A 57,671-nucleotide genomic window follows, 5' to 3' on the forward strand; every position below is an offset into this window, starting at 1 on the left:
AGATGCAGCTTGAAGGCCTCATCCGCCGCCCAGCGATGCTCGAAGGCGTGAAAGCCGCCCGGGGTCATGGTGGTGGCGAAGTCCTGGTCTTCGGAGAAGGTCGGCACCATCGGGGTCACGTACTGGTTTTGCGGGTCGCGGGCGCACACCAGTCCGGTGCCTCGCGGGCCGAACATCCACTTGTGGGTGCCGGCGATGAAAAAGTCGCAGTGCATGTCCGGGAAGTCGAGGTTTTCCACGCCGAAACCGTGCACACCGTCCACCACATAGAGCATGCGGTCCCTGTCGTCTCGGTTGCGGTTGTGTTCTTCCACCAGCTTGCCGATCTCGCCGATGGGCAGTTTCACGCCGCTGCCGGACTGCACCCAGGTCATGCCGAGCACGCGGGTGTTGGGGCGGATATTGCGTTGGATATTGCCCAGCACCTCGTCGACGGACACGCGATTGGCGTTTTCAAACAAGCGAATCTTGCGGACCCGGGTCTGCTCCTTGCGCACCCGGAAGTCCAGGCTGAACTCGGTGGCGTAGTGTTCGTGGACGGTGGTGAGGATCTCCTGGTCGGGTCGCACCTTGATCCCGCCATAAATCATCGCCAGCCCTTCGGAGGTGCTGCCGGTGAGGGCGATCTGCGCCGGCGTGGCCTTCAGGTAGCGGCCGGCCCACTCGCGTACCTGGCCTTCACGCTTCCAGGTTTCCTGTAGGCCCCAGTCCATGGCCAGGCCTGGGTTGCGGTCGATCTGTGCGCGATAGCGCTCGATGGCTTCGCGTACCGGCTTGGGGTGCGTGGCCACCAGGAAGTTGGAAAAGTGCAGGTAGTCCGGGTCCTGGTTGAACAGTTGCTTGAAACCCGTCCATGGGTCATTCGATGCAGGGGCGGCGATGGCGTGGGGCAGCAGGGCGGCGCCCAGTGGCAGGCTGGCGGCAAATACCCCGGCCTGCTTGAGGAACGTACGGCGGTCGGTCATGGACTGGCTTCTGGATGATTAACGGTTGGCCAACGGCTTGGCGGCTTTTTGTACCTGGTCCCACACTCGCAGGAAGTTGCCGCCCCACAGCTTGGCGATATCGGCTTCGGAGTAACCGCGCTGGATCAGTTCGGCGGTGACGTTGCGGATTTCACCGACGTTGTTCCAGCCCTGCACGCCGCCGCCATCGTTGAAGTCGGAGGCGAGGCCGACATGGTCGATGCCGATCTTGCGCACGGTGTAGTCGATGGCGTCGCCCAGGTCCTTGAGGGTGGCCTTGGGTTCTTCATCGAGGATGCCGTACAGCGCGCTGGCGTACTCGCCGAACTTGTGTTCCGGCCAGGCGGCGATGATTGCGTCGCCCGGCATCAAGGCCACGGCCAGGTTGGGCAGGGGCGGCAGGTCGAAGCGCGCACGCAGGACGTTGAGCTTGTCCTGGGTCGGCTGGCTCAACGGGCGCAGATAAGCGGAGAAGCCCACGATCTGCACCACGCCGCCACTCTGCTTGATCAGTTGCAGCTCTTTGTCGCTCAGGTTGCGCGGGATATCCACCGATGCACGCGGTGCCGAGTGGGACGCCACCATCGGTGTGCGGCTCAACTGCGCGACCTGCTCCAGGGCCTTGGTCGACATCTGCGATACATCGATGATCACCCCCAGGTCATTGAGGCGGTGCACCGCTTGTTTGCCGATGTCCGACAAGCCGTCGAGGGCGTCGGTGGAGTCATTGAAAAACGGCAGCGGGCGCGACGAGTCCGACCAGGCGTTGTTGCCCACATAGCTGAAGCCGAACATGCGCATGCCGCGCGCCGCCCACAGGTCCAGCAGGTTCAGGTCGTTGCCCAGCGGGTAGGCGTTGAGCATGCTGATGAAGATCGCGAACTTGCCTTCGCCATGCAGGCGCCGGAAATCATCCGGGGTGTAGGCGATGGCGACCTGGTTGGGGTAGTCGCGTACCATGCCGCTGATGATCTTGTAGCGCACTTCCTGCTCGTTGCGCGCGGCTTCGACAAAACCATCGGTGGGCTTGTGCGGGGCGTTGGGGCCGTTCCAGATTTCCGGCCAGCCGAAAATCGTCAGTGCCGCACCGGACAGGCGCCCGCGTGCCGCCTTGGCCAGGTCGAACTGGCCGCTGCCGTCCTTGTCCGCCTCGTTGCCGGCGGTGCCGAAATCGATGGGCACGGTGATATGGCTGTCGAACGACAACAGCCGGTCCTGCATTTCATTGGCCTGCTTGATCACCTCCAGCGGGTAACCGGCATTGCCCTTGAACCAGTGATCCCAGACCAGGAAACCGGCCCCGGCACCGATGGCCAGTGCCAACGGCAAGCCGATATACAGCGCCTTTTTCGAACGTGGTTTTGTCATTGCCATCTCAGTCAGTTGAGGCCTTCGCTATCAGGGAGGAACGAGTGATGGGCGGGGAAATTTAGGCGGGCAGGGCGCGCCGGTAAATTTCCCCGGCGTGCAAACGTTCTAGCTCTGATAAAGCCGTTTCCTAAGGTAGACAATGACCATCTCTCGACGTGGGTTCATCGCAGGCCTGGCGCTGACCGGCGCCGCTGTGCCGGCCGCCTTCTATGCCCATCGCGAGTTGACGCGCGAAGAAGAATTGCCCATCACTCCCGGCGAAGCCACGGTGGACCTGGCCGACACCGCCGGCCAGCACCTGGCGAACACATTGCGTGGGGTGTGGAGCCTGCGCCTGGAGGGCCGCGACGCCGGCCTCAAGGGCCTGCCGTTGGAAGGTCTGGAGCTGCTGCTCGACATCGCCCCGCGTGGACGTGGCTTGCGAGGGTACCTGGACACCGCTGGCAACCTGCGCGCCGAGGGCGAGCCGCGTTACCGCGTGCTGGGTGATCTGCTGACAGGCGAGAGCGCCGTGCTCTACTGGCGCCTGATCGACCGCGACTCGATTGACGGCGCCCCGGCCTATGAATTCAAGATGACCCTTGACGAGGTCTGGGCGGATTTTGCCAATGCCGGCAGCAGCACGCTCAGCGGGCAGATCCTTGACCTTGCTCGGCCATTGGCGCTGGTCGAGCGCGATAACCGCTTCATCGCCCGCAAACAGTGGTTCCCCGAGGCGCGGCAACGCATCGGCCTCAACCCGACCCTGCTGGCCTGGCTGATTTCCCCCGAACACCGTCTGTTCCACCAACTGTGGCACGCTACCCGTGACCAGTGGCACAAACTCTCCGAAGAAAAGCGCGACGCCCTGCGCGGCATCGGCTGGCAACCCGGGCCACGGGGCCAGGAACGCGACGCCCGGGGCAAGCGCAAGGACCGCAACGGCTCGGGCATCGATTTCTTCTTCATGCACCGCCACATGCTCGGCACCGCGCGCTCCATGCAGGACCTGCCCTCATGGCCGCAATTCCCCGAGCCGCAACCGGCCCTGGAGCGTGATCGCCTGGGCTTTCTGCGCTATTTCGACAACCACGACGGCTTTGCGCTGCCGCCGACCTGGTCGGCGCCGGACGACAGCGACTACACCCAGTGGGTCAGCGACATCAAGAGCGCTGAGACCTACCACAGCAACTTCCAGGTGTGGGAGTCGCAGTACCGCGACCCACGCTACCTGGCCAGATTCACCCTGGGGCAGCTCGGTTCCGAAATGGAGCTGGGCCTGCACGACTGGCTGCACATGCGCTGGGCCTCGGTGCCCCGCGACCCGTCCAACGGTGCGCCGGTGCCCATGGCCCGTGACCCCTCCGACTTTGCTGCGCGCTGGTACGCGGCGGAAAACGATTTCCTCGGCGATCCGTTTTCCTCCCACGTCAACCCGGTGTTCTGGCACTTCCACGGCTGGATCGACGACCGCATCGAAGACTGGTTTCGCGCCCATGAGCGTTTCAATCCAGGGGAAGTCCGCCGCATGGAAGTCAACGGCGTAGCCTGGTTCGCGCCGGGCCGCTGGGTGGAAGTCGGCGATCCCTGGCTGGGCCCGGATACCCATGGCTGCAGCACCACGCCGGGGTTGCAGATGGGGCGTTCGATGGAGATGGATCCGGAGACCATGAAGCTGGCGTTGCGCATCACTTTCGGTGAAGACGAGAATATGCTGCAGGGGCTGTTCAAGCGGGTGCCGAGACGACCGTGGTATGCCCGTCACCTGAAACTTGCCTGAACCTGTAGTGAGCAGGCTTGCTGTGGTGAATGGGGCTGTTGTGGTGAGCAGGCTTGCTGTGGCGAGCAGGCTTGCCCTGCGTTGGGGCGCGAAGCGGCCCCATCAAGACCGCTGTGTTCTTTCAGGTAAAACGAGGTGGCCGGATTAGGGCCGCTTCGCAGCCCAACGCAGGGCAAGCCTGCTCGCCACAGCAAGCTAAATTGAACCAACCCCCTCCCGCCTTGTCCCCGCTTCCCATGTCACCCCCCGTCCGCCAAATCCCGTAATTTTCCAAGCCTGCCGGAAGCCTCTCCAGGCCCCCGGCTGCGCCCGCTTTTTTTAATGGCGGGCGTCCAGCAGACCCGATCCAAGCGGCAGCTGAAAACGGACTTTCTCCTCAACCGTGACTTATCAGGCAGGTTACCCCCATGCAGTTCAGCGAATTATTGGCAGCGATTTCCACCCATGCGATCCGTCTGCAACGGGAAGAAGGCGACCTGGTCATCCTGGGTGACGACGAGGCGCTGGACGATGCGCTGTGGGACCAACTGATCGCCCACAAGCCGCGCCTGCTGGAGCTGGTCGCCGAACATGGCGGTGACTGGCTGAGCCCGGCCTACCGCATCACGCCGGCCATGCTGCCGCTGGTCAGCCTCGACCAGGCGGCCATCGACCGTATCGTCGCTGCCATCCCCGGTGGCGCGGCGAATGTGCAGGACATCTACCCGCTGGCGCCGCTCCAGGAGGGCATGCTTTACCACCATCTGTCGGCGGAACAGGGCGATCCCTACGTGCTGCACGCGCAGTTCGAGTTCGACAGCCACGCACGTTTGCAGGCGTTTGCCGAAGCTTTGCAGTGGGTGATCGATCGCCACGACATCCTGCGCACTTCGATGGTCTGGGAGCGACTTGATGAGCCGTTGCAGGTGGTGTGGCGCAAGGCGACCCTGGCGTGCGAGGCCGTTGGCTTCGAGGCGCGCACCGATCGCATGGACCTGGGCCAGGCACCGCTGCTGCGCCTGGTGTATACCGCAGATCCAGCGGACGGGCGTGTGGCGGCAACGTTGCTGTTTCACCACACCATCCTCGACCACACCGCCCTTGACGTAGTGCGCCACGAGATCCAGCTGTACCTGGCCGGCGAGCAAGCCCAGGCCGGTGAGCCGGTGCCGTTCCGCAGCTATATTGCCCAGGTGCGCCATGGCGTCAGCGAGCAGGCCCATGAGGCGTTTTTCCGCGAGATGCTGGCGGATATCGACGGGCCGACCCTGCCGTTCGGTTTGCAGGATGTGCAGGGCGATGGCCTGGGCATCGACGAGGCACGGGTGCCCGTCGACAGCGCACTGAGCCGCCGTCTGCGCACCCTGGCCCGCCCGCTTGGCGTGAGCGTGGCGAGCATGATGCACCTGGCGCTGGCCCGCGTATTGGGCGTGGTCGCCGGGCGTGACTCAGTGGTGTTCGGCACCGTGATGCTCGGGCGCATGGGGGCGGGCGAGGGCGGTGAACGGGCCTTGGGCATGTTCATCAACACCCTGCCATTGCGCGTGGATGTGGGCGAGCAGGGCGTGCGGGCCGGGGTCAAGGCCACCCACGAGCGCCTCACGGCATTGCTCAACCACGAACACGCGTCCCTCGCGCTGGCCCAGCGCTGCAGTGGCGTGGCGGCACCGACGCCGTTGTTCAGCGCCATGCTCAACTACCGCCACAGCGCCGCCACGGACATGGCCGAGGTGATCGAGGTGGCCGAAGGCATCCGCGTGCTCAGCGCCGAGGAGCGCACCAACTACCCGCTGACGGTCAACGTCGACGACCTGGGTGAAGATTTCGCGCTGACGGTGATGGTCGATGCCTCCATCGGCGCCGAACGTGTCGCCACCTACCTGCACACCGCCCTGGAAAGCCTGGCCGACGCCCTTGAGCAGCGACCGGATATGCCGCTCAGCGGCCTGAACATCCTGCCTGACGCCGAACGCCATACCCTGCTGCACGGCCTCAACCACAGCGCCACGCATTACGCCGATACCGCGCTGATCCACTCTCAAGTCGAAGCCCACGCCGCCGCCCAGCCTGACGCCATTGCGCTGCGCTTCGACAATCAGCGCATCAGCTACCGCCAACTCAACGAACGTGCCAACCAGGTCGCCCATCGCCTGCTGGCCCAGGGCATCCGCCCGGATGATCGCGTGGCGATCTGCGTGGAGCGCGGCCCGGAGATGATCATCGGCCTGCTGGGCATCCTCAAGGCCGGCGCCGGCTACGTGCCGATCGACCCGGCCTACCCGCAGGAACGCATCGCCTACACCCTGGCCGATAGCGCACCCTTGGCGGTGCTGGTGCAGGCCAATACGCGCCACCTGGTCGGCGACCTGCCGCAGATCGACCTCAACGGCTTGCGCGGCGAATCCATCGTCAACCCCCGCGTCGACCTTAGCCCGGCCCACCTGGCCTATGTGATCTACACCTCCGGCTCCACCGGCCAGCCCAAGGGCGTGATGATCGAACACCGCCAGGTCGCGCGCTTGTTCACCGCTACCGAACACTGGTTCGGCTTCAACCGCAACGACGTCTGGGCGTTGTTCCATTCCTTTGCCTTCGACTTCTCGGTATGGGAAATCTGGGGCGCGCTGATGCACGGCGGCCAGTTGCTGATCGTGCCGCAACTGGTCAGCCGCTCGCCGGACGAGTGCTACACGCTGCTCTGCGAGGCGAGCGTGAGCATCCTCAACCAGACGCCCAGCGCCTTCCGCCAATTGATCGCCGCGCAAGGCCAGACCCCCCGGTCCCATTCCCTGCGCCAGGTGATCTTCGGCGGCGAGGCGCTGGAACCGGGCGTGCTGAAGCCGTGGTACGCCCGGGCGATCAACGCCGGCACGCAACTGGTGAACATGTACGGCATCACCGAAACCACCGTGCACGTGACCTATCGCGCCCTGGAAGCGGCGGATGCGCAGTTGGTCGGCGTCAGCCCGATTGGCGTGCGCATTCCCGATTTGCAGTTGTATGTACTCGACGCGCGCCGCGAGCCGTTGCCGCTGGGCGTAGTCGGCGAGCTGTACGTGGGCGGTGCCGGGGTGGCGCGCGGTTACCTCAACCGTGAGGCGCTCACCGCCGAGCGCTTCCTGGTCGACCCGGCCAGCGGCCAGCGCCTGTACAAGACCGGCGACCTTGGCCGCCTGCTGGCCGACGGCAGCGTCGAATACCTGGGCCGCAACGATGACCAGGTTAAGATCCGCGGTTTCCGTATCGAACTGGGCGAGATCGAAGCGCACCTGGCCAGCGCCGACGGCGTGCGTGACGCGGTAGTCATCGCCCGGGAAGACCAGCCGGGCGACAAGCGCCTGGTGGCCTACGTGATAAGCGAGGGCGAGCTGCGTGCGGCCGATCTGCGCGACCATCTGTTGCAGAGCCTGGCCGACTACATGGTGCCCAGTGCCTTTGTGCAACTGGATAAATTGCCGCTCACCACCAACGGCAAGCTCGACCGCAAGGCGCTGCCCGCACCCGATGCCGATGCCCTGGCGCGCCGGGGTTACCAGGCGCCCCAAGGCGCGGTGGAAACGGCCATCGCGGCGATCTGGCAAGACCTGCTCAAGCTTGACCGGGTGGGGCGTGACGACAACTTCTTCGAACTCGGCGGCCACTCCCTGTTGGCGGTCAAGCTGATCGAGCGCATGCGCCAGGTCGATCTCAGCGCCGATGTGCGCGTGCTGTTCGGCCAACCGACGCTGGCGGCGCTGGCCGCCGCAGTGGGGGGGCAGCAAGAGGTGCTGGTGCCGGCCAACCGGATCACCGCCGCCACCCAGCACATCACCCCGGACATGCTGCCCCTGGTGGAGCTGGACCAGGCCAGCCTCGACCACATTATCCAGGGCGTGCCCGGCGGCATCAGCAATGTGCAGGACATCTACGGCCTGGCGCCGTTGCAGGCCGGCATCCTGTATCACCACCTGGCAACCACCGAGGGCGATCCCTACGTGTTGCAGGTGCAGTTCAGCTTCGACGACCAGGTGGCGGTGGACGCGTTTGTCCAGGCGCTGCACAGCGTGATCGAGCGCAATGACATCCTGCGCACCGCGATCCTCTGGGAAGGCCTCAACGAGCCGGTGCAGGTGGTGTTGCGCCAGGCGGCGCTGACCGTGGAACGTATCGACGAACCGCTGGCGCAGTTGCAGCAACGCTTCGACCCGCGTCACTTCCGACTGGACTTGAGCCGTGCGTCGCTGATGCGCTTTGTCTACGCCGAAGAGCAGGGCCGGTTTGTCGGCATCCTGCTGTTGCACCATATCCTGCTCGACCACACGGCCTTGCAAGTGCTGGTGGAAGAAATGAGCGCCAGCCTGGCCGGCAACAGCGCGCAACTGCCCGCCGCCGTGCAGTACCGCAACTACGTGGCCCAGGCGCGGCTTGGGGTCAGCCAGGCCCAGCACGAAGCGTTCTTCAGCGAGATGCTCGGCGATATCGACGAGCCGACCCTGGCCTTCGGCCTGCAGGACGTGAATGGCGATGGCAGCGGCATCATCGAGGCCCACTTGCCCCTGGAGCCGGCACTGAGCCTGGGGCTGCGCGAACAAGCGCGGCAACTGGGCGTGAGCAGCGCGAGCCTGGTGCACCTGGCCTGGGCGCAGGTGCTGGGGCAGGTGTCCGGCCAGCAGTCGGTGGTATTCGGCACCGTGCTGCTGGGGCGCATGCAAGGCGGCGAAGGTGCCGACCGGGCGCTGGGGATGTTCATCAATACCTTGCCGCTGCGGGTCAGCCTCGGTGCCGTGGGTGTGCAAGCCGGCGTGCGCGCCACCCATGCGCGCCTGGCGCAGTTGCTCGGGCATGAACATGCGTCGTTGTCCCTGGCCCAGCGCTGCAGTGGCGTGCCGGGTTCGCTGCCGCTGTTCAGCACCTTGCTCAACTATCGCCACAGTGCGCCGGGGGACGCGCCGGGAGACAACCCGTTCGCGGCCTCCGGCATTCAGATACTCAGTTCCGAGGAACGCAGCAACTACCCGCTGGTGCTCAACGTCGATGACCTGGGCACAGGCTTTGCCCTGACGGTACAAGGCGTCGCGAGCCTGGATGTGCAGCGCGTGGGGGACTATATGCTCACCGCGCTGCGCCATCTGGTGGCGGCGTTGCAACAGGCACCGACCACGCCGTTGCAGGCCGTGTCGATCCTGCCGGCCGCCGAGCGTCATCAGATACTGGTGGACTTCAACGCCACCGCCCGTGAGTACCCGGCGCACCTGACCGTGCACCGGTTGTTCGAAGCCCAGGCGCTGGCCCGTCCGGAAGCGGTCGCGGCAGTGCAGGGCGCATTGTCCCTGAGTTACCGCGACCTCAACCGGCGTGCCAACCGCCTGGCCCATCACTTGCTCAACCAGGGTGTGCAACCTGGCGAGAGCGTGGCGATTGCGCTGCCGCGCTCGCTCGACCTGCTGATCTGCCAACTGGCGATCCTCAAGTGCGGTGCGGTGTATGTACCGCTGGACATCAACGCGCCGGTCGAACGCCAGGCATTCATCGTGCAGGACAGCGGCGCGCACCGGGTGCTCACGACCCTGGCCGACTTGAACCTGGACACGTTGTCGCCGCGCAACCCTGAGCTGCCGCAGTCTGCCGAAAGCGTCGCCTACATCCTCTACACCTCCGGCTCCACCGGCGCGCCCAAAGGCGTGCAAGTGCCGCACCGCGCCATCTCGCGCCTGGTGCTCAATAACGGCTATGCCGATTTCAATGCCCGCGACCGCGTGGCCTTCGCCTCCAACCCGGCATTCGACGCCAGCACCCTCGACGTGTGGGCGCCCCTGCTCAATGGCGGTTGTGTGGTGGTGGTCGAACATGCGGTGCTGTTGTCCCAGGCCGCGTTCGCCGCGTTGTTGCAGGAGCAATCCGTCAGCGTGCTGTGGATGACCGCCGGGCTGTTCCACCAGTACGCTGACGCGCTGTTGCCGGTATTCGCGCAGTTGCGCTACCTGATCGTCGGCGGCGATGTCCTCGACCCGCAGGTGATCGACCGGGTGCTCAGGCACGGCAAGCCCCGGCACCTGCTCAATGGCTACGGGCCCACCGAAGCCACCACGTTTTCCACCACCCACGAAATCACCCGGGTCGGCGAGGGCGGCATCCCCATCGGGCGCCCGATCGCCAATGCCCAGGCGTACGTGCTGGACCCGCGCCAGCAACCACTGCCGTTGGATGTGGTCGGCGAGCTGTACATCGGCGGTGCGGGCGTGGCGACGGGGTATTTGAACCAAGCGCAACTCACAGCCGAGAAATTTATCCCGAACCCCTTCGGCGAGGGCCTGTTGTACCGCACCGGTGACCTGGCCTGCTGGCAGGCCGACGGCACCTTGCTGTACCAGGGGCGCAATGACCTGCAGGTGAAGATCCGTGGTTTCCGTATCGAACCCGGCGAGATCGAGACCTGCCTGGCCAGTTTCCCGGGCGTGAAGGACGTGGTGGTGCTGGTCCGCGAAGACCAGCCCGGCGACAAGCGCCTGGTGGCCTACTACACGGCCAGTGTGACGCTTGAGATTGAAGCCCTGCGCGCTCACCTGCAAGGCCAGTTGCCGGACTACATGGTGCCGTCGGCGTATGTGTGGCTGGAGCTGCTGCCGCTCACCGCCAACGGCAAACTCGACCGCAAGGGCCTGCCGGTGCCGGACCAGAGCGCGCTGCTCAGCCGCGGCTTCGAGGCGCCGGAAGGCGAAGTGGAAACCCAGCTGGCGCAGATCTGGCAGGACGTGCTCAAGCTGGAGCGGGTTGGCCGTCATGATCATTTCTTCGAACTGGGCGGGCATTCGCTGCTGGCGGTCAGCCTGATCGAACGCATGCGCCAGGTCGGCCTGAGCTGCGACGTACGCGTGTTGTTCAGCCAGCCAAGCCTGGCGGCGCTGGCCGCTGCCGTGGGCAGTGGCCGGGAAATCGTGGTGCCGGCCAATGGCATCCCCAAGGATTGCACCCGGATCACGCCGTCGATGCTGACGCTGGTGCAACTCGACCCCGCCGCCATCGAACGTATCGTCGCGAACGTGCCGGGCGGCGCGGCGAATGTGCAGGACATCTACCCGCTGGCGCCGTTGCAGGAAGGCATTCTTTATCACCACATCAGCGCCGAGCAGGGCGACCCGTACCTGCTGCAATCGCGCATGGCGTTCGACAACCTGGAGCGTTTGCAGGGGTTCATGGGTGCGCTGCAACAGGTGGTGGCCCGCCACGACATCCTGCGTACCGGCGTGGTCTGGGAAGGCCTGGACAGCCCGGTGCAAGTGGTGTGGCGCGAGGCGAAACTGATCGTGCAAGAGGTCGATCTGGACCCGGCCGAAGGCGACATCATCGAGCAGTTGCATGCACGCTTCGATGCCCGTCACTACCGCCTGGACATCACCCAGGCGCCGTTGCTGCGCATGGTGTATGCCCAGGATCCGGCGAATCACCGTGTGGCGGCGATCCTGCTGTTCCATCACCTGGCGCTCGATCACACCGCCATGGAGGTGGTGGGCCAGGAAATGCGTGCGTTCATGTTCAACCAGGCCCGGGACTTGCCCGAGGCGGCGCCGTTTCGCAACTACGTGGCCCAGGCCCGCCTTGGCGTCAGCGTGGAGGAACACGAGGCGTTCTTCCGCGACATGCTCGCCGATGTGGATGAGCCGACCTTGCCGTTCGGCGTGCAGGACGTGCAGGGCGATGGGCGCGATATCGAGGAAGCCGAACAGGCCGTGGATGCCGCGCTGGCCCAACGGGTACGCGAGCAGGCGCGGCAACTGGGCGTCAGCGCCGCGAGCCTGATGCACTTGGCCTGGGCGCAGGTGCTGGGGCTGGTATCCGGGCGTGACGACGTGGTGTTCGGCACCGTGTTGATGGGGCGCATGCAGGCCGGTGATGGCGCGGACCGTGCGCTGGGCATGTTCATCAACACCTTGCCCTTGCGCGTGGACGTGGCAGCCACTGCCGCCGCTGCGGTCAAGGCCACCCACGGGCGCTTGAGTGCCTTGCTCGGCCATGAACACGCGTCCCTCGCGCTGGCCCAGCGTTGCAGCGGCGTGGCAGGTGCATCGCCGCTGTTCAGCGCCTTGCTCAACTACCGTCACAGCAGCCCCGGTGAAATGGCCCGCGACGGCCACGGCATCTGGGGAGGCGTGCAATTGCTCGGCGGCGAAGAACGCAGCAACTACCCGCTGACCTTGAGCGTGGATGACCTGGGTGAAGGCTTTGGTCTCACGGTACTGGCGCTGCCGCAGATCGGCGCCCAGCGCCTGTGTGCCTATATGCATAACGCCGTAGAACAGTTGGTGGCCTGCCTGGAAAACGCACCGAAGACCCTGCTCAACCAGCTGACGATCCTGCCGGCGGCAGAGCGTGAAACCCTGCTGCGTGATTTCAACGCCACGGCCGAGGATTTCCCGCAGGGGCACACCGTCCACGGTGCCTTCGAGGTGCAGGCCGAACGCCAACCCCAGGCTATCGCGGTGATGCAAGACGGTGAGGCGTTGACCTACGAACAGCTCAACCGGCGCGCCAACCAACTGGCCCATTACCTGTTGGCACTCGGTGTACAGCCCGACGACCGAGTAGCCCTGTGCTGTCGTCGCGGCCCGCAGATGCTGGTGGGTTTGCTGGGCATCCTCAAGGCCGGTGCCGGTTACGTGCCCATCGACCCGGCGTATCCCGCCGAGCGCATCGCTTATTTGCTACACGACAGCGCGCCGGTGGCGGTGCTGGCCGAAGCCAGTACCCGCGACCTGTTGGGCAACATCGCCACGGTGGACCTGCACGACCCATGTCTGCAGCAGCATGCCGTCAGCAATCCGCAGCTCAGCCTTCTGACCCCTGCGCACCTGGCCTACGTGATCTACACCTCCGGCTCCACTGGCCAGCCCAAGGGCGTGATGGTGGAACACCGCAGCGTGGAAAACCTGGTGCACTGGCACTGCGAGGCCTTTGGCCTGGATGCGACGAGCCACACCAGCAGCGTCGCCGGTTTAGGGTTTGACGCGATGGCCTGGGAAGTCTGGCCGGCGCTGTGTGTGGGCGCTACCTTGCACCTGCCGCCGGCCGATGTCGGCAATGAAAACATCGACGAACTGCTGGCCTGGTGGCTGGCACAACCACTGGACGTCAGCTTCCTGCCGACCCCGGTGGCCGAATATGCTTTCGGCCAGCAGTTGCAACACCCGAGCTTGCGCATCCTGCTGATCGGCGGTGATCGCCTGCGCCAGTTCACCCAGGAGCGGCGCTTTGCCGTGATCAATAACTATGGCCCCACCGAAGCCACGGTGGTTGCCACCTCTGGCCGCGTACGCGCCGGGCAGGTGCTGCATATCGGGCGGCCCATTGCCAACGGCCGTGTCTACCTGCTGGACGCGCACTTGCGTGCGGTGCCGGTGGGCGTGGCGGGCGAGTTGTACGTGGGCGGCAGCGGCGTGGCACGGGGTTACCTGAACCGTCCGGACCTGACCGCCGAACGCTTCCTGCAAGACCCGTTCAACGCCGGTCGCATGTACCGCACCGGCGACCTGGCGCGCTGGTTGCCCGATGGCAATATCGAGTACCTGGGCCGTAACGATGACCAGGTCAAGGTGCGTGGCGTGCGGGTTGAGCTGGGGGAGATCGAAAACTGCCTGGCTGCCGTGGAAGGCGTCGGCGAAGCGGTGGTGCTGGTGCGTGAAGGCCGCCTGATCGCCTGGTTCACCGCACGGCAACCGCTGGCTATCGAGACCCTGCGTGCCGACCTGCAAGCCCGGTTGCCCGAGGCCCTGGTGCCGGTCGCCTATGTGCAGGTGCAGGCACTGCCCCTGACCGCCAACGGCAAGCTGGACCGCAAGGCCCTGCCGGAGCCGGATCAGGCCGCGCTGCTGACCCGCGAATACGAAGCCCCCCAGGGCGACGTGGAAACCACTCTGGCGCGCATCTGGTCCGAAGTGCTGCAGGTTGAACGAGTGGGTCGCCATGACCACTTCTTCGAGCTCGGCGGCCATTCATTGTTGGCCGTCAGTCTGATCGAACGCATGCGCCAGGTCGGCCTGAGTGCCGATGTGCGCGTGCTGTTCAGCCAGCCGACCCTGGCCGCTCTGGCCGCCGCTGTCGGCAGCGGTCGCGAAGTGCAGGTGCCGGTTAATCGCATTCCCGCCAACTGCCGGCGCATTACGCCGGACCTGCTGACATTGGTGGAACTCGACCAGGCAACCATCGATCAAGTGGTCGCGCAAGTGCCCGGTGGCGTGGCCAATGTGCAGGACATCTACCCGCTGGCGCCGTTGCAAGAGGGCATCCTCTACCATTACATCACCGCTGAGCAGGGCGACCCGTACCTGCTGCAAACGCACCTGGCGTTCGACAGCCTCGACCGCCTGAATGCCTTTGCCCAGGCGTTGCAGCAGGTGATCGATCGTCACGACATCCTGCGCACCGGTGTGGTCTGGGAGGGGTTGGCGCAACCGCTGCAAGTGGTGTGGCGCACCGCCGAACTGCAGGTGCAGGCGCTGCACCTGCAAGGCGATGTACTGGCCGGCCTGCACCAACGTTTCGATGCACGACGCTATCGCCTGGACATCAGCCAGGCTCCGCTGATCCGCCTGATGTACGCCCAGGATCCCTCCCACCAACGGGTGGTCGCGGTATTGCTGTATCACCATATCGTCCTCGACCACACCGCGTTTGACGTCGTGCTGCGGGAAATGCAGGGCTTCCTGCTCGGCCGGCAAGTGCCCGCGGCTGCACCGATGCCGTACCGCAACTACGTGGCGCAGGCGCGGTTGGGCGTGAGCGAACAGGAGCACGAAGGCTTTTTCCGCGCCATGCTCGGCGATATCGACGAGCCGACCTTGCCCTTCGGCTGGCAGGACGTGCGCGGCGACGGCAGCGCCGTCGAGGAACACAGCCTGCGCCTGCACAGCGACCTCAACCGCCGCTTGCGGGCCCAGGCCCGGCTGATGGGGGTGAGCACGGCGAGCCTGTTTCACCTGGCGTGGGGCCAGGTGCTGGCGGCGACATCGGGCCGCCACAGCGTGGTGTTCGGCACCGTATTGGTCGGTCGCCTGCAAGGTGGCGAGGGCGCCGACCGCGCTCTGGGGGTCTTTATCAATACCTTGCCGCTGCGTCTGGATATCGACGGTCAAGGCGCACGTGCCGCCGTACGGGCGACCCACGAACGGCTCAGCGCCTTGCTCGGCCATGAACACGCGTCCCTGGCGCTGGCCCAGCGTTGCAGTGGGGTCGCGGCCCCGGCCCCGCTGTTCAGCTCAATGCTCAATTACCGTCATCGTGGCACGGCCACCCGCTCGCAGGAGGCGCAGCAGGCCTGGGAAGGCATGCAGACCCTGGCCAACGACGGACGTACCAACTATCCGTTGACCTTGAACGTGGACGACTTGGGCGACGGTTATGACATCACCGCTCTGGCACGCGCCGATGCGCAACGCGTGTGCGAGTACCTGCACACGGCGTTGTCGGGCCTGGTCGAGGCGTTGGAGCACGCGCCGCAACACGCGCTCGATCGTTTGCCGATCCTGGGCGCCGAAGAGCGCAATAAGCTGCTGGTCGAATTCAACTCAACCGAGGTGCCGTACGATCTCGATCAGACCCTGCAGGCGCTGTTCGAAGCCCAGGTCGAGCGCACGCCGGAGGCGGTGGCAGTGATTGCCGCCGAGCAACGGCTGACCTACCGGGCACTCAACGAACGCGCCAATCGCCTGGCCCATCATCTGCGTGAGCACGGCGTCCAGCCGGATACACGGGTGGGGATCTGCCTCGAGCGTGGCCTGGACATGGTGGTCGGCCTGTTCGCCATTCTCAAGGCCGGCGGCGCCTACGTGCCGCTGGACCCGGCCTACCCCCAGGAGCGCATCGCCTACATGCTGCAGGACAGCGCGCCGGTGGTGGTCCTCGCGCAAGCGACCACCCGTGCGCTGCTGGGCGACGTGCCGGTGATCGAGCTTGATCACGTCACGTGGCAACGCCAGCCCGCGACCAACCTCCAGGTCCCGGGCCTCACCGCTCGCCACGCCGCCTACGTGATCTACACCTCCGGCTCCACCGGCGAGCCCAAGGGGGTGATCAACGAGCACGCCGGGGTGGTCAACCGCTTGCTCTGGATGCAGGACGCCTACGGGCTCAATGCTGAGGATGCAGTGCTGCAGAAAACCCCGTTCAGTTTCGACGTGTCGGTGTGGGAATTCTTCTGGCCGCTGTTCACCGGTGCACGCCTGGTGATGGCGCGCCCGGGCGGGCACAAGGACCCGGCCTATCTGTGCGAAGTGATCGAGGCGCAGCGGATCACCACCTTGCACTTCGTACCATCGATGCTCGACGTATTCCTCGCCCATGGCGATGTGAGCCAGGCCGAAGGGTTAGTGCGTGTGATGTGCAGCGGCGAAGCCCTGCCGGGCAGCCTGGTGCGGCGCTTCAAGCAGCAATTGCCGGGCATCGGCCTGTACAACCTGTATGGCCCTACCGAAGCGGCGGTGGACGTGACCGCCTGGAACTGTGCGCGGCCCGAGGTGCCGGACAACACACCGATTGGCAAACCCATCGCCAATACCCGCATGTACGTGCTGGATGCACAGTTGCAACCGGTGCCATTGGGCGTGGTGGGCGAGTTGTTCATCGGCGGGGTGCAAGTGGCGCGGGGTTACTTGAACCGTGCGCAACTGACGGCCGAGCGCTTCCTCGAAGACCCGTTCACCGGCGGGCGCATGTATCGCACAGGGGATGTGGGTCGTTACCTGCCCGATGGCAATATCGAGTACCTGGGGCGTAACGACGACCAGGTAAAAATCCGTGGCCTGCGTATCGAATTGGGGGAAATCCAGGCGCGATTGCGCGAGCACACATCAGTCAAGGACGCCGTGGTGGTGGCCCGCGACGAGCGCCTGATCGCCTACTACACCGGAGAACATGCGCCCGTCGAAAGCCTGCGTGCCCAACTGCTACTGCACCTGCCGGACTTTATGGTGCCCGCGCTGTTCGTGCACCTCGACGCGTTGCCCTTGAGCCCCAACGGCAAACTCGATCGCAAGGCCCTGCCGGCCCCGGGCATGGAAGCACGGCTGGTACGCGCGTTCGAAGCCCCCGAAGGGGAGACCGAAATCCTGCTGGCCCGGCTCTGGGCAGAACTGCTCAACGTGGAGCGGGTAGGGCGCCACGACAATTTCTTTGAACTGGGCGGGCACTCGCTGCTCGCCGTCAGCCTCATCGGGCGCTTGCGCCAGGAAGGCATGGAAGCCGACGTGCGCGCGTTGTTCGAACAGCCGACCCTGGCTGGCTACGCCGCATTGACTGAACGAATGGAGATCGTCCTGTGAGCATCAACCAACTGCTGGCGACGCTGAAGACCAAGGACATCCAACTGGCGCTCAAGGGCGAACAGCTATCGGTCCAGGGCAACAAGCAAGCCTTGAGCGACCCGGCGATCCTCGCCGCCCTGCGCGAGCACAAACCGGCGTTGATCGAGCTGATCAAGGCCGGTGAATACTCGGCGACGAAGGCGGGCGTAGTCGACGTACCCGCCAATGGCATACCGGCGGACGCCGAGCGCATCCTGCCGTCGATGTTGACGTTGTCGACGCTGAGCCAGGATGAGGTCGACCGCATCGTCGCCAGCGTCGATGGCGGCGTGGCGAATATCCAGGATATCTACCCGCTGGCGCCCTTGCAGGAAGGCATTCTGTTCCACCACGTCAGTGCCGAGCGGGGCGACCCGTACGTGATGCAATCGCAGTTTTCCTTCGACAGCCTGGAGCGGTTCGAGGCGTTTGCCCAGGCACTGCAAGCGGTGATGGACCGCCACGACATCCTGCGCACAGGAGTGGTCTGGGAGGGTGTGCAGCAACCGTCGCAAGTGGTGTGGCGCCGCGCGCGCCTGCCGGTGCAGGCCTTGGCGCTGGACCCGGCCGACGGCGACATCGCCACGCAACTGCGCGCGCTGTTTGATGCCCGCCACTATCGCCTCGACGTGTCCCAGGCGCCGTTGCTGCGTCTGGTGCGGGCCGAGGACGTGGCCAATCAACGTATCGTTGCCAGCCTGCTGTTCCACCATATGGCCCTTGATCACAGTGCCCTGGAAGTCGTGTGCCACGAGTTGCAGGCCTGCCTGTTGGGGCAGGGCGCGACGTTGGGCCAGGCCGTGCCGTTTCGCAACTACGTGGCTCAGGCGCGGTTGGGGATCAGCGAGCAGGCACACGAACACTTCTTCCGCCAGATGCTTGGCGACATCAGCGAACCCACCTTGCCGTATGGCTTGAGCGATGTGCAGGGTGATGCGCGGGGAATTACCGAGGTACACCTCGCGCTGCCGGCGGCGTTGTCGCAACGGTTGCGAGCACAGGCACGGCAACTGGGGGTCAGCGCAGCCAGCCTGTTTCATTTGGCGTGGGCGCAGGTGCTGGGGGTGTTGGCCGGCAAGGAACAGGTGGTGTTCGGCACGGTATTGATGGGCCGCATGCAGGGCAGTCATGACACAGACCGGGCGCTGGGTATCTTCATCAACACCTTGCCGTTTCGCGTGGACGTGGGCCGCGAGGACGTGCGCACCGGGGTCAAGGCGACTCATGCGCGGCTGACGACGTTGCTGCGGCATGAGCACGCACCGTTGGCGCTGGCCCAGCGGTGCAGCGGCGTGGTGGCGCCGACGCCGTTGTTCAGCGCCTTGCTCAATTATCGCCACAGTGCCTCGGCGGCCAGTGACGAAGCGATCTCGGCCTGGCAGGGCATCGCTGCGCTGAGCGCCGAGGAACGTACCAATTACCCCTTGACCCTGAGTGTCGACGACTTCGGCGATGACTTTGCCCTGAGTCTGCTGGCCAGCACCATGGTGGATCCGCAGCGCGTCTGTGCCTACGTGCAGACCGCCTTGGAAAACCTGCTGACCGCGCTCGAGCAGGCGCCAGACACTGCGCTCAATCAGGTGTCAGTGCTTCCGTTCGCCGAACAGCAGTGGTTGTTGGAACACTTCAACTCCACCCACACGGATTTCCCCCAAGGCACCACGCTGCACGGGCGCATCGAAGCCCAGGCCGCGCTGAGCCCCGACGCCATTGCCGCCGTGCATCAGGGCCGCCAGCTCACCTATGCCGAACTCAACCAGCAAGCCAACCTGCTGGCCCATCACCTGCTGGCGCTGGGGGTCAGGCCTGACGACCGCGTTGCCATCGTCGCCCGTCGCGGGCTGGATACCCTGGCCGGCCTGCTGGCGATTCTCAAGGCCGGCGCCTGCTATGTACCGGTGGACCCGTCGCACCCGGCCGAGCGCCTCAACTACCTGCTCAGCGACAGCGCCCCGGTGGCGGTGTTGACCCAGCACGCCTTGCTCGAGCGCCTGCCGGCCCTTGACGTGCCGGTGATCAACCTCGACCGCTACACCTGGCAGCACCATTCGGCGAGCAACCCGAAGGTTGCGGTCACGCCGTCCAACCTCGCCTATGTGATCTACACTTCCGGCTCCACCGGTCTGCCCAAGGGCGTCATGGTGGAGCACCACACCGTCGCCAATCTGGTTGACTGGCATTGCCATGCCTTTGACCTGTGCGCCGGGCGCCACACCGCCAGCGTCGCCGGGTTCGGCTTTGACGCGATGGCCTGGGAAGTCTGGCCGGCGCTGTGCGTGGGCGCGACCCTGCACCTGCCACCGGCCCATGACGGCACCGAGGATGTCGACGCACTGCTGGCCTGGTGGTGCGCGCAGCCGTTGGACGTATGCTTCCTGCCCACGCCGGTGGCCGAGTACGCATTCAGCCAGCAGCTCGAACACCCGACGCTGCGCACGCTGCTGATCGGTGGTGATCGCTTGCGCCAGTTCGGTCGCGCCCAACGTTTCGACCTGATCAACAACTACGGGCCGACCGAAGCCACGGTGGTCGCCACCTCCGGCAAGGTCGAGGCCGGCCAGCCGTTGCACATCGGCAAACCCATCGCCAATGCCACGGTGTACCTGCTGGATGAGCAGCAGCGGCCGGTACCGCTGGGGGTGGCGGGGGAGTTGTATGTGGGCGGTAAAGGCGTGGCGCGGGGTTATCTCAACCGTGCGGAGTTGACGGCCGAACGTTTCCTGCAGGACCCATTCAACGCCGGGCGCATGTACCGTACCGGCGATCTGGCACGCTGGCTGCCGGACGGCACTATCGAGTACCTGGGGCGCAATGACGACCAGGTGAAGATCCGTGGCATGCGCATCGAACTGGGCGAAATCGAAGCCCAACTCAACCAGTTGGCGGGTATCCAGGAAGCCGTGGTGCTGGTGCGTGAAGAGCGGCTGGTGGCGTATTTCACCGAAAACCGCCAGCTCGACCCGCTGGTGGTAGCCGAACTCCGCGCCCACCTGGTGGCGCACCTGCCGGACTACATGGTGCCGGTCGCCTATGTGAAGCTGGACGCGTTGCCCCTGACCGCCAACGGCAAGCTCGACCGCAAGGCCCTGCCGGCGCCGGACATGGCCGCAGTGTTTACCCGCGAGTACGTGGCTCCCGAAGGTGAAATCGAAACCGTACTGGCGCAGATCTGGGCCGATGTGCTGCAGGTGGAGCGCGTCGGGCGTCGCGATCATTTCTTCGAACTGGGCGGGCATTCCTTGCTGGCGATGCGCATGGTCTCGCAGATCCGCCAGCGCCTGGGTGTGGAGTTGCTGCTCGGCGATTTGTTTGCCAATGCCGAGTTGGCGGCGGTGGCCGAGGTGCTGGCCCAGTCCGGTCGCAGCACCTTGCCAGCTATCCTCCCGGCCAATCGTGATGAGCCCACGCCGCTGTCCTTCGCCCAGCAGCGCCTGTGGTTCCTGGCGCTGATGGAAGGCGCCAACACCGCCTACAACATTCCCATCGGGCTGCGTCTGCGTGGGCAGTTGCATGTGGAGGCGCTGCAACGGGCGCTGGCGCGCATCGTCGCACGCCACGAAACCCTGCGCAGCCGCTTTGCCCAGCGCGGCGACGAGGCCCAGGTGGTGATCGTGCCCGCCGAAGACGTGTTGCCCCTGCAAGTGCAGGACCTGCGCCGCCACCCGCAACCACAGCAGGCGCTGGACGCGTTGATCCATGGCGAGGCCTCGGCGCCGTTCGACCTGGAGCGCGGCCCGCTGCTGCGCGGGCGTCTGGTGGTAATGGCCGACGATCACCATGTGCTGTTGCTGACGCTGCACCATATCGTGTCCGATGGCTGGTCCATGGGCGTGCTCACCCGCGAACTGATGGCGCTGTACCAGGCCTTCAGCCACGGCCAGCCCGACCCCTTGCCGGCGCTGCCGATCCAGTACGGCGACTTCGCGGTATGGCAGTGCCTGTGGCTCAGCGGTGAAGTGCTGCAGCGCCAGAGCACCTTTTGGCAACAGGCGCTGGCCGGTGCGCCGGCCTTGCTCACGCTGCCCACCGACCGCCCGCGCCCGGCGCAGCAGGACTACGCCGGCAGTAGCGTCGAGGTGCGCCTGGACGAACGCCTCACCGCCGGGCTCAAGGCCTTGAGCCAACGCCACGGCACCACGCTGTACATGACCTTGATGAGCGCCTGGGCCTCACTGCTGGCACGGCTCTCCGGGCAGCACGATGTGGTGATCGGCTCACCCGTGGCCAACCGCACGCGCAGCGAAGTGGAAGGGCTGATCGGCCTGTTTGTGAACACCCTGGCGGTGCGCATCGACACCTCGGGCGAGCTGAGCACCGAAGCGCTGTTGGCGCGGGTCAAGGCCCAGGCCCTGGAAGCCCAGGCCCACCAGGACCTGCCGTTCGAACAAGTGGTAGAGATCACCCGGCCACCGCGCAGCCTGGCCCACAGCCCGCTGTTCCAGACCCTGCTGACCTGGCAGGACAGCAGTGCGCCGACCCTGGCCCTGGGCGACCTGGCCTTGGAAGGCATCGTCGAGGACAGTCACTTCGCCAAGTTCGACCTGTCCCTGGACCTGTCGGAAGTGCAGGGCACCATCATCGGCGCGCTGGAATACGCAGTGGCGCTGTTCGACGCATCGACGGTGCAGCGTTACGTCGGCTACTTCACCCGCGTGTTGCAGGCCATGGTGGATAACGACCAGGCGGTGCTGGAACAGGTGCCGCTGGTGGATGAGCGTGAGCGCCAGCACCTGCTGTTTGATTTCAACGCCACCGAAGTCGCTTATGACCTCGAGCAGACCTTGCATGGCCTGTTCGAAGCGCAGGCGACGCGGACGCCGGACGCCATTGCCGTCAAAGCCGATGACGGCGTGTTGACCTATGCCGAGCTGAATGCGCGGGCCAATCAACTGTCCCGCCACCTGCTGGAATTGGGTGTGCAGCCGGATTCACGGGTGGCGATCTGCGTGGAGCGCGGCCTGGACATGGTCATCGGCCTGTACGCGATCCTCAAGGCCGGTGCCGCCTATGTGCCGCTGGACCCGGCGTATCCGCTGGAGCGCATTGCCTACATGCTGGAGGACAGCGCACCGGTGGCGGTGCTGGCCCAGGGGGCGACGCGGGCATTGCTGGGGGATGTGCCGGTGGTCGATCTCGACCAACCGAGCTGGCAGCACCAGCCTGTCGACAACCCTCACGTGCCAGCCGTCAGTGCCTACGTGATCTACACCTCCGGCTCCACCGGCCAGCCCAAGGGCGTGATCAACGACCACCCCGGCGTGGTCAACCGCCTGCTGTGGATGCAGGACGCCTATGGCCTGCAAGCCCATGACCGGGTGCTGCAAAAAACGCCGTTCAGCTTCGACGTGTCGGTGTGGGAGTTCTTCTGGCCGCTGTTCACCGGCGCCTGCCTGGTGATGGCGCGCCCGGGCGGGCACAAAGACCCGGCGTACCTGTGCGAGGTGATTGCCGCCGAGCAGATCACCACGCTGCACTTCGTGCCGTCGATGCTGGATGTGTTCCTGGCCCATGGCGATGTGAGCCAGGCGGAAGGGTTAGTGCGTGTGATGTGCAGCGGCGAAGCCCTGCCGGGCAGCCTGGTGCGGCGCTTCAAGCAGCAATTGCCAGGTAGCCAATTGCATAACCTGTACGGCCCGACCGAAGCCGCTGTCGATGTGACCGCATGGAACTGCGCCGGGCCGGTGACGCCGGACAACACGCCGATCGGCAAACCGATCGCCAACACCCGCATGTACGTGCTCGACGCACAGATGCAGCCCGTGCCATTGGGCGTGGTCGGCGAGCTGTTCATCGGTGGCGTGCAAGTGGCGCGCGGCTACCTGAACCGGCCGGAACTGACCGCCGAACGCTTCCTCAAGGACCCGTTCACCGATGGGCGCCTGTACCGCACCGGCGACGTTGGTCGCTACCTGGCGGACGGGACGATCGAGTACCTGGGGCGCAACGACGATCAGGTGAAGATCCGTGGCCTGCGCATCGAACTGGGGGAAATCCAGGCGCGCCTCACCGACCACCCGCAGGTCAATGAAGCCGCGGTGATCGCCCGCGACAATCGCCTGATTGCCTACTACACCGGTGTGTCCAGCGAGATCGACGCCTTGCGCATGCATCTTTTGCAGCATCTGCCGGAATTCATGGTGCCGTCGATCTTCGTGCACCTGGATAACTTGCCCTTGAGCCCCAACGGCAAGCTTGACCGCAAGGCACTGCCCGCGCCGGGCCTGGACTCGGTGGTGGTGCGCGAGTACGAAGCGCCCCAGGGCGACACGGAGATCGCCCTGGCCAGCCTGTGGGCCGAGTTGCTCAACGTGGAGCGCGTGGGCCGTCACGACAACTTCTTCGAGCTGGGCGGCCACTCGTTGCTTGCGGTGAGCCTGATGGGGCGCATGCGCGGCCTCGGGTTGTCGGCGGATGTGAAAGTGCTGTTTGGCCAGCCGACTTTGTCGGCCCTGGCGGCGGCCTTGGGCGCAGGGCGTGAAGTGGCGGTGCCGGTCAATGGCATTACGGCCGATTGCACGGCGATCACCCCGGACATGTTGCCGCTGATCCAAATGGATCAGCCGGCCATCGAGCGTATCGTCGCCTGTATCCCCGGCGGCGCGGCGAATGTGCAGGACATCTACCCGCTGGCGCCGTTGCAGGCCGGCATGCTCTATCACCATCGCGCCGCGCAGGGCGGTGATGACTATGTGTTACGGGCGCAGTTTGCATTCGACAGCGCCCGGCGACTGGAGGCATTTGCCCTGGCCTTGCAGGCGGTGATCCAGCGTCACGACATCCTGCGCTCGTCGTTCCATTGGGACGGCCTGGAAGAACCGGTGCAGGTGGTGTGGCGCGAGGCTTCGCTGCGGGTCGAACATGGGCCGGTGCCGGAGCGTCTGGACCTGTCCCAGGCACCGCTGATGCGCCTGGTGGTGTGTGACGGCAGTGCCATCTTGCTGTTCCACCACCTGGTGATGGACCACATCGCCCTGGAGATTTTGCAGCACGAAATGCAGGCGTTTCTCTCGGGCACGCCACACACCCTGGGCGCGCCGGTGCCGTATCGCAACTATGTGGCCCAGACCCGCTTGGGGGTTGACGATCACGAGGCATTCTTCCGTGAGATGCTGGGCGAGATCGACGAGCCGACCCGCCTGGAAACCCTTGGCGGCAATGAGCAGGTTCACTGCACCCTTGACCTGGAGCTGAGCCAACGCCTGCGCACCCAGGCCCGGCAATCCGGGGTGAGCGCCGCCAGCCTGATGCACCTGGCCTGGGCGCAGGTGCTGGGCAAGGTCTCGGGTCGGGAGCAAGTGGTGTTCGGCAGCGTGATGCTTGGCCGGCTGCAAGGCGGCGAAGGGGCCGAGCGGGCCATGGGCGTGTTCATCAACACCCTGCCGCTGCGGGTCGACCTGGGTCGGCACAGCGTGCGCGACGCGTTGCGCGCCACCCACGCACGCCTCACTCAATTGCTCAGCCATGAGCAGGCGCCGTTGGCCTTGGCCCAGCGCTGCAGTGGCGTGCCGGTGACCACGCCGCTGTTCGATACGCTGTTCAACTATCGCCACAGTGCGCCGCAGGTGGCGAGCGAGGCCTGGCAGGGCATCCGGTTGCTCAAGGCCGAGGAACACAGCAACTATGGCCTGTCGGTGAGCGTGGATGACCTGGGCGCGGGTTTCTCCTTGAAAGTCGTGGGGCAGGGCGCCCGTCGCGTGTGCGACTACCTGCACATCGCGGTGGAGCAACTGGTACAGGCGTTGGAACAGGGCGGTACGCTTGCCATCGCCTATGTGCCGATCCTGCCCGCCGCCGAACGCCAGCAATTGCTGGACCTGAACGCCACCACCCGGGCATTCCCGCGTGAACATACGGTGCAACGCCTGTTCGAAGCCCAGGCCCATGCACGGCCGGCTGCGCTGGCGGCGCTGCAGGGCGAGCAGTCACTCAGTTATGGCGAGCTGAACAGCCGCGCCAATCGCCTGGCCCATCATTTGCTGGGCCTTGGAGTACGCCCCGGCGATCATGTGGCGATCCTGTTGCCGCGTTCGCTGGACCTGCTGGTCAGCCAGTTGGCCGTGCTCAAGTGCGCCGCCGCCTATGTGCCGCTGGACATCAACGCCCCGGCGGAGCGCCAGGCGTTCATGGTGCAGGACAGCGGCGCGGCCTGGTTGTTGACCGGCAGCGAGCGTGTCGTCGACTACGCCGTGCAACGCCTGGACCTCGACACCCTGGCCCTCGATCCGCAACCGAGCCACAACCCGGACTTGTCGCAGTCCTCGGACAGCGTGGCGTACATCATGTACACCTCCGGCTCCACCGGCACGCCCAAAGGCGTGTTGGTGCCCCATCGCGGCATCACGCGCCTGGTGCTGAATAACGGCTACGCCGACTTCAACGCCAGTGACCGCGTAGCCTTCGCCTCCAACCCGGCGTTTGACGCCAGTACCATGGACGTGTGGGGGCCGTTGCTCAATGGCGGCCAGGTGCAGGTGATCGACCACGCCACCTTGCTCGATCCGGCTGCGTTTGGCCTGGTGTTGGCGGATGCGACGGTATTGTTCGTCACCACGGCGTTGTTCAACCAGTACGTACAGCTGATTCCCCAGGCCCTGGCGGGCCTGCGCATCCTGCTGTGCGGTGGTGAACGGGCCGACCCGGCGGCGTTCCGCAGTCTGTTGGCCCAGGCACCGGCATTGCGCCTGGTGCATTGCTACGGGCCGACCGAAACCACCACCTACGCCACCACCTACGAAGTGCGGTCGCTGGCCGAAACGGCCGACAGCGTGCCCATCGGCCGGCCGATCTCCAATACGCAGGTGCATGTGCTGGATGCGCAGTTGCAGCCGGTGCCCGTGGGCGTGACCGGTGAAATCTGCATCGGTGGGGATGGCGTGGCCAAGGGGTATCTGAACCGTCCTGAACTGAGCGCTGAAAAGTTTGTGCAGGACCCGTTTATCCCAGGCGCCTTGATGTACCGCACCGGCGACCTTGGCCGCTGGACGGCGCAGGGTTTGCTGGAGTGCATCGGGCGCAATGACGACCAGGTGAAGATCCGTGGTTTCCGTATCGAACTGGGTGAGATCGAAGCGCGCCTGGCCAACGTTGCGGGTATCCAGGATGTGGTGGTGCTGGCCCGCGAGGACGCCCCAGGGGACAAGCGCCTGGTGGCGTATTTCACCTGGGGCGACACGCCTGTCGGCATCGACAGCGTGCGGGCTTGCCTGCAAGACCAGTTGCCGGACTACATGCTGCCGTCGGCCTTTGTGCCGCTGGAGTCCCTGCCGTTGACAGCCAATGGCAAGATCGACCGCAAAGCCTTGCCGGTGCCCGCCCTGGAAGCTCTGCACCGCCGCGAGTTTGAAGCACCGGTGGATGCGTTGGAGCAGACCCTGGCAGCGCTGTGGGCAGAGGTATTGAAGCTGGAACAGGTCGGGCGTCACGACAGCTTTTTCGAACTGGGCGGGCATTCACTGCTGGCGATCCGGTTGGTCAACCTGATGGAGGAAGCGGGTTTGCCCGTGTCCCTGGCGGAGTTGTTCCAGCATGCCAGCGTGGCCTCCGTCGCCGCGATGCTGCGTCAGCGCACTGATGAGCCTGTGCGCGATCCTGCGGTGATCACGGTGCGCAGCAGTGGTTCGCAGGCGCCGCTGTTCCTTGTGCATGAATTCAGTGGCATGGATGTGTATTTCCCGGCGCTGGGCCAGCATCTGCCCGGCGACTACCCGATTTACGGCCTGCCGGGCCTGGCGCTCGGCGAGCCGCACCTGGACACCATGGAAGGCCTGGCGGCGCGCCTGGTCGGGTTGATCCGGGGTATTCAACCCCATGGGCCTTACCGGGTCGCCGGCTGGTCGTTTGGCGGGGTGCTGGCCTATGAAGTGGCGATGCAACTAGTGGGGCTGGATGAACCGGTGGCATTCCTCGGTTTGATCGACAGCTACGTGCCGCGTATGACCGACCAGGGCAAGGCGCGCTGGAGTGGGCCGGACGCGCTCAAGCGGCATTTGTTGCTGCAGTGCACGGCGTATTGGAAAGCACAGGGAGGTGTGGATGAACTGGCGAACGTTGGGCAGTTGGCGTCGCAGATTGAACAGCTGGACTTTGCGGGCCTGCTGCAACGCTGTCGCGATCAAGGTCTGCTATACGCGCAAATGGCGGCGGCTGCGGACGCGGACCTCTTGAGCTTTATCGAACGGGAAGTGGGGCACGGGCATGCGCTGGCGCACTACAGCCTGTTCCCGTTGCCCGTGGCGGTGCACCTGTTCAGCGCGGATGAGCGGCCGACCGAGTTGTCGCGGCGCAGTGAGTCCCTGGGGTGGCATGAGGTATTGGCGCCAGGCCAGTTGCGCCAGGTACAGGTGCCGGGGGATCACCAGAGCATGATGCAAACGCCGCATATCCAGGCACTGGGGCGAGCGATGAGCGAGGTGCTGGCGGCCTGTTTGCCGCAGGCCCAGGCGCCGCATCAGCCGTTGTTGCGCATTCAGAGTGGCCGGGCGGGGTATGCGCCGGTGTTCTGTGTACCGGGGGCAGGGGACAGTGTCACCGGGTTCGTCGGCTTGGGCGAGGCACTGGGGCGTGACTGGCCTTTGTTTGGCTTGCAGCCGCGTGGGCTGGACGGCGAAGCGGTGCCCCATAGCCAGGTGGAAGCGGCGGCGGCTTGTTACTTGATGGCCTTGGAGCAGGAATGTCCGCACGGGCCGGTGCATCTGGTGGGGCATTCGTTCGGGGGCTGGGTCGCGCTGGAGATGGCGCTGCGGTTGCAGGCGGCCGGGCGGGAGGTGGCGTCATTGACGGTGATCGACAGTGAGGCACCTGGGGGGACCGCGAAGGTGTACACCACGACGGCGGCGTTGCTGCGGTTGATCGAGGCGATGCAGTTGTCGGCGGGCAGGTCGCTGGGAATTGATCCTGGAGATTTTGCCGCGTGTGATGAGGAGGCGCAGCGGCAGCGGTTACATGCCGGCATGGTCGGGGTGGGATTGTTGCCGGGGCGTTCTGCGGTGGATGCGATGGAGGGGCCGGCGCGCACTTATGCGGCGGCGTTGCGTACGGCGTATCGGCCTGGTGCGCGGTTCAAGGGCGTGGTGCGGTTGGTGTTGGCTGAGGATCCGGCGCTGGATGCGGCGGGGAATCAGCGGGAGCAGGGGATGATGGTCGAGGGGTGGCGGCGACAGGGGAGTGGGTTGCAGGTTTGGTATGGCGGGGGGAATCACTTTACGTTGCTCAAGGCGCCGAATGTGGCGGGGTTGGCACGGTGGTGGCTGGGGGGCGTGGTGGTTGGGGAGGTGGTTTCGTGAGTGGATTGTCGGTGTACATATCCGTTGCTTCGGTAACGGCTAGCCCGGCGGCCTCAGGGCCGACCGGTATTGTGTTTGTCGAGCGCGGCTCAAATGTGGGAGGGGGCTTGCCCCCGATGGCGGTGTGTCAGTTGATGCATCTGTGGCTGTCCCACTGCAATCGGGGGCAAGCCCCCTCCCACAGTTTGATCTCCATACATCAGGTAGATATCAGCCTGCTTTTGATCTGCTGGTGATCTGGCGTTTGATCCCAGACGCCCCGTAAAACCACGCTGATCTTCGTTCGGGCACACCGAGCCCGAGTGTTGGGGCAAGAGCGTTTTGCTTACTTTTGCGCTTTTCAAAAGTGAGCCGCCGTAAGGGCGGAACCCTAAGCGGCCGTTACCTAAATAACGGATATGTACTCGATCAAAGGCCACCCATGGAAAAGTCAAAGTTACGCAAACTAGGAATGCTCACAGTAATCACAGTCGCCATCGGCCTGATCATCTACACGGTCCAGGCCCCCGCCGACGCCCCCCAATACCTCACAGCCACCGCTCAACGCGGTGACATCGAAAACGCCGTGCTGGCCACCGGCTTGCTCGAAGGCATCAAACAGGTCGACGTGGGCGCCCAAGTCTCCGGCCAATTGAAGTCCCTGAAAGTAAAGGTCGGCGACAAAGTGAAAAAGGGTCAATGGCTCGCCGAAATCGACCCACTGGTCCTGCAAAACACCCTGCGCAAGGCCCAGGTCGACGAAGAAAACCTTCAGGCCCAACGCCGCGCCACGGCGGCCCAGCTCAAGCAGGCCAAGTCCGTGTACGAGCGCTATAAAGGCCTGCAGATCGACGAGTCGGTATCCCGTCAGGACTTCGAAGACGCCGAGTCCAACTTCCAGGTGCAACAGGCCAACCTGCTGTCCCTGGATGCGCAGATCAAAAGCGCGCACATCCAGATCGACACCGCCAAGGTCAACCTGGCCTACACCCGCATCGTCGCGCCCATCGACGGCGATGTGGTGGGCATTGTCACCCAGGAAGGCCAGACCGTGATCGCCAGCCAACTGGCGCCGGTACTGCTCAAATTGGCGGACCTGGACACCATGACTGTCAAGGCCCAGGTCTCCGAGGCGGATGTGATCCACATCAGCCCCGGCCAGCAGGTGTACTTCACCATCCTCGGCGAGGCCGACAAGCGCTACTACGCCAAGCTGCGCGGCACCGAGCCGGCGCCGCAGAATTTCCTGGAAACCCAGACCGCCGGTACGCCAAAGCAGAACACCGCGGTGTTCTATAACGCGCTGTTCGACGTGCCCAACCCCGATCACCGCCTGCGTATCGCCATGACCGCCCAGGTGCGTATCGTGCTCGACACCGCCCAGGCCGCGTTGATGGTGCCGGTGGCGGCGCTCGGTGCGCGCAACAACGATGGCAGCTACCCGCTGCGGGTGCTGGATGCCAAGGGCAAGGCTGTGTCACGGGATGTGAAGACCGGGATCAACAACAACGTCAAGGTGCAGATCCTCGAAGGCCTGGCCGAAGGTGACAAAGTGGTGATCGGCGAAGCCACGCCGGCTGTGGCGGGGAACTGACGGATGACCCAGCCACTGTTGGAACTCAAGGGCATCACCCGCAGCTTCATGGCCGGCGAGCGTGAGTTCATTGCGCTCAAGGGCATCGACCTGACGATTCACGCCGGGGAAATGGTCGCGATCATCGGCGCCTCGGGCTCGGGTAAGTCCACCCTGATGAACATCCTCGGCGGCCTGGATTACGCCACGGCCGGCAGCTACAAGATCAATGGCATCGAAACCCGCTCATTGGGCGACGAGCAATTGGCCGAACTGCGCCGTGACTACTTCGGTTTTATCTTCCAGCGCTACCACTTGCTGGCGCACTTGAGCGCGTTGCACAACGTGGAGATGCCGGCGATCTATGCCGGTACGCCGGAGACCGCGCGCCATAGCCGTGCGCGGGAGTTGCTGGCCCGCCTGGGCTTGGCCAGCCACACCACCCATCGTCCCAGCCAGCTGTCGGGCGGGCAGCAGCAGCGGGTGAGTATTGCCCGTGCGTTGATGAACGGCGGTGAAGTGATCCTGGCCGACGAACCCACCGGCGCCCTCGACACCCACAGCGGCAAGGAGGTCATGCGTATCCTCGCTGAGCTGCACGCCGCCGGGCACACGGTGATTATCGTGACGCACGACCCCAAGGTCGCGGCGAACGCCCAGCGCATCGTCGAGGTGTGCGATGGCGAGATTGTCAGCGACAAGGCCAACGACAGTGTCGGCCTGGCGCTGCCCGGCGAAACGCCCATCGAACCCAGGCGCAATGGCGCCAGGCGTCTGGTGGCGAGCCTGGGGTTGTTCAAGGAAGCGTTCAACATGGCCTGGGTCGCGCTGGTGTCCCATCGCATGCGCACCTTGCTGACCATGCTCGGTATCGTCATCGGTATTACCTCGGTGGTGTCGATCTCGGCCATCGGCGAAGGTGCCAAGCGTTATGTTCTCAAGGACATCCAGGCGATCGGCAGCAACACCATCGATATCTTTTCCGGCACCAGTTTCGGTGACAGCCGCGCCTCGGCCATCGAGACGTTGATGCCCTCGGATGTCGACGCGTTGAACCAGCTGTATTACGTCGACAGCGCCACGCCGGTGGTGGGCCGCAACCTGTTGCTGCGCTTTGGCAATATCGACCTGGATGCGCAGGTCAACGGTGTGAGTGACCGCTATTTCAAGGTCAAGGGCCTGAAGCTTGAAGCCGGCATCGCCTTCAGCGAAAGCGACGCACGGCGCCAGGCCCAAGTGGTGGTGATCGACCACAACACCCGCCATCGCCTGTTCGGGCCGAACGTCGACCCGCTGGGCCAAGTGATCCTGGTGGGTAACCTGCCGTGCACGGTGATCGGCGTGACGGCCGACAATAAAAACATGTTCGCCGCCAGCAAGGCATTGAATGTGTGGGTGCCCTATGAAACGGCGGCGGGGCGCCTGTTGGGGCAGCGCCATCTGGACAGTATCACCGTGCGCATCAAGGACGGTCAGCCAAGCAAGGTGGTGGAAGACAACGTCAACAAGCTGATGCTGCAACGTCACGGCACCAAGGATTTCTTCACCAACAACCTCGACAGCATCATGCAGACGGTGCAGAAAACCAGTCGCTCCCTGGCGCTGTTGCTGTCGTTGATCGCGGTGATTTCGCTGCTGGTGGGCGGTATCGGGGTGATGAACATCATGCTGGTGTCGGTGACCGAGCGTACCCGCGAGATCGGTATTCGCATGGCGGTAGGCGCCCGGCAATCGGACATTCGCCAGCAGTTCCTGGTGGAGGCGGTGATGGTGTGTTTGATCGGTGGGCTGATCGGAATCTCGCTGTCCTATGCCCTGGGCTTTTTGTTTTCAGTGTTCGTGAAGGAATGGGAGATGGTGTTTTCCCTGGGCTCGATTCTGACCGCGTTTGCCTGTTCGACATTGATCGGCATCGTGTTTGGCTTTGTGCCGGCGCGGAATGCGGCGCGGCTCGATCCGATCGAGGCCTTGGCAAGGGATTGAGTCCTGCTTGTCAATGAGAACCCAATGTGGGAGGGGGCTTGCCCCCGATTGCTGTGTATCAGCCACAATTTCGGTTGCTGACCCACCGCCATCGGGGGCAAGCCCCCTCCCACATTTTGATCGGTGTGAGCTTAAAGCCCCGTACTTTCCTCGGTGGCATACATCCACCGCAACAACGAATGCCGCCCGCTGATCCCCAGCTTGATCGCCGCACGTTTGAGGTAACTCTCGATGGTGTTGACCTTCAATGCCAATTGCTCCGCCAGCTCCGGCGCCGTGCGCCCGGCCAGCAGGCCGACGCACACTTCGAGTTCACGGTTGGAGAGGGTCAGCCCCGATTGCACCAGGCGTTCCTCGATGCGCCGGCGCAGGGTTTCGAGGCCCTGGTTTTCCGCGGTCACCGGCTCGCTGTCCTGGCGGCAAGGCTGGATCGCGGCGATGTGTTTTTCGACCATGGGCAGCAGCAGGGTGGAGAAGTCCTGCAGCATGCTGCGCTCCTGCGGCGAGAAATTTTCGGACTGGTGTGAGCGATACACCGACAACACATAGCGCACGTCGTCGCGGCGGCGGGTGAGGTGCAATTGTGCGGCAGGTTGCTCTTCGCCCAAGGCTTCTACCGAGTCGGTGTAGACCGGGCTGATCTTGCGCCGGACCTGCCCTTCGGCACTCACCTGCAGTTGCGTGATATGGGTGGCGTCCACGGCCAGTTGGGTGAGGATCAGGTCATGCAGCATGCGCGGAAAATGGCGGCTGCCGGTGCTGGCGATGACCTTGCCAATATGCGGAAACAACTGTGAGTTCATCAATTCATCCATGAGGCGTGCAGGTATTCGGCCTTATAGCAGCGGGGATTAAGATGCAAGCCAATGCGAATAACCTACCGTGATAGTCCTTCCCGCCGGAACCTATGCTAGTACAGCCTGGCGGCGGGAAGGGGATCCAATCTTAAAAAATCGGATTTAAAGACTCACGAGCCTGGAAGGACGTTGCAGCGTGCGCGTGCATTTGGCCAGTGCCTGCTGTACATCCGCCAGCAGGTCGGCGATGTCTTCAAGCCCCACCGACAAGCGCACCAACCCCTCGCTGATGCCGTGTGCGGCCCGCTCTTCCGGGGTGTAGGTGGAGTGGGTCATGCTCGCCGGGTGCTGGGCCAGTGATTCGGCGTCGCCCAGGCTGACCGCGCGGGTAAACAGCTTGAGTGCATTCATGAAGCGCCGGCCGGTTTCGATCCCGCCCTTGAGTTCGAAGGCGATCATGCCACCGGGCATTTTCATCTGGCGTGTCGCCAGTTCGTATTGAGGGAAAGAACGCAGGCCCGGGTAAGTCACGCGCTCCACGGCCGGGTGCGCCTGCAAGGCTTCGGCCACGGCCTGGGCGTTGCTGCAGTGGCGGTCCATGCGCAGGGCCAGAGTCTTGAGGCCGCGCATCAACAGCGAGGCATCCTGGGGCGACATGACGGCGCCGGTCAGGTCCTTGAGGCCTTGCAGGCGAATACGCTGGGCCAGCGCCTGGCTGCTCACGGCAATGCCCGCGGTGATATCGCCGTGGCCGCTGAGGTATTTGGTGGCCGAATGCACCACCACATCGGCGCCCAGTTCCAGGGGGCGTTGCAGGTAGGGCGTGCAGTAGGTGTTGTCGACCACCACGGTGACATTGGGCTGGTGGTGGGCGAGGGTGGCGACGGCGGCGATATCTACCAGTCGCAGGTTGGGGTTGGCCGGGGTTTCGCAGTAGATCATGCGCGTTGCGGGGCTGAGCGCGGCTTGCAGGGCCGCCAGGTCCGTGAGGTCGACATGCCGCACCTTGATGCCGAACTCGCCGATGCCGTGGTGCAGCAGGGCGAAGGTACAACCGTACAGCGTCTGGCTGACGATCACCTCGTCGCCGGGGCGTAGCAGGGTCCAGAACGTCGCGGCAATCGCCCCCATCCCGGAACTGAAGGCCACCGCCGCCTCGCCGTTTTCCAGGGTCGCCATGCGTGACTCCAGCAGCGCCAGGGTCGGGTTGGAAATGCGCGTATAGAAGTGGCCGCTGGCTTCGCCGGCAAAACAGGCGGCGCCGTATTCGGCGGTGGGGAAGGCAAAGGTGGCCGACAGATAAATCGGCGGGACGAGCGCGCCGTGGTGGTCCTTGGGGTCGTAGCCGTGGTGGATGGCGCGGGTGGAAAAGCCGAATGCATTGTGTTTATTGTTCATGTCGGACACTCCTTATTTCCTACAATGCTATGCTCATAACCAGAGATGAACTTTGCAATATTTGCCGGTAATTCCCGCGTCCCGGGATAAAAACCTCATAAAAATAACGAATAGAGGCACGTTATGCCCATCCGTCTGGATCGCACCGATAAAGCGCTTTTAAACGCGCTGCAAGGCAATGCCCGCCTCACGGTGGCTGAATTGGCCGACCGCGTCTCCCTGACGACCTCGCCCTGTTGGCGCCGGGTGCGCAACCTGGAGGAGAGCGGGGTGATCAGCGGGTACCAGGCGATTCTCTCGCCCAAGGCGCTGGGGTATGGGGTGACGGCGTTTGTCAGCATCATGATGGAGAGTCATACCCAGGAAATTGCCCGGGCATTCGAGCAGCGGTTGTTGGCGATTCCCGAGATCGTGGCGTGCCATAACGTGTCGGGGCGGTATGATTTTTTGTTGGAAGTGGTGGCGAGGGATCTGGAGTCGTTTGGGGAGTTTGCGCGGGAGGTGTTGCAGACGTTGCCTTGCGTCAAGGAGATTTATTCAAGTTTTTCCTATAAGTCGGTGAGGGGGTTGCGGGTGATTCCGGTGCCGGGGTGATGGCGGGGTGGTGTCGTGTTGTGTACATATCCGTTGCTTCGGTAACGGCCACCTATGGTTCCGCTCTTACAGCGGCTCACTTTTGGAAAGGCCGGAAGCCGGCCCAGCCAAAAGTAAGCAAAAGGCCTTCGCCCCAACACTCGGTGCCTCGCTTAGGCTCGGCATGCCCTCACTCCGGCCAGCGTGTTTGACGGGGCGCCCAAGATCAAAAGCAAGAGCGCGGCGACCTTAGAGCCGACCGGATTGTATGGCCGGTACTCGGTCAAAGTGTGGGAGGGGGCTTGCCCCCGATGGCAGTGGGTCAGTCACTGATGAGTTGGCTGACACACCGCCATCGGGGGCAAGCCCCCTCCCACAGGTTGATCTTCATGTATCAGTTGAAGGGTGGTTTGCTCTGGCTCTGGCTCTGGCTCTGGCTCTGGCTCTGGCTCTGGCTCTGGCTCTGGCTTTTGATCTGCTTTTGATTTTGATGTTAGGCGCCCCATCAAACACGCTGGCCGGAATCCCTGTCGGATTACGGGCACACCGAGCCTAGGCGAGGTGCCGAGTGTTGGGGCAAGAGCCTTTTGGTTACTTTTGGGCTCTTTTCAAAAGTGACCCGCCGTAAGGGCGGAACCAATATCCGCCATCACCCAAATAACGGATATGTACTCAGCACAACCCCCCCCAAACAGCACGTACATCCAATTTTCCCCACCCCATCCCCCCTCAAACTCCCTCATCGCTGAATCTTCACGGCAGAGGGATACCCCATGGACCCAACCACAAAACCAGGCCCCGACGAAGTCGTCACCCTGGTGGTCAAGCACCTCATCAAACCCGGCCTGGAGGCTGACTACGAAGCCTGGCTGCGCCGCATCGTGCGTATCGCCGGCGCCCGTGCCGGCCACCTCGGTGTCGACGTGGTACGCGGCAAACAGGGCAACCTGGCGCTGTTCACCTGTGTGTTGCGCTACCGTTCCACCGATGACCTGCAAACCTGGCTCGACTCCCCCGAGCGCAAAACCCTGATCGCCGAAGCCGCGCCCATGCTCGCCGACGGTGACAACACCGAAATCAATGGGGTCAACGAATTCTGGTTCAACCCCGAAACCCCAAACGCCGCCAAGCCGCCGCGCTGGAAGCAGGCGGTGGTCACCCTGTGCGTGATCCTGCCGCTGACCCTGCTGGTGCCGATCGTATGGGCCCCGGTGCTGCGCCTGCACCCGTTTCTCTCCAACTACGTGGTCGCCACGTTTCTGGTAACCGTGACCATCGTCGTGCTGGTGGCCTACCTGCTGATGCCGGCGGCCACCCGCCTGTTCGCTCCCTGGCTCGAAGCCTCTGTAAAGGAAACCCTATGAACGCCGACCTGATTCTGTTCAATGGCCAGTTCCACACCGTGGACCGTGAAAACCCGCGCGCCACGGCCGTCGCCATCCGTGAGGGGCGGTTTGTCGCCGTGGGCACCGACGGTGAAGCCATGGCCCTGCGCGGCAGTGGTACCCAGGTCATCGACCTCAAGGGCCGCACCGTCATCCCCGGCCTCAATGACTCGCACCTGCACCTGATCCGTGGCGGCTTGAACTACAACCTCGAGCTGCGCTGGGAAGGCGTGCCGTCCCTGGCCGATGCCCTGCGCATGCTCAAGGACCAGGCCGACCGCACGCCGACCCCGCAATGGGTGCGCGTGGTGGGGGGCTGGAACGAATTCCAGTTCGCCGAAAAACGCATGCCGACCCTGGAAGAGTTGAACCAGGCCGCGCCCGATACGCCGGTGTTCGTGCTGCACCTGTACGACCGCGCCTTGCTCAACCGCGCAGCGCTGCGTGTGGCCGGCTATACCAAGGACACGCCGAACCCGCCGGGTGGCGAGATCGTGCGTGACAGCAACGGCAACCCCACCGGCATGCTGGTGGCGCGGCCGAACGCGATGATTCTGTACTCGACCCTGGCCAAGGGCCCGAAACTGCCGTTGGAATACCAGGTCAACTCCACCCGCCAGTTCATGCGTGAACTCAATCGCCTGGGCCTCACCAGTGCCATCGACGCCGGCGGCGGCTTCCAGAACTACCCCGATGACTACGCAGTGATCGAGCAACTGGCCAAGGACCAACAGTTGACGGTGCGTATCGCCTACAACCTGTTCACCCAGAAGCCCAAGGAAGAACTCAGCGACTTCAAGAACTGGACCGGCAGCGTCACCCTGCACCAGGGCGACGACTACCTGCGCCACAACGGCGCTGGCGAAATGCTGGTGTTCTCGGCCGCCGACTTCGAAGATTTCCTGGAACCGCGTCCCGACCTGCCGCTGACCATGGAGCAGGAACTGGAGCCGGTGGTGCGCCACCTGGTTGAACAGCGCTGGCCGTTCCGTTTGCACGCCACCTATGACGAGTCCATCTCGCGCATGCTCGACGTGTTCGAGAAGGTCAACCGCGACATTCCGTTCAATGGCCTGCCGTGGTTTTTTGACCACGCCGAAACCATTACCCCGAGAAATATCGAGCGTGTACGTGCCCTGGGTGGCGGTATTGCGATCCAGGACCGCATGGCGTTCCAGGGCGAATATTTTGTCGAGCGCTACGGCGCCAAGGCCGCCGAAGCCACGCCACCGATCAAGCGCATGCTGGCCGAAGGCGTGCCGGTGGGCGCGGGCACCGATGCGACGCGGGTATCGAGCTACAACCCGTGGACCTCGCTGTACTGGATGGTCAGCGGCCGCACCGTCGGTGGCCTGGAACTGCATGCCGAAGGCCTGCCGCGCCTGACCGCGCTGGAACTGTTCACCCACGGCAGCGCCTGGTTCTCGTCCGAGCAGGGCAAGAAGGGCCAGATCAAGGTCGGGCAGTTGGCGGACGTGGCGGCGCTGTCGGCGGACTTCTTCAGTGTCGATGAGGAAGCCATCAAGTGGATCGAGTCGGTCCTGACCGTGGTCGGCGGCAAGGTGGTCTACGGTGCCGGTGACTTCGAAGACTTCGCACCCCCGCGCGTGCCGGTACTGCCGGATTGGTCGCCGGTGGTCAAGGTGCCAGGGCACTGGCGTCCAGGCTCGCCGTTGCAGGCGCAGGTGCACCAGTGCAGCGGCCCGTGCGGCGTGCATGCCCACAGCCACGAAAAAGCCCGCCATTCCAGCGTGCCGGTCAGCGACTTCCAGGGTTTCTGGGGTGCGTTCGGCTGCTCGTGTTTTGCGTTTTGATTACCCATCCCCCCGTAAGGAGTTGAACCATGGCTAGCCCTCGTTTGAACAAAGATGACGCCGTTGTACTGTTGGTCGACCACCAGACTGGCCTGATTTCCCTGGTGCAGGATTTCTCCCCCAACGAATTCAAGAACAACGTCCTGGCCTTGGCCGATGTGGCGAAGTTCTTCAACCTGCCGACCATCCTCACCACCAGCTTCGAAAGCGGTCCCAACGGTCCACTGGTGCCCGAACTCAAGGCACTCTTCCCGGACGCGCCGTACATCGCCCGCCCTGGCCAGATCAATGCCTGGGACAACGAAGACTTCGTGAAGGCCGTCAAGGCCACCGGCCGCAAGCAGATCATCATTGCCGGTGTGGTGACGGACGTGTGCGTCGCGTTCCCGACCTTGTGCGCCCTGGAGGAAGGCTTTGAGGTGTTCGTGGTCACTGACGCGTCGGGCACCTTCAACGAAACCGTACAACAAGCCGCCTGGGCGCGCATGACTGCCGCTGGTGCGCAACTGGTGAACTGGTTTGCCGTGGCTTGCGAACTGCAGCGCGACTGGCGCAACGACATGGAAGGCCTGGCCAACCTGCTGTCGCCACGCATCCCCAACTACCGCAACCTGATGAACAGCTACTCGGCGTTTACCAAGTAACTGGCTCTCAAGTCTGTAGGTGATCCCTGTGGGAGGGGCGGTGCGACGATTCGACTTGCCCCCGATAGCGGTGTGTCAGTCACACTGCCATCGGGGGCAAGTCGAATCGTCGCACCGCCCCTCCCACATTTGATTTGTGGTGTGGCGACATACCCGTTATAAAAAACACCAAATGTCCACCGAGAAGCGACAATGAACCCCTTCGAAGACATGCGCCTGTTCTGCCAAGTCATGGAATCCGGCAGCTTCACCGCCGCCGCCGAACAGTTGGGCCTGTCCAAGCAATTCGTCAGCCGCCGCCTGATCCAGCTGGAAGATCGCCTTGGCGTACGCCTGCTCAATCGCTCCACCCGCCGCCTGGATGTCACGCCACTCGGCCAGAGTTACTACGAATCCGCCTTGCGCCTGCTCAGTGAAGTCGAGCAAGTGGAGCAGGGCATTGCCGGCCAGAACAGCGAACCGCGCGGCACCATTCGCCTCAGCGCGCCGTTGTCGTTTGCCATGGCCCATCTGGGTTGTCTGTTGCCGTTGTTCCTGCAGCGCCATCCCCAGGTGGCGGTGGAGGTCGACTTGAGCGACCGCCCCGTGGACCTGATCGGCGAAGGCTACGACCTGGTCTTGCGCATCGGCACCCTGGAAGATTCCACCCTGATCGCTCGGCGTATCGCCAGCATCCCCCGGGTGTATTGCGCCAGCCCCGGCTACCTGGCCGTGCGCGGCACGCCGCAGAAACCCGACGACCTCGCCGACCACGATTGCCTGCCCTACGGCCATGGCCGCCAGGTGCAGTGGCGCTTCAAGGGCAAGTTGCAGGCGCTGAGCGTGAGTGGGCGCATGCGCGTGAACAATGGCGACCTGCTGCGCGATACCGCCATCGCCGGCCTGGGCGTGACCTACCTGCCGACCTTTATCGTCGGCGAGGCGTTGAAGGATGGCCGCCTGGTCACGGTGCTGGATGAGTTCGCCCCCGAAGACCTGACACTGTCGGCGGTGTACCCCCAGCACCGGCAAAGCTCGCGGCCGGTGCAGGCGCTGGTGGAGTTCCTGCGCGAACGCCTGGCTAGCGGCTGTTGAACAGCTGACGGATCAGGTTGGGCGTACTGCCGGTCCAGCGTTTGAACGAACGACGGAAGTTCGCCGCATCGTTGAAGTTCAGGTACGCCGCCACTTCATCATTGCTATAGCCCTTGACCTGATACAGGTGCAGCGCCACCTGCTTGCGCACGCGGTCCACCTGTTGCTGAAACCCGGTGTCATGCTTGTGCAACTTGCGCTTGAGGGTCGCCGGGCTCATGGCGAAGGCCTGCGCGGCCTGTTCCAGGCTGGGCGGTTGCCGCACCTGTTCGCGCAGGTAGTCGTAGAGGCAGTCGAGAAAGCTGCTGGCAAAGCCCAGCTGTTCGATCTGTTCGCGGGCCTGCTGGCGTGCGACCTGGCCGGCGGTGGCCGAGGCGCCCGGCCACGCGCGGGTGAGGTACTCACGGGGGATGCTCAGCATATCCAGCGGCCGTTCGAAGCGCGTCTCTTCGCCCAGGTGCACCCAATACTGCTCAATGTAGCGCGGTTCGGCATGACTGAAACAGCACACCCACGGCAAGCGCTCGCCACTGAGCCACTGGCTCATGGCAACCAGCGAGGTCATGCTGGCTTCCAGTAAAAACCGCCAATGCTCGCCGGCGCCGCAACTGTCCCGCCAGTACAGGTAGGCATGGTGCGCATCCAGTTCCAGGTGCAAGGTGACCAGCGGGCTGAGCAGCACCTGTTGCTGGATCAGGATCTCCAGGGCCTGGTGCAGGTTCTGCGCATGGCCCAGGGCATGGCTGGCCGCGCCGTAATAACCGGGCAGGAGTCGCTGGCCTAACAGAAAGCTGCTGTCGTCGGCGTCGAGCAATTTGCGACTGTTGCCGATCAACCCGAAAAACTGCTGCGGGCTCAACCGCGCCGTGCCGGCCAGGATGTCCTCGTGAAACAGTCCCGTGCCGCGCAGCAGGCGATGGCTGTCGATGTCCCGGGACAAGGCCAGGTCGATCAGCGTGGCGGGTTGGTAGTGCCCTGGTATGAAGCGGCTGTCGGCTTCATACCAACTGGTTTTCACGGCCATCTCAGGCACTTTTCGCCAGGGGTTGCTTGGCCCTGGCCAGCGCCAAGTTGAGGCGTTTGAGCAAGTCCTGGGGCGGCTCGTCCAGGGCCATGACCACGGCGGTGGTCGCTACCAGTTGCAGGCGTTCCCCGTGCAGCCGGGTCTTGTGTGCGAGGCCGCGCACCGCCTGCTGCAACTCCAGCGCCAGCTCCTTGGCCTGGCGCTCACCGGTGTTGGGCAGCAGCACCACAAAACGGTCGCCGGCCAGGCGGCACAGCAGGTCCTGGCGACGCAGGTTGAGCAACAGCAAATGGCTGAGGGCCTGCAACACCGCATCGCCTTCGGCATGCCCGTAGGCCTGGTTGATGGCGGCGAAGTGATCCAGGTCCAGGGCCAGCAGGGACAGCGGTTGCTGCTGGGTCTGGCTGTCTTGCAGGCTGTCGGCCAACTGGCGCTTGAGGTAGTCGGCGCCGGCCAGAGGCGTGAGTTTGTCGAACAGCCGATGCTCGCGGAACAACCGTTCGCGTTTCTCCATCTGTGCGCTGATCGCCAGTTGTTCGCGGTGCCAGTGGTAGATGCCGATGGTCAGCAGGATCATGCCCACCGGCATCGGCCCGGACTCCAGCCAGTGGTCCCAGGTGATGCTGTCGGGCAGGCGGATGAATTCGTCGAGGCTGTCGATCCACCAGGAGAAGAAGATGCATGACAGGCCCAGCGCCAGGTAATTGGTCACGCGCCCGGCCGGTCGGCTTTTCAGCACCAGCCCCAGCCAGACCAGGGCGAGCAGGGCGGAACCGCCTTCGCCGAAGATATCCAGCCATGCCCACTCGCTGACGCTTTTCAACTCGCCGCAGGCCAGGTGCAGGATCAGCCCCAGGTTGGCCGCGATCAGCAGCAGGGAGAGTTTCCAGCGGTGGGGTTTGAGCACGGAAAACATGGCCGCGAGTCCTTGCAAGGTTCAGTCGTGGGCGCCAGCACAGCAGATGGATGTGACGGTTGCATGACGGTAGGGGAGGGTCGAATCAGCTCATCCCGCCGACAATGAAAAGCAGAAAATGTGGGAGGGGGCTTGCCCCCGATAGCGGTGCGTCAGTGAGAAACCAGGGGCTGACCCACCGCTATTGGGGGCAAGCCTCCTGCCACAGTTGATCTTCACAGGTCATTTCAGCTCATTCCAACTCAGGATCCTGCTCAAACCCACGGTTTACGGGCCTTCCCACCACACCCTGTCACAGAACCGTCATCCCACACCCCTAGCGTGCCCTCCCAGTTGCCGGGCCTCTTGCCTGGCGCCAACGGACTCTTGGGGAGGATTGCATGTACAAGCGCACCGGGCTCGTCAGCTTTACGCTAACTGCCTTGGCCCTGGCGATTGCCAGTGAGCGGCTCAACGCGGCCGAGGCGGCCAACACTGAGCACGTCGAAGTGGTCGGCCAGGCAGCGGCCATCGACCAGGCGCTCAAGGAGCAACGCAATTCCGACAGCATCAAGAGCGTGGTGCATGCCGACGGCGTGGCCCAGCTACCGGATGAAAACGTCGCCGAAGCGGCGCAGCGCTTGCCGGGTATCAGCGTGGAGCGCGACCAGGGCGAAGGGCGCTTCGTCAGCGTGCGTGGCCTGGGCCCGGACCTCAACAGCGTGACCATCAACGGCACCCTGGTGCCTGCCCCGGAGAGCGCCCGCCGCGCCGTGGCCCTCGACGTGCTGCCCGCGGAATTGGTGCAGTCGCTGTCGGTGATCAAGACCCTCACCCCGGACATGGACGCCAACTCCCTTGGCGGCACCGTCGATGTGCAAAGCCTGTCGGCCTTCGACCACAAGGGCCTGTTCTACACCGGCAGCACCGAGGCCAGCTACGACAAGAACACGAGCCAGACCAGCCCCAAATTCTCCGGCGCGGCCAGCAACCGTTTCAGCCTCGGCGACGGCATCGACAACTTCGGCGTCGCCGCCGCGCTGAGCTGGCAGAAGCGCGACTTCGGCTCGGACAACGTCGAGACCGGCGGCGCCTGGGACTTCACCGACGGCGCCCGGCTCAACGAGTTCGAACAGCGTGACTACGACATCAGCCGCGAACGGGCCGGTGGCGGCCTGAACTTCGATTACAAGCCCGACGACTTCAGCAGCTACTACCTGCGCACTCTCTACAGCCGCTACAAAGACACCGAAACCCGCAACTCCACCAGCCTCGAATTCGCCGACCCGCAGGCCCCCGGCCAACTGGGCGATGCCGAGGGCAAGCGCAAGCTGAAGAACCGCGAAGAGACCCAGGAAATCCAGTCCTACGTATTCGGCGGCGAACGCATGCTCGGCCTGTGGACCCTGAGCGGCCAGGCCGGCTTCAGCCAATCCAGCGAAGACAGCCCGGCGCACATCGCCGGTGCCACCTTTGACGGCGGCGACTTTGCCAACAGTGGTTTCCATGACAAGGACAAGCCACGCCCGATCATCGGCAGCGCCTTCTACGACGCGCGCAACTTCAGCCTCGACAAAGTCGACTGGGAAAAACAGAACACCCAGGACACCGAGAAAAACCTGCGCCTGGACCTGGCCCGCGACTACGACCTGAACGGCTATGCGTCCCAGGTCAAATTTGGCGGCAAGGTCAGCCGCCGTAACAAGGACAACGACCTGGAGGCCTGGGTCTACAAAGACTTCGACACCCTCGGCTTCACTGCCGACCAGCTCAATCTCAGCCAGTTCCAGAAGGGCACTGTCGACTACCGCCTGGGCAGCTACGGCCCCGGCATCAGCCCCAGCGCGATCAAGCAGCTGATAGGCGGCCTCAACCCGGCGGACTTCTACGACGAGACCGAATCCCGGGTCAACGACTTCACCATTCGCGAAGACATCAACGCCGGCTACCTGATGAACACCGTCGACATCGACGACTGGCGCTTCATCGCTGGCCTGCGCTACGAAGGCACCGAGTTCGAAGCCAAGGGCACCGGCGCCACCGATGGCGTGTTCACCCCGACCGACACCCAGCGTCGCTATCACCATTGGCTGCCGGGCCTGCATGCGCGCTACCAGATCGACAAGAACACCCAGGTGCGCGCGGCCTGGACCAAATCCGTGGTCCGCCCGACCTTTGGCCAGTTGGCGCCGGGGTTTGTGATCGATGATGACGAAGCCACCTTCGGCAACCCGGACCTCAAGCCCCTGGAATCGAGCAACCTGGACCTGGGCATCGAGCACTTCATGGGCCGCGCCGGCACCGTCTCGGCGTTCGTGTTCTACAAGGACATCAAGAACTTCGTCTACAACACCGACCTGGCCGGCACCGGCGCCTGGACCAACTTCGCCGAGGCCCACACCTACGCCAACGGCGACAGCGCCAGGCTCTACGGCCTGGAGTTGGCCTACTCACAGAAATTCGACTGGCTGCCCGCGCCGTGGAACGGCCTGCTGATCGGCGCCAACACTACGTTCAGCCGCTCCAGCGCCGACATCGAAGGTTTCGACGGTGCCAGCGGCACGAACCGCAAGCGCCACATCAGCCTGCCCAACCAGTCCGACACCGTCGGCAACCTGATGCTCGGTTGGGAAGACGACACGCTCAGCCTGCGCCTGTCGGCCAACTACAAATCGGCCTACCTCTTTGAGCTGGCGTCGATCAACGACAAGGCCCACGACCTGCATGTGGACGCGCAGACCTTTGTCGACTTCAGCGCGCGCTACTCGCTGACCAAGAACCTGCAGGTCAGCTTCGAAGCGCAGAACCTCACCGATGAGTCGTACTTCGTCTACACCGGCCACCGCAGCTACAACGGCCAATACGAAGAGTACGGCACGACCTACAAGCTGGGCCTGACCTTCACCCACTTCTAACCCACACCTCCATTCCAATGTGGGAGGGGGCAAGCCCCCGATGGCTGTGGCCCAGCTGGCATCTGTGTTGACTGACACACTGCTATCGGGGGCAAGCCCCCTCCCACATTGGGTCTCCATTGTTTTTGACGGATTGACCCGTACATGAAGATTTCCAGGCTGTACCTGCTAATGGCATTGACCCTCTGTGCGCCGGCAATGGCCACGGACCTGGCCCTGACCCCTTGGGCACCCAGCCTCAATGCCGAGGCCATGGCCGTGCTGAGCAGCACCGAGCGCCTCACCGCCAGCACCCGCAACGGCCTGCAACTGCTCGACGCCAAAGGCACCGAACTCGCCCGTTTCAACGGCAACTTCAGCAGCCTCGACACCCGCGCTGCCGGTACTCAGGTACTGGTCGCCAGCCTCGACAACGACCGCCAGCAAGCCGTGCTGATCTACCTTGAAACGTCCGCCAAAACCTTTGGCACACCGCTGTACCTGCCCGCTCGCGACTACCCGGTGAACGGCCTGTGCCTTTATCGTGACGGCGCCTCCCACCTGTTTGTGTTCCTGGTGGGTGAAGAGGGCAAGGGCGAGCAGTGGCTGGTGGGCAATGGCGCCACACTGCTCAGCGAACCCCAGCGTGTACGCGGTCTGCCGTTGCCGCCGTCGGCGCAGTTCTGCCAGGTGGATGACACAACCCATCAGTTGGTGGTGAATGAACAAAACGTCGGCTGGTGGGCCTACCCGGCCCACCCGGAAGCCGAGGTCAAGCGCACGCCGGTAGCGCTGTTCGACAACCCCAGGCGTGAAGCGGGCGCCATGGCGCTGGTGCCGGGCGGGATGGTCGCCCTCGATCCGAAGACGGCCCAGTTGCACCTGTTCCAGCACACCGGCAAGCGCTGGGTCGAACAATTGAGCCTGACGCTGCCAGGCCTCAAGGAGCCGGAACAACTCAGCGTCAACGGTCAGCAACTGCTGGTGCGCGATGACGACAATGGCAAGCTTTACCAGGGCAGGCTCGACTGGAAAGCCAAACCCGTGACGGCTGGACCGGTACTGCCGGAAGTCGCCGCTGTACGCCAGACCGACCCGGTCGGTCGCCAGGGCGACGCGGCGGATGACCCGGCGATCTGGGTTCACCCCGCGCAACCGGAAAAAAGCCGCGTACTCGGCACCAACAAGAAGCAGGGCCTGCTGGCCTACGACCTTGACGGCAAGCTGTTGCAGGAGCTGGCGGTGGGCCGTCTCAACAATGTCGACGTACGCCCCGACTTCAAGCTCGGCGCGCAGACTGTCGACCTGGCCGTGGCGAGCAATCGCGATCACAACAGCCTGAGCCTGTTCAGCATTGACCGCCAGAGCGGCGAACTGCGCGAAGCCGGTGAAGTGCCGACACCGCTCAAGGAGATCTACGGTATCTGCCTGTACCAGCCCGCCAGTGGCGAGATCTACGCGATCGCCAACGGCAAGGACGGCACCTTCCTGCAATACCGCCTCAGCGCACCGGATGGTCGTGTGCAGGGCGAGTTGGTGCGCCAGTTCAAGGTCGACAGCCAGCCCGAGGGTTGCGTGGCCGATGACCAGCGCCAGCGTCTGTTTATCGGGGAAGAAGACGTCGGTGTCTGGGCGGTGGATGCGCGTGCCGACCAGCCGGCCACCCTCACCAGCGTGATCAAGGTTGGCCCGCAGCTGCACGCCGATGTCGAGGGCCTGGCGTTGTACCAGAGCGACAAGCGCGACTACCTGGTGATCTCCAGCCAGGGCAATGACAGCTACCTGGTGCTGGATGCCGAGCCGCCGTTCGCGACCCACGGTGCCTTCCGCGTCGGCCTGAATGCGCCGGCCGGGATCGATGGAGCCTCGGAAACCGATGGCCTGGAAGTCACCGCCCTCAACCTCGGCGGGCCGTGGAGCCAAGGCATGCTGGTGGTGCAGGACGGGCGCAAGCGCATGCCCGAGCAGGCCCAGAACTTCAAGTTGGTGCCCTGGGTCGAGGTGACTCGCGCGCTGAAGTTGCCCTGAGCCGTCATCACCTGGTCATCACTTTTTTATCGAATAGGAGCTTCACCATGCACGCGACGATGGAACATATGACGATCTGGGGCTTGATCAGCGACGCCAGCCTGTTGGTCAAGGCGGTGATGATCACCTTGCTGCTGGCCTCCTTGCTCAGTTGGTACCTGATCATCCAGCGCGGCAGTGTGCTGCGGCGCCTGGAGCGCCAGTTGAATGGCTTTGTGCAGCGCTTTCGTGCTGCGCCGGACTTGCAACCGCTGTACCGCGACACCGTGCAGGCGGGCGAGGGCGGTATTGCGCCGATCTTTATCGCCGGCGTTCAGGAATACCAGCACCTGCACAGCCATGACCCGGCGGTGCTGGACGGTGTCGAGCGCGCCTTGCAGGTGGCGATCACCGAGCAGGAAATCGAGTTGGAAAAAGGTCTGCAATTTCTCGCGACAGTGGGTTCGGTCAGCCCCTACATCGGCCTGTTCGGCACCGTATGGGGCATCATGAATTCGTTCATCGGCCTGTCCCAGGTGCAGCAGGCCACGCTGTCGACGGTCGCGCCGGGCATCGCCGAAGCGCTGATCGCCACGGCTATCGGCCTGTTCGCGGCCATCCCGGCGGTGATCGCCTACAACCGCTTTGCGGCACGCGGCCAGACCTTGCTCACCCGTTACTACGCCTTCGGCAACGAACTGCAAGTACGCCTGCACCGCACGCTGCGCGGCACGTCGAGCCACCTGGCCGTGGCCGCCTGAACAGGAGCGATTTCATGTTAGCAAGGCCGCAACGCAAGCACGGGCCCAAGGCCGAGATGAACGTGGTGCCCTATATCGACGTGATGCTGGTGCTGCTGGTGATCTTCATGGTCACCGCACCGATGCTCACCCAGGGCGTGAAGATCGAGCTGCCCAAGGTCGCCGCCGAGGCACTGGCCACCGACACCCGCCAGCAGATCCTCACGCTGTCGGTGAAGGCCGATGGCGGCTACTACTGGAACCTCGGCGGTGAACTCGACACCCGGCACCAGACCGACAGCGCCGTGACCCTCGACGAAATGGGCGCCAAGGTCATGCAGGTGGTGGCGGCGCGCAGCGACACCCAGGTGTACATCCGCGCCGACGATAACGCCGGTTACGGCCGTGTGGTCGCGGCCATGGCGGTGTTGCAGAAGGGTGGGGTGAGCAACCTGGGGCTGGTGACCGAGGCCCCGCAATGACGGCGATGATCATGCACAGTCCGACGCTGACGATGCCTTCCCGGAGGCCTTCCGGATTCTGGCGAAACAGTTTGGCGGCCAGCCTGGCGGTGGCGCTGCATGTGGGGGTGTTGGCCGCATTGATGCTTGGCTGGTCCACGGAAGTACCGCCAGTGGAGGCCCCCAGGGTGATGCATACCCAACTGGTGATGCTGCCGGCGGCGACAGCTCCAGCTCCAGCTCCAGCGCCTGAACCGGTGGCCGTCACACCCCCGGAGCCCGTCGCGGTTCCCGTACCGGTAAAGCCCACGCTCGATCCGCAGATCCAGGCGCGCAAACTCGAAAAGGCCGCCCTGGCGCGCAAACGCGTCGATGAAAAACAGCAGGAGCAGCAACGGCTGGCCACTGAACAGCACAATCGTGAGCAGGCACAACAGCGTGCTGACCAGCAGCGCCTGGCCGCTGAAACAGCGCGGGCCGCGACACCGGTTGCGGCACCGGCGTTCGACAGTCGCCAGTACCAGCCCTTGAGCAAGGAAGCGCCGGACTACCCCGAGCGTGCCCTGGACAAAAACATCGAAGGCGATTGTTCGGTGGAGTACACCGTCAACACCCAGGGCCGCGTGGAAAACCCCAGGGTGCTGGACGGCTGCCATCCGCTGTTCATGCGGCCATCACTGGCGGCGGCGAATACCTTCCGTTACCAGCCGAGGATCGTCGATGGCAAGGCTGTTGCGGTGCCGGCGGTGCGCAATACCTTTCATTACCGCATCAAGTAAGCGGCGATCAATTGGCACGGTTGTACAGCTCAACATTGGCAGCATACCGCGCCAGGTTCGCCAGGAACGTATCGGCGATTTCCTCCTTGCTGCGGGTGGAAATCGCCGAGGTGTGCGGCGACAGCCTTACCCGCGGATGGGTGTACAACGGATGCCCCAGCGGCAATGGCTCCGGCTCGGTCACGTCCAGCGACGCCAAACCAACCTGCCCATTGTCCAGCGCTTGCAGCAACGCCTCCTGATCCAGCAACCCACCCCGTGCGATGTTGATCAGGTGCAACCCCGGCCTGGCGCTGGCGAGGACGTCGCGGTTGATGATATGCCGCGTGGCCTCGGTCAGCGGCGCCGCCACCACCAGGTGATCGGCTCTGGCGAACAGGTCGTGGATGTCCCTGGCGGCTTCCACGCCTGCGCTGAACGGCGCCGGGCTTTGACGCAGCGCCACCACCCTGATGCCCAGGGCCAGGGCCTTCTGCGCCAGGCGTTCGCCAATCGCTCCAAACCCCAGGATGCCCAGTGTGGTGCCCTTGAGCGGGCGCAGCGGGGTGAAGTGCCACTGGTCATCCTTGACCCAGATGGCCGGCAGGTGCTTGGACGCGGCAAAGATCGCCGCCAGGGCGAATTCGGCCAGGTTGTCGGCGGCGCTGCCACGCGATGTCGTCACCGGAGGGCCGTTGAACAGCCACTGCGGGTAGAAGTCGATGCCCGACGACACCAGGTGCACCCACTGTGCGCCATAGGGCCAACCGGGTGGCGGAGTGTCCGGGGCGGTGTAGCCGCGCACGTTGATCGGGCGCAGCAGCAGGATATTCGCCTGGGGCGGCAGGTCGCTGGGCACCCCGACGGGCACCCCGATCACCTGGGCTTCGGGATGGATCGACGCCAGGCGCTGGCGGATCACCTCGTTGTAATCCTCGTCCAGCTGGCTGGCGATAATCACCTGGCTCATGTGCGCTCCTTGTGGCGTTGGGCGAAGGCGGCCTTGCCGACACCTTGTAATACCGCGTCGTTCTGTGGGGTATGCACGCGGCTGCACAACACGTCGCGGTAGTGCCGTTGCAGCGGGCTATGGCGCGACAGGCCAGGGTTGCCCGAGGCTTCGATGGCCAGCTCCACGGCGCGGATCGCGTTGTTCGTTACCAGGTACTTCAATTGCGCGGCGTTGGCGGCCGGGGTGTGGCCCTCGGCAGCAGCGTCGAGCAGGCTGCGATTGGCAAACAGCAGGGTGTCGATATGGCCAACGGTTTCCTGGAAGCGTGGCAGGGTCGACAGCGCCGCACCGAGGTTGGACGGTTGGCGCTCCTCCAGCCAGTTCACCAGCCAGTCCCGGGCGGCCTGGGCCACGGCGTCGTACACCGAGGACAACAACACTGACATCCACAGGAAGCCCTCGGGGTCCAACTCTGGCGCCGGCGCACTCCAGGGGCTGACGCTGACAGCGTGGTCCAGCGGCACCAGCACGTTGTCGAGCACCACTTCATGGCTACAGGTGGCGCGCATGCCCAGGTGGTCCCAGGTGTCGATGATGCTCACGCCGGGGCTGGCCTTGGGCACCAGCCAGGCGCCCACCAGCGGGTCGGCGTCGTCACTGCGGGCCCACACGCTGAACCAGCTCAGGCCGTGGCTGCCGGTGGAGTAGATCTTGCGCCCGCTGATGCGCCAGCCCTCGGCGGTGAGCACGGCGGTGGTCGCCGGCAGCCCGCCACGGGCCGGGGTGCCGAGGTCGGGTTCGACGCGCAGGGCGTTGATCAAGGCGCCATTGCGCACCGCGTCTACGGCCACTTGCCTGCGCAGGTGCGCGGGCCAGGTCTTGCTGTCTTGCAGGCGGGTGTGTTGCAGGTATTGCATCACCAGGATCAGCGCAGTGGACGGCTCGCCCTTGGCAATCGCACTGATCGCCTTGCGTGCCTGGGACAGGCTGGCCCCGCCGCCGCCCAGGGTCTTGGGCACGGTGAGGGCGAGCAGGCCGTGCTCGTGCAGCAACTTGAAGTTGGCGTGAGGGAAGGCGCCGCTCTCGTCGTAGAGATGGGCGGTGCTGGTCAGCTCGGTGGTGAGGCGTTCGAGCAAGGCGTCGAAGTGGGCGACTTCCACGGAGCGCAAGGAGGGCTGCGAGGATTGGCTCATGCCAGCGCCTCTTGCTGCGCTTCAACCTCGGCGGCGACGCTGTAGCGGTTCACCGGCACCTCCAGGCCCAGGTTGTCGCGCAGGGTCTGGCCGTTGTATTCGCTGCGCAGCAGGCCGCGTTGTTGCAACACCGGCGCCACCAGTTCGGTGAAGTACTGCAAGCCATCCGGCAGCACCGAGTTGATGATGAAACCGTCACTGGCACCGCGCTCGAACCAGGTCTGGATCGCATCGGCGACCTGTTCCGGGGTGCCGACAAAATCACGTTTGGGCCGCGAGAAACGCAGGGCCACTTCGCGCAGGGTCAGGCCTTCGTCCCTGGCCAGTTGCTTGATGCGGTCGGAGCCGCCTTTCTGGCTGTTGGACCCCAGGTCCCCCAGTTCCGGGAACGGCGCGTCCAGCGGGTATTGGCTGAAATCGTGGTCATTGAACGGGCGGCCGAGGGCGACGATGGCATCTTCCACGGTGACCAGCTCCACGGCCTGCTGGTAGCGGCTTTCCACTTCGGCCTCGTCGCGGCCGACAATCGGGCGGATGCCCGGCAGGATCGACAGGCTTTGCGGATCGCGGCCAAAGCCCTTGGCGCGGCGTTTCAGGTCTTGGGAATAGGCCAGGCCTTCTTCGATGCTGTCCACGTGCACAAAGATCGCATCGGCGTTCTGCGCCGCGAAGTTGCGCCCGTCTTCCGAGGTGCCGGCCTGGAAAATCACCGGCTGGCCCTGGCGCGAACGCGCGATGTTCAGCGGGCCTTTCACCGAGAAGAAATCGCCCTTGTGGTTGAGTGCATGCAGCTTGCCTGGGGCGAAAAATTCGCCGGACTGTTTGTTGTAGGTGAAGGCATCGTCTTCCCAGGAGTCCCACAGGCCCTTGACGGTATCCAGGTGCTCCTTGGCGATGCGGTACCGCACGGCGTGGGGCGGATGCTCGGCCTTGCCGAAGTTGTCGGCGGTGCCGCTGAGCCACGAGGTGACCACGTTCCAACCGGCGCGACCGCCGCTGATATGGTCCAGGGACGCGAACTGGCGCGCCACCTGGTAGGGCTCGGTGTAGCTGACGGTCACCGTGGCGACGAGGCCGATATGTGTGGTGATTGCGGCGAGTGCCGACAGGATCGTCAGTGGTTCGAAGCGATTGAGGTAATGCGGGCTGGACTTGGCGTGGATATGCAGGCTGTCGGCGATGAACACGAAGTCGAACTTGGCGGCTTCGGCCAATTCAGTCTGCTGCTTGTAGAAGCCGAAGCTGGTGCTGGCATTCGGTTGGGCCTGCGGGTGGCGCCATTCGCCCCAGCCGTGACCGACGCCATGGACCATGGCTCCCAGTTTCAAATGACGTGGCTTGCTCATGTGCTGCTCCTTTTAGCGCGAGGCTTGGTTGAAGGGGACACGCTTGGCGTTGAAGCTCTTGTCGAAGCCCTGCGACACGTCGATGTGCTTGAGCAGCAGGCCTTCCTGTTGATAGGTGTCGGCGGTCGCTTGCAGGCCGCTGATCACTGGGTCGTCGATCGTGACCGGGTTCAGGCGGGTGTCCTTGGCTACCGTCACGTGCACGTCCAGCGGCAGGCCGGTGATCCTGGCCTGGGCGGCGGCGTATTCATCGGGGTGGGTGTTGGCCCAGGCATAGGCGCGGTCAACGCGGGCGACAAAGTCGTCGAGCTGCGGGCGCTTGTCGGCGATGGCCTGGCTGGTGGCGGCAAGGTACAGGTGGTTGCTCAGCAGTTTATTGCCACTGACCAGCACGCGTGCCTGGCTTTGCGAGGTCACTACGGTGGTGTATGGGTCCCAGGTGGCCCAGGCGTCGGCGGTGCCGTTATCCAGCACCAGGCGTGATTCGCTGGGCAGCAGGAAAATGAACTGCACGTCCCGGGTGGTCAGGCCGGCGGTGGCCAGGGCCTTGATCGCCAGGTAATGGCCGATGGAACCGCGCCCGGTGACGATCTTCTTGCCCTTGAGGTCGGCAACGGTCTTGATCGGTGAGTCCTTGGGCACGACCAGGGCGGTGGTGTTGCGCCCTTCGGAGTGGATGATGCTGACCACCTTGAGAGACGCACCGGCACCGAGGGCGAACACGTACGGCGCATCACCGAGGGCGCCGATGTCCACGGCACCGGCGTTGAGTGCTTCGCCCAACGGTGAGGCAGACGGGAATTCCGACCACTGGATTGTGTAAGGCACGTTCCGGGTTTCGCCTGAGGCTTCCAGCAGCGCCTTGATCGTCGATTTCTGGTTGGCCACCCGCAGCGGTTGCAGGTCGGCGGCAGCGGCGCTGCCGATCAGGCCAAGGGCGAGGGCGGTGCCCAGGAGCAGGCGTTTGAAAGGGAGGGTAATGACCATGGGATGCAGGCTCCAGGCAGATCAAGTCAGGGTTCGATTACCTCCGCCTGGAGAAGGGGTCGGTGAGTGATTTAACACTATTCCTATAAAAAACTGATGTGAAGTTCTTTTTGGTTATATCGTAATTATTGAAAAAGCTGATGAAGTTTATTATTTATTATTTTTAGCATGCATTTTATATTCGGATTTTCGGGTGGCATACACTCGAAAATAAACGGCAATTCGCAGGCCTGCGGTGATGCGCTTGAGGCTGCAGTGGGGAACGGTCCCGAGGAGGAGAAAGATGTACCCGCATGGCCCAAGCACATTTTGAGCATGCGGATCGCCCACGAGGCAGGCATCGCTAATGGCGACAAGGTGTGCTGACAATGCGCAGCCCTCAGTACCGCTTGCCAGGAGCTGAGCGACCTGGTCCGCCTGTCTGGGCCAGATAGTCAGTGCTGCGTCGTCCGGGATCAGCACATCGTCCAGGTAGACCCCTATGATCGCGGTCGGCAGGTCTGGGTGTTGCGTCAACGCGCCCTGTTCAAGTCCGTCCAGATGAGGTGAGGTAGCCAGCCCTGCGGGTTCGCGCACGGCGATTTGCGGGCGGCCAAACGAGCGCTGTTCATCGAGATGGGGAAGCACCGGTCGTAGTCGTTCCTGTACCAGATGCTGTAATCGATTGAGTGGGGTTGTGTCGTGCAAGCCGCGCCGCCAAGCTTGACTGCTGATGTCCACCAGCTCGCGACAGGCTGTGGTGTAGGCGACTTCCCGTCGTTGGGCAGGCGTTGCGCCAAGGGAATAGTGCTCGACGATCTCTTGGCGCAGCGCCTGGACAACGTCGGCGGGTACGCGCTCACCCAGGACAGAAAACGGATTCGACCCGGTAGCCATAAGCGGCCCTCATTTTGTCGTTCCAGTGCCGATCTGGTTAACGAAAGTCATCAGCTGCCGGGTGAAGGTCTCGGCAGATAACCAGCTTTTATCCAGCGCACCGAGGTAATGGTAGGCGCTGCGAATCAATCCCGGTTGTGTGAGAAGGGCGGCCACTTCATCGAGGTGCTCGTAGAAGAGCGGATAGTCGATGCCGAGGTATTCTTCGAGAGCGGGATGTCGGTTGACTACGATAGGAGTATTGCGCGCGATGGCTTCAATGACGGTGTTGCTGGCGGAAACATCCAGGTATTCACAGAACACCAGGTTGTGGGCGAGCAAGCTATCGTAGGACGGATTGTCGAGCGGCTCGATCACCTGGACATCACCGATCAGCGGGCGGTGTCGGGTCGGTGACAGGTTGTCGATTCGTTGCAGGGCGTTGTGTACCCAGGGGCGATCTTGCAGTAGATGCACCTTTTTGTAGTCATCCGGTACGCGCAGCTGATAAATCGCCCGGCTGTTGCGGCAATACCAGCCCACTTGCACGATGGTCTTGGTCGCCTGCTGTTCCCATTGGTTGATGGAAAACTGTTGGTCGGGAATTTCAGTGGGGTGCTTGAGTACCTTCACTGGAACGACCAGCTCCTTTGCCAGCCAATCGCCGAGGGTGGTACTCAACGTCACAGCGCCGGCCAGGTGCTTGAGGCTGTTGCGAAAGGTGGTTTTTTGAAAGATCACCGATGGCACGGCGCTGGGGTCGTACCAGTGGGGCACGTGGCGTGGGTGATGAAAAATTCCGATCCAGGGTTCGTGCCACTCCTGCGTGGAGCCTGGGTGTTGGAAGGTGCGCTCGACAAAGTCATCCAGCAGCATGCCGGCAGGTCGTTGGCATTGGCGAAGATGATCCATGACATGGCGCCAACCCGAGCGGTGACCGCAATGTTCGGGAGCACCCATCTGTTTCAGGTGCAGAGGTAGTTTGATACCGAGATCATTGTTCTGGATGCTGAAGAGCGCTGGGGTGTCCGCGCAGTGCAGGTGTGCGGCGGCGGGCTTTGCCTGTTCTGACCTGTTCATTGATCAATGCTCCATGCCAATCATCCTGTTTCGCTTCCTACACTAGTATCTCCCGATGGACTTGGAAAGGTGTGAGAGGGGGGCAGCCCCGGCCACAAGGGATCGCGTGCTCATTGGTCGCCGGGGTGACCTTGCACGCTCGAGGCTGCGCGGTGGGCGGGTCAGATCACATAGAAACCGTGGGTGCCGTCGCGTGCCAGCTGGTCGACCAGGCCGAATTCCCAGTCAAGATAGGCCTGCATGGCTTCCCTGGGGTTGTCGGTGCCTTCGTACGGGCGGCGGTAGCGGTCGATACGCGGCGAGGCCAGGTGGGTTTCGCCTTCTTCCAGCGGCAGTTGCGCATTGATCCAGCCGGCGGTGCCGTCCTGCAGCAGGAACACTGGCCTGCCGGTAAGGGCTTCGACTTCAGCCACCGCCAGGCGCGCCAGTTGGCTGCTGCCGCAGGTCAGCACGTAGCGCTGGGCGGCGGGCACCTTGGCCAGGGCCTGGGGCAGTTGCGCACGCAGTACCCACCAGGCTCCGGGAATATGGCGCTTCACGTAGTTGGCGCTGGCGGTGAAATCCAGTACCGCCGTGTCGCCATGGGCCAGCCAGTCGGCGAGGGTAGTGGGGCTGATCGGTTCGGCCTGGGGCGGCGCCGGCACCGGCGCGACCCAGGCACCTTGCTCGCTGAAGTGCTCCGCTTGCAGGTCATCCAGCACATGCACTTCCCAGCCCAGTTGGGCCAGCCAGGACGCAGACATGTTCGCGCGTACGCCGTCGTCATCCGCCAGCACCAGCCGCGCACCGCGTACGCTGGCAACGTGATCGGTTTCCTGCACCAGTTGCCCGCCCGGTGTGGAGCGCGCGCCTGGCAGGTGGCCGGCTTCGAATTCTTCCGGGGTGCGTACATCGAACAGGTAGGTGGTGCGTGTGGTGTCCTGCTGCCAGGTACGCAGGTCGCTCAGGGTGGTACGGCCAACGCGGGCCTTGTCGGCCACGCGGCGTGCATCGATGGCGGCGGCCAGGCGATGCTCCTCGCTGGTCGGCGCAAAACGTCGAGATTGGCCATGGGCAAGCTTCTGCCCGGCCAGGGTCCAGCCGATGGTGCCGTTGCGCAGGGCCGACACCGGGTTGGCCACGCCGGCATTGATCAGCGACTGGGTGCCGATAATGCTGCGGGTACGCCCGGCGCAGTTGACAATGATGCGGGTGGCCGGGTCCGGCGCCAGTTCGCGGGCGCGCAACACCAGTTCGGCCCCCGGCACGCTGATGCCGGTGGGAATGCTCATGGTCTGGTATTCGTCGAAACGCCGGGCGTCGAGCACCACGACGTCGGCCTGGCTGTCGAGCAGCGCCTGCACCTCTTCAGCGGCCAGGGACGGCGTATGGCGTTCGCTTTCCACCAGTTCGCCGAACGCCTTGCTCGGTACGTTGACGTCGATGAACAGCTCGCCACCGGCCTTGCGCCAACCGTCCAGGCCTCCTTCAAGCAGGCTGACCTGGGTGTAGCCCAAGGCAACCAGGCGTTCGGCAGCGCGGGCAGCCAGGCCTTCACCATTGTCATACACGGTGACCTGGGTATCGCGCCGCGGAATGCGCGCATACACCTCCAGTTCCAGCTTGGACAGCGGGATGTTCGCGGCAAACAGTGGATGGGATTCGGCGAACGGCGCTTCTTCGCGCACATCGATCAGGGCGACTTCTTCTTGGTCCAACAGGGCTTGGCGAATCCGCGCAAAGCTGCGGGTGGAGAGGGTGGTCATAGGGCAGGGCTCTTTTCTTTGGACAAATCCCAGATATTCGGGAGAAAGGCGTTGGAATAACCGGAGATAAACAGCTTCTCGCTGCCGTCGGGCTGGTACACCGCGCGGCGCACCGCACCGATATTGGCGCCGTACACATGAATACTGATGGACACCTGGTCGCTATGGGCGTTGCTCACCTGGTGGATGTCGCCGACCTTGGGCGACACCGCTTCAACCTGGCCCGGCACCAGCCGTATCGGCTTGCCTTCAGCCACCAGGCTGCCGTCAGGGGCGCGTTCAAACCCTTGGGAAAACTCTGAGCCGCGCAGCATGCCAATCAGGCCCCATACCCGGTGGTCATGGATCGGTGTGCTTTGCCCCGGCCCCCACACAAAGCTGACGACACTGAAACGCTGGCGTGAATCGGCATGCAGCAGGAACTGCTGGTAGCGCTCGGGATCGGGTTGGGCGAATTCGTCGGGAAGCCAGTCGTCATGGCTGACCAGTTGCGCCAGCAGCTTGCCGCCACGGTGCAGCAGGTCGCCTTCGCGTGGATTACCGTCGATCAATTCCGCCAGGGCGCCTATGAAGGCTCTGAGTCTCTCGGGGTGTCGGGCCTGGGTCATGACAGTTCCATCGTGTGGTCGGTGGTGATGGGTTTATCTAAGCATAATGTTTATAGTTAATATGCTATTTTTTAATGATTAGCTTATAGCTGAAGGTAATTTAGAACTGGTCTGAATAGCGTTAGACGTTATCGATCACAGCGCGGGCTATCCAGGCGGCTTTCCTGCAACTATGCTTCGCACACATCTTAATGACTGTTCTCTATGTGCGGCCCAAATGAAAATTGACGATATCGATGC

At 64.1% G+C, this 57,671-nt stretch carries 30 protein-coding genes (2 of these 30 cut by a window edge); 16 read left to right on the forward strand and 14 right to left on the reverse strand.

Annotated features, from left to right (window positions below; genetic code table 11):
* Together BMX59_RS24650 and pvdM are read right to left on the reverse strand one after the other, a co-directional pair.
* On the reverse strand, positions 1 to 965 hold the 5' portion of the coding sequence (locus tag BMX59_RS24650; protein ID WP_093126783.1) for a pyoverdine-tailoring periplasmic protein PvdN. The gene continues 307 nt to the left of window position 1, outside the view; 965 of the gene's 1,272 nt are visible here — the first part of the coding sequence; the start codon lies at positions 963 to 965; its stop codon lies off the left edge, out of view.
* An 18-nt stretch (positions 966 to 983) separates the two neighbouring features.
* A complete protein-coding gene (gene pvdM / locus BMX59_RS24655) occupies positions 984 to 2,333 on the reverse strand; it encodes a pyoverdine-tailoring dipeptidase-like protein PvdM (protein WP_093126787.1) in 1,350 nt (449 codons plus the stop codon).
* A gap of 142 nt (positions 2,334 to 2,475) precedes the next feature.
* On the opposite strand from pvdM, the gene BMX59_RS24660 reads away from it, so the two are divergent.
* The 5 genes from BMX59_RS24660 (at position 2,476) to BMX59_RS24680 (ending at position 32,201) form a co-directional block, all read left to right on the forward strand.
* The gene (locus BMX59_RS24660; protein ID WP_093126791.1) at positions 2,476 to 4,095 is read left to right on the forward strand and encodes a pyoverdine maturation tyrosinase PvdP; all 1,620 of its coding nucleotides are present in this window, start codon (positions 2,476 to 2,478) and stop codon (positions 4,093 to 4,095) included.
* 407 nt (positions 4,096 to 4,502) lie between these two features.
* A complete protein-coding gene (locus BMX59_RS24665; RefSeq protein ID WP_093126794.1) occupies positions 4,503 to 17,363 on the forward strand; it encodes a non-ribosomal peptide synthetase in 12,861 nt (4,286 codons plus the stop codon).
* Positions 17,360 to 28,666, forward strand: a complete 11,307-nt coding sequence (locus BMX59_RS24670) for a non-ribosomal peptide synthetase (protein ID WP_093126798.1) — start codon at positions 17,360 to 17,362, stop codon at positions 28,664 to 28,666. The genes BMX59_RS24665 and BMX59_RS24670 overlap by 4 nt, the downstream gene beginning before the upstream one ends.
* Positions 28,667 to 29,087: 421 nt before the next feature.
* Complete coding sequence (gene macA, locus BMX59_RS24675) at positions 29,088 to 30,239, forward strand: macrolide transporter subunit MacA (RefSeq protein ID WP_093126801.1); 1,152 nt, start codon at positions 29,088 to 29,090, stop codon at positions 30,237 to 30,239.
* Between the two features lie 3 nt (positions 30,240 to 30,242).
* Entirely contained in the window at positions 30,243 to 32,201 is a 1,959-nt protein-coding gene (locus BMX59_RS24680) for a MacB family efflux pump subunit (protein ID WP_093126808.1), read from the forward strand.
* Between the two features lie 131 nt (positions 32,202 to 32,332).
* Here the strand turns inward: BMX59_RS24680 and BMX59_RS24685 are convergent, their stop codons facing one another.
* Together BMX59_RS24685 and BMX59_RS24690 are read right to left on the reverse strand one after the other, a co-directional pair.
* Positions 32,333 to 33,004, reverse strand: coding sequence for a helix-turn-helix transcriptional regulator (locus BMX59_RS24685; protein ID WP_170856082.1), 672 nt, complete (start codon positions 33,002 to 33,004; stop codon positions 32,333 to 32,335).
* 156 nt (positions 33,005 to 33,160) lie between these two features.
* Positions 33,161 to 34,396 (reverse strand): methionine gamma-lyase, encoded by a 1,236-nt coding sequence (locus BMX59_RS24690; RefSeq protein ID WP_093126813.1) that lies wholly within the window; start codon positions 34,394 to 34,396, stop codon positions 33,161 to 33,163.
* A 123-nt stretch (positions 34,397 to 34,519) separates the two neighbouring features.
* On the opposite strand from BMX59_RS24690, the gene BMX59_RS24695 reads away from it, so the two are divergent.
* From BMX59_RS24695 to BMX59_RS24715, 5 genes are all read left to right on the forward strand, one after another.
* A complete protein-coding gene (locus BMX59_RS24695; RefSeq protein ID WP_092245699.1) occupies positions 34,520 to 34,990 on the forward strand; it encodes an Lrp/AsnC family transcriptional regulator in 471 nt (156 codons plus the stop codon).
* Positions 34,991 to 35,742: 752 nt separating this feature from the next.
* Positions 35,743 to 36,333, forward strand: a complete 591-nt coding sequence (locus tag BMX59_RS24700; RefSeq protein WP_093126819.1) for an antibiotic biosynthesis monooxygenase — start codon at positions 35,743 to 35,745, stop codon at positions 36,331 to 36,333.
* Positions 36,330 to 38,168, forward strand: a complete 1,839-nt coding sequence (locus tag BMX59_RS24705; protein ID WP_092245694.1) for an amidohydrolase — start codon at positions 36,330 to 36,332, stop codon at positions 38,166 to 38,168. Before BMX59_RS24700 ends, BMX59_RS24705 begins: the two co-directional genes overlap by 4 nt.
* Positions 38,169 to 38,197: 29 nt before the next feature.
* Complete coding sequence (gene ycaC / locus BMX59_RS24710; protein WP_071490108.1) at positions 38,198 to 38,812, forward strand: isochorismate family cysteine hydrolase YcaC; 615 nt, start codon at positions 38,198 to 38,200, stop codon at positions 38,810 to 38,812.
* A 192-nt stretch (positions 38,813 to 39,004) separates the two neighbouring features.
* Positions 39,005 to 39,886, forward strand: coding sequence for a LysR family transcriptional regulator (locus tag BMX59_RS24715; RefSeq protein WP_093126825.1), 882 nt, complete (start codon positions 39,005 to 39,007; stop codon positions 39,884 to 39,886).
* On the opposite strand, the gene BMX59_RS24720 is transcribed toward BMX59_RS24715, so the two are convergent.
* Positions 39,873 to 40,910, reverse strand: coding sequence for an AraC family transcriptional regulator (locus tag BMX59_RS24720; RefSeq protein WP_093126829.1), 1,038 nt, complete (start codon positions 40,908 to 40,910; stop codon positions 39,873 to 39,875). The genes BMX59_RS24715 and BMX59_RS24720 overlap by 14 nt on opposite strands.
* 1 nt (position 40,911) lies before the next feature.
* Positions 40,912 to 41,826, reverse strand: coding sequence for a GGDEF domain-containing protein (locus BMX59_RS24725; RefSeq protein WP_093126833.1), 915 nt, complete (start codon positions 41,824 to 41,826; stop codon positions 40,912 to 40,914).
* A gap of 380 nt (positions 41,827 to 42,206) precedes the next feature.
* Here BMX59_RS24725 and BMX59_RS24730 point away from each other — a divergent pair, with 380 nt between their 5' ends.
* The 5 genes from BMX59_RS24730 (at position 42,207) to BMX59_RS24750 (ending at position 48,686) form a co-directional block, all read left to right on the forward strand.
* Complete coding sequence (locus BMX59_RS24730) at positions 42,207 to 44,720, forward strand: TonB-dependent receptor (protein ID WP_093126836.1); 2,514 nt, start codon at positions 42,207 to 42,209, stop codon at positions 44,718 to 44,720.
* Between the two features lie 144 nt (positions 44,721 to 44,864).
* Positions 44,865 to 46,727, forward strand: a complete 1,863-nt coding sequence (locus BMX59_RS24735) for a phytase (protein WP_093126839.1) — start codon at positions 44,865 to 44,867, stop codon at positions 46,725 to 46,727.
* A gap of 47 nt (positions 46,728 to 46,774) precedes the next feature.
* Positions 46,775 to 47,467, forward strand: coding sequence for a protein TolQ (gene tolQ, locus BMX59_RS24740; RefSeq protein ID WP_093126842.1), 693 nt, complete (start codon positions 46,775 to 46,777; stop codon positions 47,465 to 47,467).
* A 14-nt stretch (positions 47,468 to 47,481) separates the two neighbouring features.
* The gene (gene tolR, locus BMX59_RS24745) at positions 47,482 to 47,928 is read left to right on the forward strand and encodes a protein TolR (RefSeq protein WP_071490102.1); all 447 of its coding nucleotides are present in this window, start codon (positions 47,482 to 47,484) and stop codon (positions 47,926 to 47,928) included.
* On the forward strand, positions 47,925 to 48,686 hold the full coding sequence (locus BMX59_RS24750) for an energy transducer TonB (RefSeq protein WP_093126846.1): 762 nt from the start codon (positions 47,925 to 47,927) through the stop codon (positions 48,684 to 48,686). Before tolR ends, BMX59_RS24750 begins: the two co-directional genes overlap by 4 nt.
* A gap of 7 nt (positions 48,687 to 48,693) precedes the next feature.
* On the opposite strand, the gene BMX59_RS24755 is transcribed toward BMX59_RS24750, so the two are convergent.
* The 8 genes from BMX59_RS24755 to BMX59_RS24790 all read right to left on the reverse strand — a co-directional run bounded on the left by BMX59_RS24755 (position 48,694) and on the right by BMX59_RS24790 (position 57,431).
* Positions 48,694 to 49,635 (reverse strand): D-isomer specific 2-hydroxyacid dehydrogenase family protein, encoded by a 942-nt coding sequence (locus tag BMX59_RS24755; protein WP_071490100.1) that lies wholly within the window; start codon positions 49,633 to 49,635, stop codon positions 48,694 to 48,696.
* Entirely contained in the window at positions 49,632 to 50,810 is a 1,179-nt protein-coding gene (locus tag BMX59_RS24760) for an acyl-CoA dehydrogenase family protein (protein ID WP_093126850.1), read from the reverse strand. Before BMX59_RS24760 ends, BMX59_RS24755 begins: the two co-directional genes overlap by 4 nt.
* Positions 50,807 to 52,156: an LLM class flavin-dependent oxidoreductase gene (locus tag BMX59_RS24765; protein ID WP_093126854.1), complete on the reverse strand. Its 1,350-nt coding sequence runs from the start codon at positions 52,154 to 52,156 to the stop codon at positions 50,807 to 50,809. Before BMX59_RS24765 ends, BMX59_RS24760 begins: the two co-directional genes overlap by 4 nt.
* A gap of 12 nt (positions 52,157 to 52,168) precedes the next feature.
* On the reverse strand, positions 52,169 to 53,143 hold the full coding sequence (locus tag BMX59_RS24770) for an ABC transporter substrate-binding protein (RefSeq protein ID WP_093126857.1): 975 nt from the start codon (positions 53,141 to 53,143) through the stop codon (positions 52,169 to 52,171).
* Between the two features lie 150 nt (positions 53,144 to 53,293).
* Positions 53,294 to 54,019 (reverse strand): hypothetical protein, encoded by a 726-nt coding sequence (locus tag BMX59_RS24775; RefSeq protein WP_092245668.1) that lies wholly within the window; start codon positions 54,017 to 54,019, stop codon positions 53,294 to 53,296.
* Between the two features lie 9 nt (positions 54,020 to 54,028).
* Entirely contained in the window at positions 54,029 to 55,078 is a 1,050-nt protein-coding gene (locus BMX59_RS24780) for a hypothetical protein (protein ID WP_093126860.1), read from the reverse strand.
* 161 nt (positions 55,079 to 55,239) lie between these two features.
* Positions 55,240 to 56,823: a rhodanese homology domain-containing protein gene (locus BMX59_RS24785; protein WP_093126864.1), complete on the reverse strand. Its 1,584-nt coding sequence runs from the start codon at positions 56,821 to 56,823 to the stop codon at positions 55,240 to 55,242.
* Complete coding sequence (locus BMX59_RS24790; RefSeq protein ID WP_071490095.1) at positions 56,820 to 57,431, reverse strand: cysteine dioxygenase family protein; 612 nt, start codon at positions 57,429 to 57,431, stop codon at positions 56,820 to 56,822. The genes BMX59_RS24785 and BMX59_RS24790 overlap by 4 nt, the downstream gene beginning before the upstream one ends.
* 217 nt (positions 57,432 to 57,648) lie before the next feature.
* Here BMX59_RS24790 and BMX59_RS24795 point away from each other — a divergent pair, with 217 nt between their 5' ends.
* On the forward strand, positions 57,649 to 57,671 hold the 5' end (the start) of the coding sequence (locus tag BMX59_RS24795) for a LysR family transcriptional regulator (protein ID WP_071490094.1). Its footprint extends 883 nt past the window's final position; the window shows 23 of its 906 coding nt (coding positions 1–23); the start codon lies at positions 57,649 to 57,651; the stop codon falls past the right edge of the window.

Source organism: Pseudomonas sp. NFR09 (assembly GCF_900111535.1).
Lineage (GTDB): Bacteria > Pseudomonadota > Gammaproteobacteria > Pseudomonadales > Pseudomonadaceae > Aquipseudomonas > Aquipseudomonas extremorientalis.

Excerpts from the sequence above, each read along its gene's own strand:
- BMX59_RS24700 (WP_093126819.1), top strand. The coding sequence starts at position 35,743 with ATGGACCCAACCACAAAACCAGGCCCCGACGAAGTCGTCACCCTGGTG.
- pvdM (WP_093126787.1), bottom strand. The coding sequence starts at position 2,333 with ATGACAAAACCACGTTCGAAAAAGGCGCTGTATATCGGCTTGCCGTTG.
- BMX59_RS24680 (WP_093126808.1), top strand. The coding sequence starts at position 30,243 with ATGACCCAGCCACTGTTGGAACTCAAGGGCATCACCCGCAGCTTCATG.
- BMX59_RS24730 (WP_093126836.1), top strand. The coding sequence starts at position 42,207 with ATGTACAAGCGCACCGGGCTCGTCAGCTTTACGCTAACTGCCTTGGCC.
- BMX59_RS24775 (WP_092245668.1), bottom strand. The coding sequence starts at position 54,019 with ATGGCTACCGGGTCGAATCCGTTTTCTGTCCTGGGTGAGCGCGTACCC.
- BMX59_RS24660 (WP_093126791.1), top strand. The coding sequence starts at position 2,476 with ATGACCATCTCTCGACGTGGGTTCATCGCAGGCCTGGCGCTGACCGGC.
- BMX59_RS24690 (WP_093126813.1), bottom strand. The coding sequence starts at position 34,396 with ATGAACAATAAACACAATGCATTCGGCTTTTCCACCCGCGCCATCCAC.
- BMX59_RS24685 (WP_170856082.1), bottom strand. The coding sequence starts at position 33,004 with ATGAACTCACAGTTGTTTCCGCATATTGGCAAGGTCATCGCCAGCACC.
- BMX59_RS24755 (WP_071490100.1), bottom strand. The coding sequence starts at position 49,635 with ATGAGCCAGGTGATTATCGCCAGCCAGCTGGACGAGGATTACAACGAG.
- BMX59_RS24770 (WP_093126857.1), bottom strand. The coding sequence starts at position 53,143 with ATGGTCATTACCCTCCCTTTCAAACGCCTGCTCCTGGGCACCGCCCTC.
- tolR (WP_071490102.1), top strand. The coding sequence starts at position 47,482 with ATGTTAGCAAGGCCGCAACGCAAGCACGGGCCCAAGGCCGAGATGAAC.
- BMX59_RS24790 (WP_071490095.1), bottom strand. The coding sequence starts at position 57,431 with ATGACCCAGGCCCGACACCCCGAGAGACTCAGAGCCTTCATAGGCGCC.
- BMX59_RS24780 (WP_093126860.1), bottom strand. The coding sequence starts at position 55,078 with ATGAACAGGTCAGAACAGGCAAAGCCCGCCGCCGCACACCTGCACTGC.
- tolQ (WP_093126842.1), top strand. The coding sequence starts at position 46,775 with ATGCACGCGACGATGGAACATATGACGATCTGGGGCTTGATCAGCGAC.
- BMX59_RS24725 (WP_093126833.1), bottom strand. The coding sequence starts at position 41,826 with ATGTTTTCCGTGCTCAAACCCCACCGCTGGAAACTCTCCCTGCTGCTG.
- BMX59_RS24750 (WP_093126846.1), top strand. The coding sequence starts at position 47,925 with ATGACGGCGATGATCATGCACAGTCCGACGCTGACGATGCCTTCCCGG.
- BMX59_RS24665 (WP_093126794.1), top strand. The coding sequence starts at position 4,503 with ATGCAGTTCAGCGAATTATTGGCAGCGATTTCCACCCATGCGATCCGT.
- macA (WP_093126801.1), top strand. The coding sequence starts at position 29,088 with ATGGAAAAGTCAAAGTTACGCAAACTAGGAATGCTCACAGTAATCACA.
- BMX59_RS24765 (WP_093126854.1), bottom strand. The coding sequence starts at position 52,156 with ATGAGCAAGCCACGTCATTTGAAACTGGGAGCCATGGTCCATGGCGTC.
- BMX59_RS24715 (WP_093126825.1), top strand. The coding sequence starts at position 39,005 with ATGAACCCCTTCGAAGACATGCGCCTGTTCTGCCAAGTCATGGAATCC.
- ycaC (WP_071490108.1), top strand. The coding sequence starts at position 38,198 with ATGGCTAGCCCTCGTTTGAACAAAGATGACGCCGTTGTACTGTTGGTC.
- BMX59_RS24785 (WP_093126864.1), bottom strand. The coding sequence starts at position 56,823 with ATGACCACCCTCTCCACCCGCAGCTTTGCGCGGATTCGCCAAGCCCTG.
- BMX59_RS24735 (WP_093126839.1), top strand. The coding sequence starts at position 44,865 with ATGAAGATTTCCAGGCTGTACCTGCTAATGGCATTGACCCTCTGTGCG.
- BMX59_RS24705 (WP_092245694.1), top strand. The coding sequence starts at position 36,330 with ATGAACGCCGACCTGATTCTGTTCAATGGCCAGTTCCACACCGTGGAC.
- BMX59_RS24695 (WP_092245699.1), top strand. The coding sequence starts at position 34,520 with ATGCCCATCCGTCTGGATCGCACCGATAAAGCGCTTTTAAACGCGCTG.
- BMX59_RS24760 (WP_093126850.1), bottom strand. The coding sequence starts at position 50,810 with ATGAGCCAATCCTCGCAGCCCTCCTTGCGCTCCGTGGAAGTCGCCCAC.
- BMX59_RS24720 (WP_093126829.1), bottom strand. The coding sequence starts at position 40,910 with ATGGCCGTGAAAACCAGTTGGTATGAAGCCGACAGCCGCTTCATACCA.